Annotated in this window: 40 protein-coding genes, 1 rRNA gene and 1 pseudogene; 20 read left to right on the top strand and 22 right to left on the bottom strand. The window is 73.8% G+C overall.

Annotation, left to right across the window (positions count from 1 at the left end; genetic code table 11):
- The first annotated feature begins 587 nt into the window (after positions 1-587).
- The 5 genes from ACIRPH_RS16415 (at position 588) to ACIRPH_RS16395 (ending at position 6,678) form a co-directional block, all read left to right on the top strand.
- On the top strand, positions 588-2,495 hold the full coding sequence (locus tag ACIRPH_RS16415; protein ID WP_402914950.1) for a molybdopterin-dependent oxidoreductase: 1,908 nt from the start codon (positions 588-590) through the stop codon (positions 2,493-2,495).
- A gap of 75 nt (positions 2,496-2,570) precedes the next feature.
- The gene (locus ACIRPH_RS16410) at positions 2,571-4,304 is read left to right on the top strand and encodes a molybdopterin-dependent oxidoreductase (protein ID WP_402915992.1); all 1,734 of its coding nucleotides are present in this window, start codon (positions 2,571-2,573) and stop codon (positions 4,302-4,304) included.
- A 67-nt stretch (positions 4,305-4,371) separates the two neighbouring features.
- The gene (locus tag ACIRPH_RS16405; protein WP_402914948.1) at positions 4,372-5,019 is read left to right on the top strand and encodes a fasciclin domain-containing protein; all 648 of its coding nucleotides are present in this window, start codon (positions 4,372-4,374) and stop codon (positions 5,017-5,019) included.
- 307 nt (positions 5,020-5,326) lie between these two features.
- Positions 5,327-5,941: an ECF RNA polymerase sigma factor SigK gene (gene sigK / locus ACIRPH_RS16400; RefSeq protein ID WP_402914945.1), complete on the top strand. Its 615-nt coding sequence runs from the start codon at positions 5,327-5,329 to the stop codon at positions 5,939-5,941.
- Entirely contained in the window at positions 5,938-6,678 is a 741-nt protein-coding gene (locus ACIRPH_RS16395; RefSeq protein WP_402914942.1) for an anti-sigma factor domain-containing protein, read from the top strand. The genes sigK and ACIRPH_RS16395 overlap by 4 nt, the downstream gene beginning before the upstream one ends.
- Positions 6,679-6,888: 210 nt before the next feature.
- On the opposite strand, the gene ACIRPH_RS16390 is transcribed toward ACIRPH_RS16395, so the two are convergent.
- The gene (locus ACIRPH_RS16390) at positions 6,889-8,181 is read right to left on the bottom strand and encodes an MFS transporter (protein WP_402914940.1); all 1,293 of its coding nucleotides are present in this window, start codon (positions 8,179-8,181) and stop codon (positions 6,889-6,891) included.
- Between the two features lie 437 nt (positions 8,182-8,618).
- Positions 8,619-9,923: a CynX/NimT family MFS transporter gene (locus ACIRPH_RS16385; RefSeq protein WP_402914937.1), complete on the bottom strand. Its 1,305-nt coding sequence runs from the start codon at positions 9,921-9,923 to the stop codon at positions 8,619-8,621.
- 190 nt (positions 9,924-10,113) lie between these two features.
- On the opposite strand from ACIRPH_RS16385, the gene ACIRPH_RS16380 reads away from it, so the two are divergent.
- The 3 genes from ACIRPH_RS16380 to ACIRPH_RS16370 all read left to right on the top strand — a co-directional run bounded on the left by ACIRPH_RS16380 (position 10,114) and on the right by ACIRPH_RS16370 (position 13,331).
- Entirely contained in the window at positions 10,114-10,596 is a 483-nt protein-coding gene (locus tag ACIRPH_RS16380) for an Lrp/AsnC family transcriptional regulator (protein WP_402914935.1), read from the top strand.
- 200 nt (positions 10,597-10,796) lie between these two features.
- Positions 10,797-11,681 carry an amidohydrolase family protein gene (locus ACIRPH_RS16375; protein WP_402914932.1) on the top strand — a complete coding sequence of 295 codons (885 nt, stop codon included), beginning with the start codon at positions 10,797-10,799 and terminating at the stop codon, positions 11,679-11,681.
- 78 nt (positions 11,682-11,759) lie between these two features.
- Positions 11,760-13,331, top strand: coding sequence for a long-chain-fatty-acid--CoA ligase (locus ACIRPH_RS16370; RefSeq protein ID WP_402914930.1), 1,572 nt, complete (start codon positions 11,760-11,762; stop codon positions 13,329-13,331).
- A 71-nt stretch (positions 13,332-13,402) separates the two neighbouring features.
- Here the strand turns inward: ACIRPH_RS16370 and ACIRPH_RS16365 are convergent, their stop codons facing one another.
- The 3 genes from ACIRPH_RS16365 to ACIRPH_RS16355 form a co-directional block, all read right to left on the bottom strand.
- Entirely contained in the window at positions 13,403-14,191 is a 789-nt protein-coding gene (locus ACIRPH_RS16365; protein ID WP_402914927.1) for a VOC family protein, read from the bottom strand.
- 67 nt (positions 14,192-14,258) lie between these two features.
- Positions 14,259-15,053 (bottom strand): VOC family protein, encoded by a 795-nt coding sequence (locus tag ACIRPH_RS16360; RefSeq protein ID WP_402914924.1) that lies wholly within the window; start codon positions 15,051-15,053, stop codon positions 14,259-14,261.
- Between the two features lie 169 nt (positions 15,054-15,222).
- Positions 15,223-16,359: a sensor histidine kinase gene (locus tag ACIRPH_RS16355; RefSeq protein ID WP_402914921.1), complete on the bottom strand. Its 1,137-nt coding sequence runs from the start codon at positions 16,357-16,359 to the stop codon at positions 15,223-15,225.
- A gap of 76 nt (positions 16,360-16,435) precedes the next feature.
- Here ACIRPH_RS16355 and ACIRPH_RS16350 point away from each other — a divergent pair, with 76 nt between their 5' ends.
- Positions 16,436-16,684, top strand: coding sequence for a hypothetical protein (locus tag ACIRPH_RS16350; RefSeq protein ID WP_402914919.1), 249 nt, complete (start codon positions 16,436-16,438; stop codon positions 16,682-16,684).
- 113 nt (positions 16,685-16,797) lie between these two features.
- Here the strand turns inward: ACIRPH_RS16350 and ACIRPH_RS16345 are convergent, their stop codons facing one another.
- The 5 genes from ACIRPH_RS16345 to ACIRPH_RS16325 form a co-directional block, all read right to left on the bottom strand.
- On the bottom strand, positions 16,798-17,295 hold the full coding sequence (locus tag ACIRPH_RS16345; RefSeq protein WP_402914916.1) for a GNAT family N-acetyltransferase: 498 nt from the start codon (positions 17,293-17,295) through the stop codon (positions 16,798-16,800).
- A 118-nt stretch (positions 17,296-17,413) separates the two neighbouring features.
- Positions 17,414-17,899, bottom strand: a complete 486-nt coding sequence (locus ACIRPH_RS16340) for a hypothetical protein (RefSeq protein WP_402914913.1) — start codon at positions 17,897-17,899, stop codon at positions 17,414-17,416.
- Positions 17,896-18,225, bottom strand: coding sequence for a plasmid mobilization protein (locus tag ACIRPH_RS16335; RefSeq protein ID WP_402914910.1), 330 nt, complete (start codon positions 18,223-18,225; stop codon positions 17,896-17,898). The genes ACIRPH_RS16340 and ACIRPH_RS16335 overlap by 4 nt, the downstream gene beginning before the upstream one ends.
- 80 nt (positions 18,226-18,305) lie before the next feature.
- On the bottom strand, positions 18,306-18,557 hold the full coding sequence (locus tag ACIRPH_RS16330) for a Smr/MutS family protein (protein WP_402914907.1): 252 nt from the start codon (positions 18,555-18,557) through the stop codon (positions 18,306-18,308).
- Positions 18,558-18,616: 59 nt separating this feature from the next.
- Positions 18,617-19,624 carry a hypothetical protein gene (locus tag ACIRPH_RS16325; RefSeq protein ID WP_402914904.1) on the bottom strand — a complete coding sequence of 336 codons (1,008 nt, stop codon included), beginning with the start codon at positions 19,622-19,624 and terminating at the stop codon, positions 18,617-18,619.
- Positions 19,625-19,722: 98 nt separating this feature from the next.
- Here ACIRPH_RS16325 and ACIRPH_RS16320 point away from each other — a divergent pair, with 98 nt between their 5' ends.
- Complete coding sequence (locus ACIRPH_RS16320) at positions 19,723-20,361, top strand: MerR family transcriptional regulator (protein ID WP_402914901.1); 639 nt, start codon at positions 19,723-19,725, stop codon at positions 20,359-20,361.
- A gap of 24 nt (positions 20,362-20,385) precedes the next feature.
- Here ACIRPH_RS16320 and ACIRPH_RS16315 read toward each other — a convergent pair whose 3' ends face one another.
- Positions 20,386-21,201: a TIGR02452 family protein gene (locus ACIRPH_RS16315; protein ID WP_402914898.1), complete on the bottom strand. Its 816-nt coding sequence runs from the start codon at positions 21,199-21,201 to the stop codon at positions 20,386-20,388.
- A gap of 218 nt (positions 21,202-21,419) precedes the next feature.
- Here ACIRPH_RS16315 and ACIRPH_RS16310 point away from each other — a divergent pair.
- Positions 21,420-21,569, top strand: a pseudogene (locus ACIRPH_RS16310) (RNA--NAD 2'-phosphotransferase); the annotation flags it as partial.
- Between the two features lie 55 nt (positions 21,570-21,624).
- Here ACIRPH_RS16310 and ACIRPH_RS16305 read toward each other — a convergent pair.
- From ACIRPH_RS16305 to ACIRPH_RS16295, 3 genes are all read right to left on the bottom strand, one after another.
- On the bottom strand, positions 21,625-22,461 hold the full coding sequence (locus ACIRPH_RS16305) for a class I SAM-dependent methyltransferase (protein WP_402914896.1): 837 nt from the start codon (positions 22,459-22,461) through the stop codon (positions 21,625-21,627).
- 31 nt (positions 22,462-22,492) lie between these two features.
- The gene (locus ACIRPH_RS16300) at positions 22,493-23,335 is read right to left on the bottom strand and encodes an SURF1 family protein (RefSeq protein WP_402914893.1); all 843 of its coding nucleotides are present in this window, start codon (positions 23,333-23,335) and stop codon (positions 22,493-22,495) included.
- A gap of 166 nt (positions 23,336-23,501) precedes the next feature.
- The gene (locus tag ACIRPH_RS16295) at positions 23,502-24,542 is read right to left on the bottom strand and encodes a chaplin family protein (protein WP_402914891.1); all 1,041 of its coding nucleotides are present in this window, start codon (positions 24,540-24,542) and stop codon (positions 23,502-23,504) included.
- 987 nt (positions 24,543-25,529) lie between these two features.
- On the opposite strand from ACIRPH_RS16295, the gene ACIRPH_RS16290 reads away from it, so the two are divergent.
- Positions 25,530-26,672, top strand: a complete 1,143-nt coding sequence (locus tag ACIRPH_RS16290) for a CapA family protein (RefSeq protein WP_402914888.1) — start codon at positions 25,530-25,532, stop codon at positions 26,670-26,672.
- Between the two features lie 102 nt (positions 26,673-26,774).
- Positions 26,775-27,146: a DUF4259 domain-containing protein gene (locus ACIRPH_RS16285; protein ID WP_402914886.1), complete on the top strand. Its 372-nt coding sequence runs from the start codon at positions 26,775-26,777 to the stop codon at positions 27,144-27,146.
- Between the two features lie 31 nt (positions 27,147-27,177).
- Here ACIRPH_RS16285 and ACIRPH_RS16280 read toward each other — a convergent pair whose 3' ends face one another.
- Positions 27,178-29,265, bottom strand: a complete 2,088-nt coding sequence (locus tag ACIRPH_RS16280) for an amino acid transporter (protein WP_402914883.1) — start codon at positions 29,263-29,265, stop codon at positions 27,178-27,180.
- A gap of 288 nt (positions 29,266-29,553) precedes the next feature.
- A complete protein-coding gene (gene add / locus ACIRPH_RS16275; protein WP_402914881.1) occupies positions 29,554-30,606 on the bottom strand; it encodes an adenosine deaminase in 1,053 nt (350 codons plus the stop codon).
- A 176-nt stretch (positions 30,607-30,782) separates the two neighbouring features.
- On the opposite strand from add, the gene ACIRPH_RS16270 reads away from it, so the two are divergent.
- On the top strand, positions 30,783-31,490 hold the full coding sequence (locus ACIRPH_RS16270; RefSeq protein ID WP_402914879.1) for a hypothetical protein: 708 nt from the start codon (positions 30,783-30,785) through the stop codon (positions 31,488-31,490).
- Between the two features lie 218 nt (positions 31,491-31,708).
- On the opposite strand, the gene ACIRPH_RS16265 is transcribed toward ACIRPH_RS16270, so the two are convergent.
- Positions 31,709-33,166, bottom strand: coding sequence for an aldehyde dehydrogenase (NADP(+)) (locus ACIRPH_RS16265; protein ID WP_402914877.1), 1,458 nt, complete (start codon positions 33,164-33,166; stop codon positions 31,709-31,711).
- A gap of 472 nt (positions 33,167-33,638) precedes the next feature.
- Here ACIRPH_RS16265 and ACIRPH_RS16260 point away from each other — a divergent pair, with 472 nt between their 5' ends.
- From ACIRPH_RS16260 to ACIRPH_RS16250, 3 genes are all read left to right on the top strand, one after another.
- Positions 33,639-34,229, top strand: a complete 591-nt coding sequence (locus tag ACIRPH_RS16260) for a TetR/AcrR family transcriptional regulator (RefSeq protein ID WP_402914874.1) — start codon at positions 33,639-33,641, stop codon at positions 34,227-34,229.
- A complete protein-coding gene (locus ACIRPH_RS16255) occupies positions 34,223-35,098 on the top strand; it encodes an alpha/beta hydrolase family protein (RefSeq protein WP_402914871.1) in 876 nt (291 codons plus the stop codon). The genes ACIRPH_RS16260 and ACIRPH_RS16255 overlap by 7 nt, the downstream gene beginning before the upstream one ends.
- 203 nt (positions 35,099-35,301) lie before the next feature.
- A complete protein-coding gene (locus tag ACIRPH_RS16250) occupies positions 35,302-35,925 on the top strand; it encodes an HD family hydrolase (RefSeq protein WP_402914869.1) in 624 nt (207 codons plus the stop codon).
- A 100-nt stretch (positions 35,926-36,025) separates the two neighbouring features.
- Here ACIRPH_RS16250 and ACIRPH_RS16245 read toward each other — a convergent pair whose 3' ends face one another.
- The 3 genes from ACIRPH_RS16245 to ACIRPH_RS16235 all read right to left on the bottom strand — a co-directional run bounded on the left by ACIRPH_RS16245 (position 36,026) and on the right by ACIRPH_RS16235 (position 39,004).
- Positions 36,026-36,784 (bottom strand): sulfite exporter TauE/SafE family protein, encoded by a 759-nt coding sequence (locus ACIRPH_RS16245; RefSeq protein WP_402914866.1) that lies wholly within the window; start codon positions 36,782-36,784, stop codon positions 36,026-36,028.
- Positions 36,785-37,005: 221 nt separating this feature from the next.
- Entirely contained in the window at positions 37,006-37,929 is a 924-nt protein-coding gene (locus ACIRPH_RS16240) for an SPFH domain-containing protein (protein WP_267947485.1), read from the bottom strand.
- Between the two features lie 289 nt (positions 37,930-38,218).
- Positions 38,219-39,004 (bottom strand): ABC transporter ATP-binding protein, encoded by a 786-nt coding sequence (locus tag ACIRPH_RS16235; protein WP_330161998.1) that lies wholly within the window; start codon positions 39,002-39,004, stop codon positions 38,219-38,221.
- A gap of 56 nt (positions 39,005-39,060) precedes the next feature.
- Here ACIRPH_RS16235 and ACIRPH_RS16230 point away from each other — a divergent pair, with 56 nt between their 5' ends.
- On the top strand, positions 39,061-39,843 hold the full coding sequence (locus ACIRPH_RS16230; RefSeq protein WP_402914861.1) for a hypothetical protein: 783 nt from the start codon (positions 39,061-39,063) through the stop codon (positions 39,841-39,843).
- A gap of 81 nt (positions 39,844-39,924) precedes the next feature.
- Here ACIRPH_RS16230 and ACIRPH_RS16225 read toward each other — a convergent pair whose 3' ends face one another.
- Entirely contained in the window at positions 39,925-41,520 is a 1,596-nt protein-coding gene (locus ACIRPH_RS16225) for a serine hydrolase domain-containing protein (protein ID WP_402914858.1), read from the bottom strand.
- A gap of 309 nt (positions 41,521-41,829) precedes the next feature.
- On the opposite strand from ACIRPH_RS16225, the gene ACIRPH_RS16220 reads away from it, so the two are divergent.
- A complete protein-coding gene (locus tag ACIRPH_RS16220; protein ID WP_402914856.1) occupies positions 41,830-42,486 on the top strand; it encodes a DUF1707 domain-containing protein in 657 nt (218 codons plus the stop codon).
- A gap of 113 nt (positions 42,487-42,599) precedes the next feature.
- Positions 42,600-43,865: a phosphoserine phosphatase SerB gene (gene serB / locus ACIRPH_RS16215; protein ID WP_402914854.1), complete on the top strand. Its 1,266-nt coding sequence runs from the start codon at positions 42,600-42,602 to the stop codon at positions 43,863-43,865.
- A 239-nt stretch (positions 43,866-44,104) separates the two neighbouring features.
- Here the strand turns inward: serB and rrf are convergent.
- A 5S ribosomal RNA gene (gene rrf, locus ACIRPH_RS16210) occupies positions 44,105-44,220 on the bottom strand.
- Positions 44,221-44,395 lie beyond the last annotated feature (175 nt).

The raw sequence follows: 44,395 nt of genomic DNA, 5'->3' as shown, positions 1-44,395 counted from the left end.
GGCACAGCGCCGGGAGCCGGTAGGACAGCAGTACCGGTGTCCCGCCCGTACCGGGGGACGCCCCGCAGGAGGTGACGCAGGACGGCTCGACGGTGTGCACGTGCTTCAAGACACCGGGAGCCGGTAGGACAGCAGTACGGCAGTACGAGCAGTACGCAGGACCGGCGTCCCGCCCGTCCAGGGGGCGCCGCAGCAGGACGAAGAACGCAGTAGGGCTCGACCGGCGCGCTCAGCGGCACAGCGCCGGGAGCCGGTAGGACAGCTGTGGAAGACAGTGCACGCAGGGAGATCGAGAGGAGTAGGTGCCATCAGGACCGCCCGGCGCGGAACGTTCCGCCCGGGTACCGCAGGCCCCGGTTCGGAAGAAGGTGGTCCACGGTCACACAACCGCGATCCCCGCGATCCCGTCCCAGCTCGACCTCGGGCAGCGGAAGACCGGCAGCGGCCGGTAGGTGGTATTGAACTCTCGGGCCCCGGCGCCTTTCGGCGCCGGGGCCCTCGACGTGCGTTGGGGACGAAGCGCCCGGCCCCGTCCCGGACGGCGACGGCTCTGGCGGTCGACCCCCGGGTGGGGGATTCTTGGTGGCATGTCCGCGAAGAGGTCTCCCCGGTCCCCCCGGCCCGCCGGTCCCGCCTCCGGCCCGAGCACCCCCGGGGCGGGGGAGGGCGCGGCGCGCGCGAGGCCGTTCCCCGGCCGGTGGACGGGTCCGGTCGTCGGCCTGCTCGTCGTCGGCGCGGCGCTGGGGGCCGCCCAGCTGGCCGCCGCCGCGGTCCGGTCCTCCCCTCCGGTGGTGGCGGTGGGCGACGCCGTCGTGGACCTGAGCCCCGCGTGGCTGGTGGAGACGGCGATCACGCTGTTCGGGACCGCCGACAAGGCCGTACTCCTCGCGGGCATCGCTGCCGTCCTGGCGGTGTCCGGGGGCGCGCTCGGCGCGGTGGCGCTGCGCCGGCCCCCCGTCGGCTTCGCCGGGCTGGCGGCGTTCGCCGCCGCGGGGCTGGCCGCGACGTGGCTGCGCAGGGCCGACGACCCCGGCGCGGCGCTGCCCGTGGTGTGCGCGGCCCTCGCCGGGGCCGCCGCGCTCGCGGTGCTGCTGAGGAGTACGGGCGGGGCAGGGGGGTCCTCCCCGGTGGCCGGGGCGGACGGGCGCGACGCCCCCGGGACGGGGCCCGGCGGGACCGTGGCCGCGGACGCGGCTCCCGGCACGGAGCCGGACCGGCACGCGGGCGCCGACGCCACCGGGACCGCGGCCACGGAAGCGGCCCCCGGCACGGGCACGGAAGCGGCCCCGGGCACCGGCACGGAAGCGGCCCCGGGCACCGGCACGGGGACCGCCGGGGCCGGTGAGGGCCGAGGGGACCGCCGGACCGCCGAGAACGACGGGGCCGCCGGACCGTCCGCGCCCGCCGGGGGCGACGGACCGGCGCCGACCGGTGCGGGTCGGCGGTTCGTCCTCACCGCCGCCGGGGTCCTCGCCGCCTCGGGCGCGGCGGGCACGCTCGGCCTCCGGCTCCCGGCCCTCCTCGGCGGTCCCTCCGGGCCGCCCGCCCCGACCCTGCCGGCCGCCGCCGTCCCGCTGCCCGCGCTGCCCGCCGGAACCGACCTCGGCGTCCCCGGCCTGACCCCGTTCACCACGCCCGCCGACGAGTTCTACCGCATCGACACCGCCCTCGCCGTCCCCCGGCTCGACGCCTCCCGGTGGGTGCTGAGGGTCCACGGCATGGTCGACCGGCCCTTCGAGATCGGCATGGACGAACTCCTCGGCCTGCCCCTGGTCGAGGCCGACATCACCCTGTCCTGCGTGTCCAACCCGGTCGGCGGCGACCTCGTCGGCAACACCCGCTGGCTCGGGTACCCCCTGGCCGACCTCCTGCGCCGCGCCGGCGTCCGCGCGGACGCCGACCAGATCCTCAGCACCTCCCACGACGGGTGGACCTGCGGAACGCCCACGGAGGTCGTCATGGACGGGCGCGACGCGCTCCTCGCCGTCGGCATGGACGGCCGTCCGCTCCCCCACGAGCACGGGTTCCCGGCGCGCATGGTCGTGCCCGGCCTCTTCGGCTACGTGAGCGCCACCAAGTGGGTCACCGACATCGAGCTCACCCGGTTCGCCGACAGGCAGGCCTACTGGCCGGACCGCGGCTGGGCGGAGCGGGGGCCGGTCAAGACCATGTCGCGGGTGGACGTGCCCGGCGACTTCACCCGGACCGCCGCCGGGGACGTCGTCCTGGCCGGTGTGGCCTGGTCGCAGCACACCGGGATCGACGCCGTCGAGGTCCGCGTGGACGACGGCGAGTGGTGGCAGGCCGAACTGGCCCGGGCGCCGGGAGCCGACACCTGGGTCCAGTGGGTCGCGGAGACGCGGGTCGGTCCTGGGATGCACGCGGTGGAGGTGCGCGCCACCGACTCCTCCGGACACACCCAGTCCTCCGACGAGGTGGAGACGATCCCGGACGGGGCCGAGGGGCGGCACCGCATCCGCTTCACCGCGGAGTAGCCCCAGCTCGGGACCCTCCTCGAAAAACCTCGGAAAAGTCCCCGACCGACCCATCCGCCCGGCCGCCGGTCCCGAATACCCCACGTGACCACCGAGACACGCGGGACGAGAAACCCGCCACGCGACAGGCGACGGACCGTCGTCGGGACGGCCGTGGGGCTCCTCTCGGTCGGCGCCTCACTGGGCGCCGCCGAGCTGGCCTCCGCGCTGACCCGTACCGCGTCACCGGTGGTCGCCGTCGGCGACGCCGTCGTCGACAACACGCCGCCGGCCCTGATGGAGCCGGCGATCTCGCTGTTCGGAACAGCCGACAAAGTCGTACTGCTCTCCGGCATCGCGATCGTCCTCCTCGGTGTCGGGGCCGTGCTCGGCGTCGTGGCGCTCCGGCGTCCGGCGGTCGGGTACGCAGGGTTGGCGGTGTTCGCGGCGGCGGGGATCGCCGCCGTGCTCCTGCGCCGCGCCGACGAGCCGGGGGCCGTGATCCCCGTCCTCGTCGGCGCGGCGGCAGGGGCCTCGGCCCTCGCCCTCCTCCTCCGGAGCGCGCACCGGTACCTCCGCCCCGCTGCGGCGGCCGGACCGGCAGGAGCGGGCCCGCGTGCGCCGGCGCACGCGCAGGGCGCGGAGGGCGTCCCGGTCCCGGAGGACGCGGAGAACGCCCCGGGGGCCCCGAGGGACACCCCGGAATCGCACGGCGCCGGGAGCGCGCAGGCGGCGCACACCGCCGAGCCGGGCCCCGCCCAGGGGCCCGGGAGGCGCGGCTTCGTCCTGACCGCGACGGGGGTCCTGGCCGCCTCCGGAACGGCCGGCGCCCTGGGCCGCCTGCTGTCGTCCGACCCCGGCGGCACGGGCGGGCGGTCCGCGATCGCCCTCCCCTCCGCCGCCGAACCCCTCGCCCCGCTGCCCGCCGGAACCGACCTCGGCGTGCCGGGCCTGCCTCCCTTCAGCACCCCCGTGGAGGACTTCTACCGCATCGACACCGCCCTCACCGTCCCCCGGCTCGACGCCTCCCGGTGGGTGCTGAGGGTCCACGGCATGGTCGACCGGCCCTTCGAGATCGGCATGGACGAACTCCTCGGCCTGCCCCTCGTCGAGGCCGACATCACCCTGACCTGCGTGTCCAACCCGGTCGGCGGCGACCTCGTCGGCAACACCCGCTGGCTCGGGTACCCCCTCGCCGCCCTCCTGCGCCGCGCCGGCGTCCACGCGGACGCCGACCAGATCCTCAGCACCTCCCACGACGGGTGGACCTGCGGAACGCCCACGGAGGTCGTCATGGACGGGCGCGACGCACTCCTCGCCGTCGGCATGGGAGGCGAGGCCCTGACCCCCGTCCACGGGTTCCCGGCGCGCATGGTCGTGCCCGGCCTGTACGGGTTCGTCAGCGCCACCAAGTGGGTCACCGACATCGAGCTCACCCGGTTCGCCGACAGGCAGGCCTACTGGGCCCAGCGCGGCTGGGCCGTGCGGGCGCCGGTCAAGACCATGTCGCGGGTGGACGTGCCCGCCCCTCTGGGCCGGGTCGGCTCCGGGGAGGTCGTCCTGGCCGGTGTGGCCTGGTCGCAGCACACCGGGATCGACGCCGTCGAGGTCCGCGTGGACGACGGCGAGTGGCAGACCGCCGAGCTGGCCCGGGTGCCGGGCATCGACACCTGGGTCCAGTGGGTCGCGGAGACCGCCGTCGACCCCGGGCGGCACACCGTCGAGGCGCGCGCCACCGACTCCGCCGGCCGCACCCAGCCCCCGGAGCGGGTCGACCCGATCCCGAACGGCGCCACCGGGTGGCACCGCGTCCGCTTCACCGCCGAGTGACCACGCCTCCGCTGCCCCCGGCAGCGGTTCGAGACAACCGAAGTTCACCCACTCGAAGGAGAGAACCATGATCCGCAAGAACGCTCTCACTGCCACCGCAGCCGCCGCCGTCCTCGCCTTCGGCCTGTCGGCCTGCGGCGGGATGGAGGGGGACACGGAGGCCGAGACCCCGGCCGCGGGCGGCGCCGAGGAGAGCCCCGGCGCGGAGGAGACCCAGGGCTCCGGCGGCACGCAGGAGGTCGGGGAGAACTTCGGCCCCGGCTGCGCCGACGTGCCGGCGGACGGCGACGGCAGCTTCGAGGGCATGGCCCAGGACCCCGTCGCGACGGCCGCGTCCAACAACCCCCTGCTGTCCACGCTGGTGACCGCCGTGGGCGAGGCCGACCTCGTCGACACCCTGAACTCGGCAGAGGACATCACCGTCTTCGCGCCCAGCGACGACGCCTTCGAGAAGATCCCGCAGGAGGACCTGGACGCCCTCCTCGCCGACCAGGAGCAGCTCACCGAGGTCCTGACCTACCACGTGGTCGAGGGACGCCACGCGCCCGCCGACCTGGAGGACGGCACGTTCACGTCGCTCCAGGGCGGGGACGTCATGACGGCCGGGTCCGGAGAGGACTACACGGTCGACGGCGACTCCGCCGTGGTCTGCGGCAACGTCCAGACCTCGAACGCGACCGTCTACATCGTCGACACCGTGCTCATGCCCTCCTAGGGGAAGTCCTCCGGATGCCCGCGCCGGTGTCGGCGCGTCCGGCACCGGCGCGGGCGGCCGCGGGGGAGACCTCCCGCACGGCGGTCCGCGAGGTCCGGACCGATCGTGCCCCACGCACGCGGACGCGTCGTGTGAGGATGCCCGGTGGACGCGGGCGCGGAACGATCCGGAGAACACGGCTCGGATTCCGAGCACGACGCGCCCGGGCGGCCCGGCGATGACGCCGGGCCGCCCGGGCCCGTGCGTCACGCGGTCCGGGCAGGAGCCGCAGGAACACGACCGCGTACCGACCAGGAACGAGGAGCGGATGAACGAGGAAGCCACGGCGGCCCGTGGTCCCCGCCGCGTGGAGGGGGCGGCGGCCCCCGCCCCGTCCGAACAGGGGCTCACGCGGCTGCTCCGCGATGTGGCCCGCGGCGACGAGGGCGCGTTCGGCGAGGTGTACGACCTGGTCGCTCCGGCCGTCTACGGTCTGGTGCGACGGGTCCTGAGGGACCCGGCCCAGTCCGAGGAGGTCGTGCAGGAGGTCATGGTGGAGGTGTGGCGCACCGCCTGCCGCTACGACGAGCGCCGGGGGAGCCCCCGCGCGTGGGTGATGACGCTCGCCCACCGGAGGGCCGTGGACCGGGTGCGGTCCGAGCAGGCGGCCACGGACCGGGAGGCGCGCGCGGTGGCGGCCGACACGCACCGCCCCTACGACGAGGTGGCCGAGGAGGCCACCGACCGCCTCGAACGTGAGCGGGTGCGCCGGTGCCTGGACACCCTGACCGAACTCCAGAGCCAGTCCGTGCGCCTGGCCTACTACGGCGGGTACACCTATCGTGAGGTCGCCCGTCTGCTGTCCACGCCGCTGGGCACCGTGAAGACGCGGATGCGCGACGGGCTGATCCGGCTGCGCGACTGCCTGGGGGTGGAGTGGTGAGCAGGAGACTGGGCCAGGACCTGCACACGCTCTCGGGCGCCTATGCCCTCGGCGCGCTGTCGCCGGGCGAGAGCGTCCGGTTCGAGGACCATCTGGCCGACTGCGACTCGTGCGTGCAGGAGGTGCGGGGCTTCGCCGAGACGACGGCCCTGCTGGGCTCCGCCGCGGCGCTCACTCCCCCGGCGGAGCTGCGCCGGCTCGTGCTGGAGGAGGTGGCGAGGACCCGCCAGCTCGCGCCGCCGCCCGAACCCCTGCCCGGGCCTCGCCGCAACCGGTGGAACCGGGGCACCGGACTGGTGCTCGCCGCGTGCCTGGTGCTCGTGGTCGCCCTGGGGGCGGTGGCCGTCGACCAGGTCCGCGAGGTGGAGCGCCTGCGCCAGAACGAGCGGCAGATCGCCGCCGTCCTGTCGGACCCGGCCGCCGACCACACCACGGCCGAGCCCATGGAGGGCGTGTCCGTGACCGTCGTGCACTCGGAGGCCAGCGGGCAGCTGGTGTTCAGCGCGCACGGCCTGGAGCGGCTGGAGGACGAGGACTACCAGCTCTGGCTGACCCGCCCCGACGGCACCGTCTCGTCGGCGGGGGTCCTGTCGGTGGACGAGGCCGGGTTCGTGCTGCCGGTGCTGGCGACCCCGGAGGACGGGGCCGCCGACGGCGTGGCGGTCACGGTCGAGCCGGAGGGCGGCTCCGAACAGCCGACCTCGGACCCGCTGATGGCGATGCCCTTCGAGGGCTGACCGGGGACGGAAGAGCCGTGGGGACTGCTCCGGAGGGCGGCCGACGGGCGTGCGGAGGGACCGGCGGGGGCTCCCGCGGGGGCGGGGCCCGCCCGGACCCGCCGTCCTCCGGCCGAACCCGGGCCCGGGCCCCGGGCGCGTCGCGCCCGGGGCGGTCCGCGCGGCCCCCGCCGCCCGCAACCGCCCCGGGCGCGGGCGGCGGCCGCCGCATCAGGTCCCGGCCAGCTCCTCCGGGCGCGGCAGGTCCCGCATCACCGGCGAGAGGGTGAACAGGGCGGCGAGCGCCGACAGGCCCGCCATCGCCAGGAACACCCAGGTCGGCCCCGCGCGGTCGAAGACGACCCCGATCCCCAGGATGCCGACCGGCTGGGAGACCAGCGCCATGAACATGACCGCTCCCAGCACCCTGCCCTGATAGCCGTCGCCGACCGACGCGGCCACGTAGCCGTAGAACAGGGCGTTCACGCACGGAACGACGGCGAACACGAGACCCAGCAGCACCCCGAGCGCCACCGCGTTCGGCGCGACCGCCAGCCCGAGGGCGCACAGCGGAGCCGACCAGGCCGCGACGAGAAACGTGGAGGAGGGCCGTACCCGTCTGAGGACCGCACCGGCGGCGAGGGCGCCGACCAGCCCGCCCGATCCCGCCAGGGACACGGTCAGGCCGATCTGCACGTGGTCCGCGCCCTGTGCCTCCGCGGTCGCGATGAGCGCGAGGAACGCCCCCGACTGCGAGAAGGCCAGGTTGAAACCGACGATCCACAGGATCATCGGGCGCAGGATCGGGTCCGCCGCCAGCAGGGCGAACCCGCCGACCGTGCCGCGCAGGGTCCAGCGTTCGCGCGCCGGGGCGCGGCACGCCTGCATCGGGCGGCGGATGAACAGCACCAGTGCCGCCGACACCAGGTAGGCGAGGGCCTCCGTCACGAAGGGCAGGGCGCGGCCCAGGCTGAAGAGCGACCCGGCGATGGGCGCGCCCAGGGCCGTGGTGGTGGAGAAGCGGATCTGGTTCTGGGCGGCGGCCCCGGACACCTGCGAGGCCGGGACCAGCTGCTTGACGGAGGCCATGGCGACCGGGTTGGAGACGCCCATCATCGCCGACGAGCCGACCGCGACCGCCACGATGACGGGGAACGTCACCTTCCCCGTGAACAGCAGGAGCGCGAACAGGGCGAGCAGCGCCAGGCGTCCGAGGTCGCAGAACAGCAGGACGGCCCTGCGGTCGGCCCGGTCCGCGAGCACGCCCCCGGCCACGGCGGCGACCATGGCGGTGGCCACCTGCGCCGATCCGATGACGCCCGCCTGCGTGGCCGAGCCGGCGAGGAAGAGGACGAGGAGCGGATAGGCGACCTCGCCGCTCTCCTTGCCGAGCCCGGCGAAGAACCGGCTGGCCCAGAGCGTCTGGAAGTCGTGGTTCCGGATGAGCGGCCGGACCTCCTGCGCGCCGCCCACCGGGGGGACCGGGTCGGGGGGCGGGGGTCGGTGCTCCCGATCCGCTGTCATCGCGGCCGGGGGACCCGATCACGGGCCGGTGGGGACGGCCTGTCGAGGGGTGGGCTTGTCATGACGTCATTATGCGCGTCCTGCCCGCCTCGGCGGGGTTCGTCGTCTCCGTCCCGCACCCCGGCGGACCGACCGGAGGACCCACTCCGCCGACGGCGTGCGCCCGGCCTCCCGGACCTGCGCGAACGCCCGACAAGGACCACGCCGGCCCACCCCTCGCCCCTCTGACCGGGGACAACCTCCCGGACCGCCCGAACCCGCCCTCAGGGGACGCGACCCGGCCGGGACCGGCGGGAGGCCGGGAACACGGCCGCGGCCGGGGGGAACAGGGCCGGAACGGCTTCCCGGTGCACGTGCACCGGTTGGCCGGGTCCGGCCAACCGGGCCTTTCCCGGCTCCGGGTCCGCCCCCCGGCGCGCCGCCCGCGCGTGCGGCGGTCAGCCGGGGCCGCGGTCAGCCGGGGCGGCCGCGGCCGCCTCGATGGTCCACGGCGTGCGCTCGACGTAGGCGACGACGAACGCCACCGCCAGCGACCCGCCGGCGACCAGTGCGTACGAGGCGGTCCAGCCCCCGGTCAGTTCACGCAGCAGCCCGAACAGCAGAGGGCCTCCCAGGGCCAGCCCGCTGCCCGCGCCCTGCACGAACCCGGACAGGGCCGCCGAGCCCCGCGCGGTGGTGCTGCGCGCGTTGATCATCGTCATGGTCACCACGAACAGGCTGGTGCCCAGGCCCAGGCAGACCGCCCACAGCGGCGCCAGCTGCGGCGCCGCCGCCACCCCCAGGTAGCCGACCGCGTAGCCGGTGAGGCCGAGCGCCACGATCGGGAAGGTGTTCGCGGCACGCAGGGTGAGGGTCGGCGCGACCAGCCCGAACAGCAGGCTGGAGCCCACCATCAGGGACACCATGGCCCCGGCCGCGGCCGGGGAGTGGCCCGCTCCGGTCAGCAGCGCGGGCAGCCAGGTGAACAGGGTGAAGACGTTCCAGGTGACCATGCCGAACAGCAGGGCCATCCGCCAGGCCGTGCCGACCCTCCAGATCGGGCGGGCCGGTCCGGCGCCGGCGGCGCCCTCCGGGCCCGCGCCGCCGGGCGGGACGGCGCCCGACCGGCGCACGGAGGCGGCGGCCGGGGCGTCCCGGCGCGCCCGGCTCCGCTGGAGCGCCCACAGCAGGGCGGCCGCCAGGGCGGGCACCGACCAGGCTCCCAGGGCGAAGCGCCAGCCCATCGTCTCGGCGAGGGGGACGGCGACCAGCGGGGGGAACAGGGCTCCCGCGTGGATGGCGACCATCTGGACCGTGCTCAGGGCCGCCAGGCGGTCGGGGAAGTACTGCTTGATCAGCGGCGGGAGCACGACGTTGCCCAGCGCCGCGCCGGTGAGGGCGATGCCGGTGAGGACCAGCAGGGTCCCGGTGTCGGGGGCGAGGGCGCGCACGACCTGTCCCGCCCCGGTCAGGAGCATGCTCAGAGCGGCGGTGGCCTCCGGCCCCAGTCGGCGCATGATCGCGGGTGTGATCAGGCCGAACACCGCGAAGGCGATCAGGGGCAGGGTGCCGAACACGCCGACGACGACGGCGGTGAACCCGAACTCCTCCCCCACCGTGGCGAGCAGGGGGGACAGCGAGGTGACCACCAGGCGCAGGTTGAGCGCCGCGCAGATGATCGCGATGAGGGCCAGGGTGCGGCCACGGGTCCGCGGACGCGCCGACGGTCGGTCGGCGACGGCAGCGACGGAGGAAGGTCTCACGGTACGGACGTCCCTTGTGTTCTGCGGTGGCGCGTCCTCGCGCCAGAGCTGGGCCGAACGGCGGGGCGACGGTGCCTGCTCCGGAAGGATCACTTCCTCGGCGAGCCAAATACGACCTTTTCCCTCAAATGTTAATCATAGAGCGGGGCCTTGCACAACATTCCGTATTTAATACGGCTACAATGCACCCATGCCTGATCTTGACGAACTTGATACGGCGATTCTGGCCGAACTCCAGTCAGACGCACGAAAAACCAACCGGGACGTGGCCGCAGCGGTCGGCGCCTCCCCCACGACGACCCTCGACCGGACCCGCGCGCTGCGGGAGAAGGGTGTGATCCGCGGCTCGATCCTGGACGTGGACCTGGAGAAGATCGGCCGCCCGGTGCAGGCGCTCATCACCGTGAGCGTCGTGAAGCCCTCGCGCCACAACATCGAGGCCTTCCGGGACTGGGTCCGCTCCCTGCCGGACACCCTGTCCGTGTTCGTCACCTCGGGCAGCGAGGACTTCCTGGTCCATGTGGCCCTGCCGGACAACAACAGCCTGTACGCGTTCGTCATCGACAAGCTGACGGAGAGACCCGAGGTCGCGGACGTGCGCGCCTCGATCGTCTACGAGCACCTGCGCAACGACCGCATCGCGCCGACCACGACGCGCACCCGGCGGCGCTGACCCGGACGCGCCGGCCGGGCCCTCCGCCCGCGTTTCCGGGAGGGCCCCGCCGGAACGGCGCGCCGGGGGTCCACGGCCCGGGGCCGCTCCCGCGGCGACCGCGGCCCCGACCCCTCGGACCTCCGTCCGCCGCGGACGCCCCGGAGCTCCCCGCAGGGCCAGCACGAACAGCGGGGGAACGCCCACGTATCGTGTCAGGTGTGACACGAGTCTCATCCGACCCCGCGCCCGGGTCCGCCGACGTCCACGCGGTCTGGCGGGACCTGGGACTCCCGGGGCTCATCGACGTCCACACGCACTTCATGCCGCACAACGTGCTGCGCAAGGTGCGGAACCACTTCGACGCCCTCGGAGACCAGTGGCCCCTCGCCTACCGGGGGGACGAGCACGAGTGCCTCGCCCTGCTCAGGGGGTTCGGCGTCCGGCACTTCACGGCGCTCTCGTACCCGCACCGGCCCGACATGGCCGTGTGGCTCAACGGCTGGGCGGGCGGCTTCGCGGACGACAACCCCGACTGCCTGCGCAGCGCCACCTTCTACCCCGAACCCGGCGCCGGCGAGTACGTGGCCGCCGCCGTCGAGGCCGGCGCCCTCGTGTTCAAGGCCCACCTCCAGGTCGGCGGCTACGACCCGCGCGACCCCCTGCTCTCCGACGTCTGGGGGAACCTCGCCGACGCCGGGACGCCGGTGGTGGTCCACTGCGGTTCCGGCCCCGAGCCGGGCCGCTTCACCGGGCCGGGCCCCTTCTCCGAGGTCCTGAGCGCGCACCCACGGCTGACCGCCGTCATCGCGCACGCCGGGGCGCCGGAGTACGTCGAGTTCCTGGACCTCGCCGAGACGTACGGCCGCGTCCACCTCGACACCACGATGGTGTTCACCGACTTCGCCGAGGCCCGGGCGCCGTTCCCCCCCGACGCCCTCCCCCGCCTGGCGGACCTGGGCGAGCGCGTCCTGCTGGGCACCGACTTCCCGAACATCCCCTACCCCTACGCCGAGCAGCTCCACGCCCTGACCCGCCTCGGCCTGGGCCCGGACTGGCTGCGGGCCGTCCTCCACGGCAACGCGGCACGGCTGTTCGGACTGTGACCGCCCGGAGCCCGGGAACCGCCGCGGACACGGGCCCGCCGCGGACACGGACCGGCTCAGACACAGAAGGAAGGCACCATGGAACTCGCACTGACCCCCCTGGAGTTCGCGCGCCGGACGCGCAGACTGCACCCGGACCGCGAGGCGGTCGTCGACCGGGGCCTCCGGCTGACCTACGAGGAGTTCTTCGACCGGTGCGACCGGTGGTCGTCGGTCCTCCAGGGCATGGGGGTGGCCAAGGGCGACCGGGTCGCGTACATCTCCCCCAACACCCACGCGCAGCTGGAGTCCTTCTACGCGGTGCCGCAGCTCGGTGCGGTCCTGGTCCCGGTGAACTTCCGCCTGTCCGCCGACGACTTCGCCTACATCGTCGACCACTCCGGGGCGAAGGTCCTGTGCGTGCACGCCGACCAGCTCGACGCCGTCGACGCCGTCCGCGACCGGCTCCCGGGCGTGGAGCGGTTCGTGGCGCTGGAGGGGGCCCGGCCCGGCTGGGAGGACTACGAGGCCCTGGTCGAGCAGGCCTCCCCCGAGTTCGACCGCCCGGCCGTCGAGGAGACCGACGTCCTGACCGTCAACTACACGAGCGGTACCACCGCGCGCCCCAAGGGCGTGATGATCACCCACCGCAACGCGTACATGAACTCGGTGGGCACCCTGCTCCACCTGCGGATGGACGTCGGCGACCGGTACCTGTGGACCCTGCCGATGTTCCACGCGAACGGCTGGACCTACACGTGGACGGTGACGGCCGCGTCCGCCACCCACGTGTGCCTGCCCGCGATGGACCCGGCCACCGTGTACGACCTGATCCGCGACGAGGGCGTCACCTGGCTGTGCGCGGCGCCCACCGTGCTGATCATGCTGGCCAACACGCCCGAAGGCGTGCGCGGCGAGGTCCCGCCCGGGGTGCACGTGGTCACCGCCGGGGCCTCCCCGGCCGCCGACACGATCGAGCGCCTGGAAGACGGCTTCGACTGGACCGTCACCCACGTCTACGGGCTGACGGAGACCGCGCCGTTCATCACCGTGTGCGAGCCCCGGGCGGAGCACGAGGGGCTGTCCGTCCGCGACCGCGCCGCCGTCAAGGCCCGCCAGGGGGTCGAGCTGCTCACCTCCGGCGAGCTGCGCGTGGTGGACGCCGCCGGCCGGGAGGTCCCCTGGGACGGTACGACCGTCGGGGAGATCACCGTGCGCGGGAACGTGGTCATGAAGGGCTACTACGACGACCCCGAGGCCACCGAGGAGGCCATGGGCGACGGCTGGTTCCACACCGGGGACGCCGCGGTCACCCACCCGGACGGGTACGTGGAGATCCAGGACCGGATCAAGGACGTCATCATCTCCGGCGGCGAGAACATCTCGTCCGTCGAGGTGGAAGGGGTCCTGCTGCGGCACCCGGCGGTGCTGGAGGCCGCGGTCGTCGGGGTGCCGCACGAGCGCTGGGGCGAGACGCCGAGGGCGTCCGTGGTGCTGCGCGAGGGCGCCGCGGCCACGGAGGAGGAGCTGATCGGCTTCGCCCGCGACAACCTGGCCCACTTCAAGGCGCCCACGCAGGTGGAGTTCCTCGACCAGCTCCCCAAGACCGCCACCGGCAAGATCCGGAAGTTCGTCCTGCGCGGCGGGGCGTCCGCCGTGTCACGGCAGTAGTCGGCGGAGCGGGCCCGGCGTCCCCCGGCCGGGGCCGTCCGGGCCCGCCGGGGGCCCTCCGGCGGGACGGCTCACGCCGACGGACCGAGGACCATGAACCCGGCGCCGAAGGGGTCCGCGCAGTTCGCGACCCGCCCCACGCCCGGTGAGTCCTCCGGCTCCGTGTACACCTGTCCGCCCGCGTCGGCCGCCCGTTCCGCGGCGGCGTCGCAGTCGTCCACACGGAACACGGGGTTCCAGAGCGCGGTGCCCGCGTCGTCGGACAGCCGGGACCTGTCGACGGGCAGGATCCCGCCGTGGGCGGCCTCCTCCCCCGTCCCCTCCGGCCCGGCGAGCGTGTACTCATGGGTCCCGGCCAGAGTGAAGGGGTGGAAGGACCAGCCGAAGAGCCCGCCGTAGAAGGAGCGCGCCCCCGCCCCGTCCGGCGACCACAGTTCGAGCCAGCACAGTGAGCCCGGGCGGTCCGCGACGTCGAACCCGGCGAACCTCCCCTCCTGCCAGACGGCGAAGTGGCCGCCCCGCGGGTCCAGGAAGTGGGCCATCCACCCGAGTCCCATGACGTCCAGCGGCTCGACGAGCACGGTGCCGCCCAGCCCGCGTACCGCCCTGGCGGCGGCCCCCGCGTCCGGGACGGAGAAGTAGGCGGTCCACGCGGGCTGCTCGCCCTCCTCCATCAGCGGGCCGATCCCGCCGACGTCCTCCCCGTCCAGGCGGGCGAACCGGTAACCGCCCGTGTGCGGTCCCGCCGAGGTGTCGGTCCACCCGAACATCCGCCGGTAGAAGGCGGCGGCCGCGTCGACGTCCGGTGTGCCCAGCTCCAGCCAACAGGGCGCGCCGGGCGTGAAGTCGGTGGTGATCATGGCAGTGGCCTCCGTGTTCCTTCCGGCCGCGGTCCTCGCCGGGGCCCGGCCCCGAACGGGCGCGGGTTCACATCGGCGAGGGCGCGAGCAGGACGAACCCCGCACCGAACACGTCGGCGCACAGGGCGAGCCGCCCCACCCCCGGTGTGCTCTCCGGCCCCATGTACACCCGGCCTCCCGCCGACCGGACCCTCTCCACGGCCGCGTCGCAGTTCTCGACCGCGAACACCGGGTGCCAGTCCGCCGCGCCCCCGGTGGCGGCCAGCTGGGCGGGGTCGACCGGCATGATCCCGCCGTGCGCCCGGTCCTGCCCGAGCCCGGCGGGGGCGACGATCGTGTACGTCCCGGCCTCCCCCGGCAGGGAGAAGTCGGTGTAGGACCACTTGAAGAGCTCGGCGTAGAAATCCCGCGCACCGTCGCCGTCGGGGGTCCACAGCTCGACCCAGCACAGCGCCCCGGGACGGTCGGCGGCCTCCATCCCCCGGAAGGCCTTGGCCTGCCAGAGCCCGGCGTAGCCGCCCTGGGGGTCGGTGAACTCCGCCATGCGCCCGCGGTGGAGGACGTCGAACGGCTCCACCACGAGGGTTCCGCCGAGATGCTCCACCGTGAGGACCGTGTCGTCGACGTCGGGGTCGGCGAAGTAGACCGTCCAGGCGGGCCTCTCACTCTCGCCCATGAACGGCCCGAGCCCGGCCACGGCGGCGCCGTCCAGGAGCAGGTACCGGTATCCGGCGCTGTCCGGGCCCCCCTCGACCGCCTGCCAGCCGAACAGTTCCCGGTAGAACGCGGCCGAGGCCTCGACGTCGGGCGACGACAGATCGGTCCAGCAGGGTGAACCGGGCAGAAAGTCGGTGGTGATCATCGAATCCCCTTCTCCATCGGAGGCACACCACTTCCGAGTGTGACCCGGCCGGCCGGCCCGTCGGGGATCGGGGCGGCAAAGACTCTCACAACTCACCTTGGCGGGCCCGGCGGCTCCGGGGCCCGGCGGAGCGGAACCGGGCAACTCCGGGACCCGGTCGGGGAGGCGCTCAGCGCCGCACCTCCATCGGGAGCTCCGCCACGACACTCGTCCCTCCGCTCGGACGCCTGGCCACCGTCAGACGCCCTCCGACGGATTCGACCCGTTCGCGCATCCCGGCGATCCCCGAGCCCGCGCTCCCGTCGGCCCGGATCCCGATGCCGTCGTCGTCGACCCGGACGACGAGCTCGCCCCCGACCGGCGCCAGCACGAGCTCGCACCGTTCGGCCGCCGCGTGCCGAACGATGTTGCTCAGCGCTTCCTGGACGACCCGGGTGGCGACGAAGGCGGCCTCCCCTCCGTGTTCCGGGAGGTCGATGCGGGCATCCACCTCCAGGCCGCTCACCGCCGCCGCCGCGACCAGCTCACGGAGCGCGGCGGCGTGGTTCCCGCCGCCGTCGCCGAACGGAGCACGGTCACGACGGCGCAGCGCCCGCACCAGGTCCTGCACCTGGACCAGGGCCGAACGCGAACGGTCCTCGATGTCCTCCAGCGCCTCGAGCAGCTCCCCCCTGTCCGAGGACGACACGGCGCGTGCGACGGCGGCTTCGGCGCTGATGGTGCTCAGCGCGTGGCCCACGACGTCATGGACCTCGCGGGCCATGGCGGCCTCCCTCCGGACGTGCTCGAACTCGGCCTGCTGGCGTTCGGCACGACGCACCGCGCCGATCCGCTCCGCCTCGGCCCGTCCGAGGAGCCAGGCCACACCGATCGCGCCGAGGCCGAACACGACCCTCTGCATCGCGTCCTGTGCCGATGAGCTGACCCCCAGCACGAGGGACACCAGGACGAGGACCCCCAGGACGACGGAGCCGGCGTCGCGTTCCCTGGACCCGCCCCGCAGCGCCAGGGGGTAGAGGCACCAGGCCACCCCCACCATGGGATCGGTGGTGGCGGAGAACAGCCATCCCGCCGCCGTGGCGACCAGGGCCGCGGACACTGCAGTGACCGGCGACCTCCACCGGAGCAGCATGGCGCCGCCCGCGAGCAGCGCGAGGCAGGAGCCGAGCAGCCGGTCCCCTCCCGGGGAGAGGGCGAGGACCGGGGGGATCCAGAAGACCAGCACGACGGCCGCGGACACGGCGGCGTCCACGAGCCGTGAGGCAGCGGAGCGCCGGCCCGGCGCCTCCCGGGCATCTCTCAACATGCGTCGATCCCACCACAGCGGCCCGCTCTGTCGACCACGGCGCCCCGCCCTCCGCACCCGTCCTCGGCGGGGACCCGTGCGGCCGCCGGAAGGGGCGGCGCCGCTGGGGATTCTGATCACCCTCCCCCTGGTCGTCGCCACCGGTGTCCTGCAGTGGCCGGAAGCGCTCAGGCTCCTGCCCGACCAGGCCGGCCTGAGCCTGGTCGGAACCCCGGCCTACGAGGTGCACGAGCTCCCACCAGGAATCGCCGCGCTGACCCTTGCGGTCTGGGCTGTCGTGTCCCTCGCCGTGTACGCGGTCTCCCTGGTGCGCCGCGACGCCTGAACCGTTCGGGCGAGAACTCCCCGGCGACCCGTAGCGGCCCGGGCCAGCGCTCGAAGTGGCTGAACAGGCGGCCGGGGCACTCGCGAAGCCGCACCGCGCGACCTCGAAGGCACTCAGACCTGGCCGGGGAGGGCGACGTGAACACGGTGGGGACCGTTGTAGTGTCGGCCCTCGCCGACGGGGAGGAAGCCCAGACGGGCGGCCAGGCGCAGGCTGGGCGCGTTGTCGACGTGGATGAGCGCCCAGACCGAGTGCAGGCCGAGGGGGCCGAGGCCGTGGCGGAGCAGCGTGCCGGCCGCTTCCGTGGCCAGCCCCCGCCCACCGTGGCGAACGGCCAGGTACCAGCCGATCTCCGGCAGCCCGCCGGGCAGTTCCCCCGAGGGTCGCAGGTGGGCGAGGCCGACCAGGTCGCCGCCGAGCAGCACGGCCCAGTGCCCCAGCTCCGGCGGCCCGTCGTAGGCCAACCTGGCGTCGACCATCCGGCGGGCCGGAACCGGGTCGGAGAGGTCCGCCCCCGACAGCGAACTCATGGCGGGGTCGGCGAACAGGTCCACCACGCCATCGGCATGCCGTTCCACGAGGGGTTCCAGGACCAGCCGGTCGCTGAACAAACGCTTCTGCCGCCCACCCATCGAACCGCCCCGGGTCAGCGCTTGAAGTGGACGAACAGGCGGCCGGGGCCCTTCCGACGGTCGTATTCCTGTCGACGGTGCAGCCGAGCCATGGGACTCATACCGCTACCACGTGCACGTCGTCGGCGCCGATCGCTTCCACGTACGCGGTGATGTCCCCCGGGTCACTGGTGAATACCACCGCGCTCCGGTGCTTCACGGCCGTCCAGGCGACGAGAGCGTCCACTGCGTCCGGGCGTTTCTTCACGGGGAGCACCGCCAGACCCAGCACCGCACCGATGCGCCGCCAGTCGGTGATGTCGGGGGCCGTCGCACACACTATGCATTCCGCCTGTCCCGCGCCCGTCGGGCGCAACGCGGATACGGACGAGCGGGCCTGAGGCACCGTACACTCCTTCAGGATCGCGCCCATGGCGTGAACGGCCGCCGGGTCCGGACGCCACACCTGGGCGAGGACGGGGCCAGGGATCACGGGACGGTGCGGGGCGCGGAGAAGCCCTCGGTGCATCTGCACCGCCTTGGCCTTGCGCGCCGCCAAGGCGATGAGCATCCCTGTGTCGTAGACGGGGGTGCGGGCGCTCACGCCACCTCTCCCCGATGGGACTCATGGGTCTCCCCGACGCCGTGGACCAGGCGCATTGCCTCGTCGACCTCGCGGCGCTCGTCCTCACTCAGGGAGTCTTCGCTCGTCTCGTCCACGGGCCCGTAGTGCTCGGCGCGCCCTTCGGCGTCCGCGATCAGCGCGTCCAGCTCCGCGAACTGCGCTTCGGCCGCCTCGACCTCGGCTATCTGCCGGATCGCCGCATTGACCAGGTAGGACGACACATCCATACCGGCACGATCAGCGTGCGACCTGACACGCTCGGCCTCTTCCGGATCAAGACTGATACTGATGCGAACCTTCGCCATGCGATGATCGTAATACGCGTATTACGCCATGTCCAGCAGGCGCCGTCAGAGCAGGGACCGAGCAGTGGGACCGCCCCGGGTCAGCGCTTGAAGTGGACGAACAGGCGGCCGAAGTTCTTGGAGTCCTTCTCGACCCGGTGGTAGCGGGCCTTGACGTCCTTGCGGTCGAGGTAGCGCAGCACCCGCTTCTTCAGCTGCCCCGACCCCTTGCCGGGGATGATCTCCACGGTCCTGGCCCCGGTGCGCTCGGCCTCGTCCATGATGTCGGCGAGGGCCCTGTCGATGTCGCGGCCCTTGTTGAAGATGTCGTGCAGGTCGAGTTTGAGCCGCACCGTGCCTCCTCCGCGTCCGGTCACACGGATGATACGGGCCGACCGGACGCGAGGGCCGCTCAGGCCCGCCCGGCAGCCCGGTTCCGTTCGCGGGCGCTCCCGTCCCGGCGTCTGCGCAGCGCCCACCACAGGCCCGCCGCGGTCGCCGCAACCAGCAGCGCGACGGCCAGGAGGGTGAGGGCGTCCGGGCGCACGACCGACTGGCCCCGCAGCGCCTGCCAGGCGGTCAGGACCAGGAGCGCCGCGTGGGCCGATCCGGCCACGACGACCACGCGCAGACGCACGGCGTCCGGCTCCAGCCCCGCGTAGCGGCGGCCCAGCGCCACCAGGAGCAGGGCGAGCAGGATGAGCGCCTGGAGCCCGTGGATGCCGACGAAGTGGGCGACCCGCAGGTCCCCGGCGACCGTGCTCCAGCCCACGACCGGCAGCCCCGGCCCGCCGTCCGCCACGCCGACGGTGTGCGCCCCGATCACGTCCCCCGGCCCGCCGTTCTCCAGGTCGACCATCTGCTGGTCGGACGGGACGGTCATGAAGAAGGCCGCGGCCATGCCGGCGAGGGCGATCACCGTGCCGATCCGCACCGCCCAGGTGGTGGAGCGCTCGCCGACGCGCTGCACGAGCAGCAGGACGCCGATCCCGAGGTTGGCGGTCCACGCGGCGACGATCATGGCGGCCATGGCGTTGTAGACGGCCGTGTCGAACGGGGTCGCGTAGTTGTAGTGGCTGAGCTCGCCCCGCCATGCCTGGAGCCCGATCGCTGCCAGCTCGCCGAGGACCATGGCGGAGAAGAGCGTCCCGAGCCACCATCCGGTGCGCCGCCACCGCACGAGCAGCGAGAGCAGCCACGCCAGGGTGACGTTGTAGACCGCGATCGACAGGGCGAACTTGGCCGGCTTGAGCCAGATCGGGCGGCCGGCGAGGGTGCGGTCGTCCACCGCGAGGCCGACGAGGGCCGCCGCCAGGACGACCGCGCACAGGGCGGCGGTCGCCATGAGGGGGCGGTGCCAGTCCGGCGCGCTCCGCAGTAACGCGCCGGGGGCGGGGCGGGGGGTGGTCGGGACGTTCACGCTTCTCCTCTTTGGATACTTTCACTATCCACTATGGATACCTTTACTATCCATGAAGGACCGGGACGTGGCAAGGGGAAAGAAGCGAGGATGGGCCCATGCGTATCGGCGAGCTGAGTGAGCGGTCCGGGACCCCGGTGCCGACGATCAAGTACTACCTCCGCGAAGGGCTCCTGCCCCGGGGCGAGCGCACCGGCCCCAACCAGGCGAGCTACGGGGACGCGCACCTCCACCGGCTGCGCCTGGTCCGCGCCCTGACCGACGTGGGCGGGCTGCCCATCGCCACCACCCGCGAGATCCTCGCCCGCGTCGACTCCCCCGACCCGCCGATCACCCACGAACTCCTCGGCCACGCCATGCACGTGCTCCCACCCGCCACGAAGGGCGGCGCCACCGCCGAGGAGGAGGACCACGGCCGGGTGCGGGCCCTGTTCGAGAGGCGCGGCTGGCACGTCTACCCCGAGGGCCGCCCCGCCGCGGACCTGGCCGAGGTGATCTCCACCTACCGCCGCGCCGGGCGCCCCCTCGACGACGAGGCGCTCGACGGCTACGCCGCCACCATGGAGCAGGCGGCCCGGGTGGACCTCAACGTCATCGGCCGGGTCACCGGCACCGACGAGATCCTGGAGAGCGCCGTCGTGTACTCGGTGCTCGGTGACGCCCTCATGACCGTCCTGCGCAGGCTCGCGCAGGCCAACGAGTCCGCCCGCAGGGCCGGCGTGGTGCCCGGGGACTGACGCGGCCCCGCGCCGGGCGCGGGGTCACAGCGCCCCCGCAAAGGCCTCGCGCACCGTGTCGTCGCGGTCCAGGACCGCGAACACCACGTGCTCGAACGCCCCCGCGAACCCGCCGCCCGGCCGCAGGTGCCCCGCGAAGGCCGCCGCCACCTCCGACGGGTGGTTGCCGAACACGCCGCACCCCCACGCCCCGAGCACCAGCCGGTCGACCCCCTGCTCGGCCGCGACGGCGAGCACGCCGCGCGCACGCGCGGCCAGGACTCCGGGGATGGGGTCCGCCGGCTCGTCCCGGTTGCGCTCGATCATCCGCCGGTTCGGCGCCGCGCAGGTGAGGAAGGAGACCAGCAGGGGCTCCGGCAGCCACCCGCCCCGCTCGTCGCGGTACACCGGCACGCCGGGCGACCAGATCACCCGGTCCGTGTAGAGCAGGCTCCCGTGCGCCCGGTGGTGGTCGTAGTACTCCGGGCACAGCACCAGGGAGGCGTACAGAGCGCTCGACCTGGCCAGGCTCTCCTCCTGCGCACGCGCGCCGTTGGCGACGCCGCCGCCGGGCTTGCGGGCGGACGCGAAGTTCAGCGCCGCCACATGGGGCCGTCCCGGCCCGGACGCCAGGCGCCCGGCCGCGGCGAGCGTACTCTCCCGGGTGACCTCGAAACGGGTCGTGCGCCGCGTCCCCGACCCGGAGGGCTCCGCCGGCTCGCCCGGCAGGTAGAGCCGCGTGCCCGCCCGCATCGCGGCCAGGTCCCCCGACAGGTCCACGATCCGCTCCCCGACCCGGTAGCGCCCCTGCTCGAAGGCGTCGCGGGTCTCCCTCCACACGGCACGCAACCTCTGGGACACGGGCCCCTCCTCCTGCCGTCCACGGCGCGGACGCGCCCCGGGGCGCGGAGCCCCAGGCCGGGCGGCCGTGGGCCGGAACCCGGTCGGACTACGCAAACTACTCCCCCGGGCCCGGACCTCCAAGCAGATTTCCGCGGCCGGACGGCCCCGAGAACCCCTGGCCCGCGACGGCACGCGCACGGGATCATCCCTCTGCGAACAGACCGGCGAGCACACGCATGAGCGCCGAGGAGAGGGTCCGCGCCTCCCAGTTCCCGGCGCGCGTCCTGCGCCACGACCCCGGCCTCGCGGGGCTGCGCCTGGCCCCCCGGGGGTGGGCCGGGGTGGAGGACCTCCTCGCGGGCGGCCGAGGCGCCGGGGTCCGCCTCGCCCGGGCAACCCTCGCCGAGGTGGTCCGGAGCAACGGCAAGGAGCGGTTCGCCCTCAGCCCTTCGGCCTGGCCGCGGAGAAGATCGCGGTGCCGGGGATCATCCGGCCCCGCACCGGCCCCCAGCCTCCCCACACGCGGTCGAGCCCCTCCGGCCACTCCGGTTCGACCAGGTCCTCCAACGTCAGCCCCGCGCGGGCGATCCCCCGCACCCAGTCGCCCACCGTGTGGTGGTGCTCCACGTAGACCGCGTTGCCCTCGTCGTCCTCCTCCACGTAGGCACGGCGGTCGAAGTAGGACTGGTGGACGGTGAACCCCTCCTCGCCCGGGTCGTCCGGGAAGCTCCACCGGACCGGGTGCGTCACCGAGAAGACCAGGCGCCCTCCGGGGCGCAGGACCCGCGCCGCCTCGCCGAGGGCGTCGTCGGCCGAGGGAACGAACGGGAACGCGCCGAACGACGAGAACACCGCGTCGAAGGAGGCGTCGGCGAAAGGCAGTCTCTGGGCGTCGGCCTGCACGGTCGCCAGGCTGTGCCCCGTCTCGGCGTCGATCCGCCGCGAGTGCTGCAGCTGCCGGAAGGACAGGTCGAACGCGACCACCTCCCGCACGCCCCTCGCGCGCAGCCACCGGCCGCACTGGCCCGCGCCGCAGCCGACCTCCAGGACCCGCGCCCCCCGCAGCTCCGCGGGGTCGCCGAGCAGCCCCGCCCGCTCCTCGGTCAGCCCCTCCGGGCACCACACGAAGTCGGCGTCGCCCAGGAAGCCGCCGTGTTCGGCCTGGTAGGCGTCGGCGGCGCCGTCCCACCACAGGCGTCCGGCGCGGGAGCTCTCCCCCGCGTCCACGTCGCGGCGCTCCACGTGTCCGGGCGCCGGATAGTCGGTCTCTTCGTGCATGGGGCTGGCTCCTCGTGCCGTGGCCGGGGACTCAACGGTCGGTACCGCCACCGGTCCCGGCGGCGGCCTCCGACGGCTCCTGCTCGGACAGCCCCGCGGGTCCCGGCTCCCCCGCACGCCCCTCCTCGCGGGCCTCTCGGGCCTCGCGCAGTTCGCGGCGGACGAGGAAGATCCAGCCGGCGACGGCGACGACGGCGAACACCCACCACTGCACGGCGTAGGAGGCGCTCATGCCGGAGTCCACCTCGCGCAGCTCGACCGGCTCGGGGGCGGGGTCGGGCGCCGGGTCCTGCCGGGTGAGCTCGACGAATCCGCCGTAGACCGGGTAGGGCAGTTCCTCCGCGATCATGTCGACGTCGACCATCATGAGCTGCCCCTCGGGCAGGTCGTCGCGGTTGCGCAGGCCGCTGTTCTCCTCCGTCTCGGAGAAGTGCAGCCGACCGGTCACGTCCACGGTCCCGCCGGGGGCCTCCGGGGGCTCGGGGGCGTCCAGCGCGGTCTCGCCGCGCTGGATCCATCCGCGGTTGACCAGGACGGCCGTACCGTCCTCCCCGACCAGGGGGGTCAGGACGTGGTACCCGACGCCGCCGGATCCGTCGCGGTTGCGCAGGAGGATCTCGTGGGCGGTGTCCCAGGCGCCGGTGGCCTCGACGGTGCGCCACCTGTCCTCGGGGGCGACGTCCTCCCCGACGGCGGCCAGCTCCGAGACGGGAACGGGTTCGGCGGCCAGGTTGTCCTGCTGGAGGTTGACGGACGCGCTGCGCAGCTCCCAGCGGTCCAGCTGCCAGAAGCCCAGCCAGACGAAGCTGGGCACGATCACCAGGACGAGCGCGTGGAACGCCAGCATGCGTTGCGACAACAGGACTTTGAGCACGTCTTCGAGGTTATGAGACTCTCCGGGCCGCGCCGCACCGCCCCTCGCGAACGGCCGCGGGGCCGCCGGCGTCCGGCGGCCCCGCGTGGGCGCCGGGGCGCGGGGAGCCTCCCCTCCCCGCGCCCCGGTCCGGGCCCGGACCGTGCCGGGCCCGGGCCCGGGCCTCCTAGTCCTCCTGGCCGGCGGCGGCGGACGCCTTGCGCTTGCGGGCGAAGTACAGTCCCGCGCCGCCCGCGCCGATCGCGGCGACCGCTGCGGCGACGAGGCCGCCCAGAGCGGTACCGGTCACGGCGAGCTGCTCGTCGGCCTGCGGCTGGGGGGTGGAGGGCCGGTCGCCGCTGACGCTGGAGTCGTCCTCGCCCCTGTCCTCCTCACGGGGCGCCTCGGGAGCGGTGGGCTCCTCCTCGGGGGCCTCGGGCTCCTCGGGGGTCTCGCCGCCCGGCTCCTCCGGCTCCTCGGGGGTCTCGGGGTCGGGGTCCCCGCCCTCCGAGATGGTCTCCATGCAGGCGGACTGGGCGAGACCGAGCACGGAGACGGCGTTGCCGCAGATGTCGACGGCGGCGTCGACGGGGACGAGCACCTGGTTGCCGCTGGCCACACCGCCCGCGCCGCTGGTGGCGGGCCCGCCCTCGTTCTCGGGGGAGGCCTGGATGATGTTGATGATGGTGGTGCACTTGGCGCTGGAGCCGCCGAGGATGGCCACCGAGTTGCCGCAGACGTTGATGGCCGCGTCGACGGGGACGACGATCTGGTTGCCGCTGGCCACACCGCCGGAGCCGTCCGTGAGGGCTCGGGGCGCGTCGGCGCTCTCCTCCTCCAGGACCTCGACGACCTCCAGGCACTCGGCCTCGGAGATGCCGCCGACGGCGACGGAGTTCCCGCACGCGTCGACGGCGGCGTCGACGGGGACGATGATCTGGTTGCCGCTGGCGATGCCGCCGGCGCCGCTGGTGGAGGCTCCGCCCTGGCCGCTGACCTCGTAGAGGACCTCCGAGACCCGGGTGCACTTGGCCGAGGAGATGCCGAGCACCGCGAGCGAGTTGCCGCACAGGTCGGCCTCGATGTCCACGGGGACGATGATCTGGTTGCCGCTGCCGATGCCGCCGGAGCCGTCGGTGGTGGTGTCGGCGAAGGCCGCCGTGACGGGGGTGGTGACCAGCCCGGCGGCCATCACGGTGGCGAAGGAGTAACGGAGTGTGTTGCGCATGTGCGGCTAGGACCTTTCACGGAGACAGCCTGGGTTGCGCCGGTCGTGGCGCCGGTGGTCGTGGTCGGACCGGGTGTCCGCGTCGCGGCGGAGCACTCGTGCGGTCCCGCTGTCACGACCGTGCGGGTCCGTCACCGGCGAGCGGTGGAACGGCGGGGTGACCCGCGTACGTGGGAGTCGTGGTCCGGAGTCCTCCGAAGTGGTTTTCCGGGAACGAACCGCCGACGGACCGAAACGTTAGCAAGCCGCTGCGTGCTCGCACGCGTTTTCAGACAATGTCCGCCATCACCGCAAATACCCTCCGCTCATAGTACGTCACTCTAGGGAGTCTTTGCTGTTCGCAGACGTAGAGCCGACTACACAGGGTACATACTCAACGACAGAGAGGCATGAAAGATGATGAATTTTTTTCAGGTAAACCCTCGAACGTAATCCACTAAGCACCTTCGTTGATTAGTTCGACCGGACTTCGGGCACGCCTTATACCCCAAGAACCCAACTGCGCACCATGAGTGCAATGAGCCATTGGAGAGAAAAGACCGGATACACGTTCCGGACACGGCCATCTCCACGGACATCCGAGCCGGGAGGGCCCTCCGCGCGACCGCCCCCGTCCCCTCCCGCTCCACCGAAGAGGAAAAAGAAAAGGGAACTCGCAACAGCCGAAACGCTGATTTCGCCACCCCAAACCGACCTCTATCGCAACTCGGGAAACTCCTACCCCACCCTCCCCGTACTCGGTCGAATCCGCTGGCCAGGAGCGTGCACCCGACGCCGTCCGGCCGAACACCGACCGGAATACAGCCGATGTCGCACCGACGAAAAAGGGATCTCCGGGCCTACTCTGAGCACTGCCGGTGATCACCGGTGACGGATCGGTGAGCCCATGGCCGCCCATCCGTTCATGAAGGCCAACCGGAAACGCATGATGTGCGTCCTCTTCCCTGGACATGCCCTCCGTTTCCCCCGCCCCCACTGGAGCATGCAATGCAGTCCGCACCCCCGTGCCCCCGCACGCGCACGACACTGTCGGCCGGCGCCGCGACACTCGCCCTCCTCCTGGCCGCGGCCGCCTGCGCCTCGGGGGGTGACGAGCAGGCGGAGGAGGTGGAGGGCGCGATCGCCCCCGTCGCGGAGGCGTCCCCCACGCCCTCCCCCGGCGCGGAGACCGGGCCCCGGCCCTCCCACGAGCCGTTCACCATCGCCTTCGGCGGCGACGTCATGTTCGAGGGGATGCTCGAACCCCGCCTGGCCGACCCCGCCACCGCGCTCGGCCCCGTCTCCGCACAGCTCTCCGCCGCCGACCTGGCCATGGTCAACCTGGAGACCGCCGTCACCGAGGGCGGCACCCCCGCCCCCGGCAAGGAGTTCCTGTTCCGCTCGCCCCCGAGCGCACTGGAGGCCCTGGCCGCCGGAGGCGTGGACGTGGCCACCGTCGCCAACAACCACGGCATGGACTACGGCACGGACGGACTGATCGACACCCTGGAGAACGGCGAGGCCTCCGGTGTCGCGCTGGTCGGCGCGGGACGCGACGCCGACGAGGCGTACACACCCCACGTGGCCGAGGTCAACGGCCAGAGCGTGGCCCTGTTCGGCGCCACCGACGTCATGGACGACCACCTCCTGGCGGAGTGGACCGCGGGCGAGGGCAAGCCCGGCATGGCCTCCACCAAGAACGAGATGCGGGAGCGGATGCTCGACGCGGTCTCCGGGGCCGCGGCCGAGCACGACAACGTCGTGGTCTTCCTCCACTGGGGTCTGGAGGGCGCGCACTGCCCGCTGCCGCACGCGCCCGCCCTCGCCGAGGAGCTGGTCTCGGCCGGGGCGACCGCCGTGGTCGGCGGCCACGCGCACGTCCTCTCCCCGGGCGGGTTCACCGGCGACTCCTACGTGCACTACGGGCTGGGCAACTTCGTGTTCTACAACTTCGAGGGGCCCACCGCCGAGACGGGGGTGCTCACCCTCACCTTCGACCGGGGCAGCGTGACCGGGGCGGACTGGGCGCCGGCGCAGATCCAGGGCGGCGTGCCCGTGCCCTACGAGGACGAGGCGGCGGGTCGGGCCGCACAGGCGTGGCTCGACATGCGCACCGGGTGCGGGCTGCCCCTGGCCGACTCCCCCGCCTAGCGGGCCGGGAGGGCGTCCGCCCCCTCCTGCGGGGCGGCCGCCTGTCGGCGGTCCCTGGTTGGATGGCGCCGTCGCGGTGCACCGCCGGGCGGAGGAGGACTCTTGGGCACGTGGGGCAGTGGGAACTTCGAGAGCGACACGGCCAGGGAGCACCTGTCGGCCGTCGTCGACCGGCTCGTCGCGGAGGTCTCCGAGGCGATGGCGGGCGATCCGGTCGCCATCGAGCCCGACGAGTACTGGGGCGTGACCGTGCCCTGCAACCTGGAGCTGCTGTACGTCCTCGCCCTGGCCGGCCACACCTCCGACCGCCCGCTGCGCCCCGAGACGGTGGAGGGCTGGAAGAGGGACTTCATGGCCGTCTGGGAGCGGACGATCGACGGACTGGAGCCCTCACCGGGGTTCAAGGAGGAGCGGCGCGCGGTCCTGGTCCGGACGTTCGACCGGCTGGCCGGCGTCGCCGCCCGTCGGGAGTGACCCGCGTACGGGCCGGCGGCGGCCCCGCACGTCAGCTGACGTGGACGACCGGGCGCCGTCTCGGGTCCTCCTCGGCCTCGCGGAGGATCTCCCGGGTGAACGACGCGGTCTCCCCCTCCCCCAGCACGCCGAACCTGAACAGCAGCCGGATCGGCGACCCCTCCGACCAGGCGAAGTAGCAGTGCGGAACGGCCCCGGTCCGGTCACGGAGGCACAGGAGGACCGCCGCGAGCGCGTTGGGGGCCGCCGGGCTGCGCACCCGCAGGACCCGGTGGCCGTCCACCTCCAGCCCTCGCACCCGCAGGACGCTCGCGAACTCCGACGGGTGGTGCACCTCGACCTCCACGAACAGCGGCGGCGTCCGGAGCGGGATCGGGTGCAGGAGCGCCTGCTCGCGCTCGATCTCCTCGTACCCGGCCGCCCCGCCGGACCCGGGCCGGTTGGCGAACAGGTGCAGCCGTCCCCGGAGCACCGCCTCCAGGGCGAACCTGACCGCGGTCTCGTCCAGGTGGACGCTGCTGGTCCTGAGTTCCGTGCTCCTCAGCGCCCGCGAGACCAGCGACACCAGGACGGTGCCGGCCACGAACGCCAGCGCTATGAGCAGACCGTCCGGCCTGGCCGCGACGTTGTCGGCGAGCGCGTAGCCGAACACCGCCGTCAGGACCCCGAACCCGGCCGCCGCCCGCCGCCGCCCCGAGCGGTGGGCGAGGATCGTCACCGCCAGGGCGGAGGTGACCAGCATGGCGAGGATCCCGGTGGCGTACGCACCCGACTGGGCGGTGACCCCCGCGTCGAAGGCCACGGTGATGGCCATCGCGACCGCCGTGTACACCAGCACCACGGGCCGCACGGCCAGCCCCCACGCGGGCGCCATCCCGTAGCGGGGCAGGTAGCGCGGCACGATGTTGATCAGGCCCGCCATGGCCGAGGCCCCGGCGAACCACAGGATGAGGACCGTGCCCACGTCGTAGAACACGCCGAACCCGTTGCCGAGCAGGTCGTACGCGAGGTAGGCGAGCACGCGGTCGGCGGCGGGCCCGCCGGGCTCCACCGCCTCCCGGGGGACCAGGACCCCGGAGACGAACGTCGTGGACAGCAGGTAGACGCTCATGATCACGGCGGCCGTGGTCAGCATGGTCCGTGTGTCGGCGATCCTCGACCGCAGGCGCTCCTGCCCGGTCCCTCCCCCCGTCCGGATCAGGGGCATCATGCTGACGCCCGTCTCGAACCCGGACAGCCCGAGGACCAGGAGGGGGAAGGCCACCAGGACGGTGGCCGCCATCGACGGGAGCCCCCGGCCGCTCCCGAGGAGCGCGCCCTGCCAGTCGGCGAGGGTCGACGGATCCGCCGCGATGCGCACCAGCGCGGCGACCACCACCACCGCGTTGAGCAGCAGGAACACCAGCACCAGGGGCACGGCGATCCGGACCGCCTCGCGGAACCCGGCCAGGAACACCGCGCCCAGGAGGCCGAGGAGGACGAGGGTGACCGGCACCGGGTGGTCGGCCAGGGCGGCGGGGGTGTACGGGTTGGCGGCCAGGTGCGCGGTGGCGTCGGCGGTGGACAGGGTGATGGTGACGATCCACGACGTCGCCACGAAGCCCAGCAGGCACAGGACGAGGAACTTGCCCCTCCACTCGGGGAGCAGGTGTTCGAGCATCGCCACCGACCCCTGGCCGTGCGGGCTGCGCTCGGCCACCCTCCGGTACACGGGCAGCATCCCGCCCAGGGTGAGGAGGACGATCAGCAGGGTCGCCACGGGTGAGAGGGCTCCGGCGGTGAGGATCGCGATCGCCGGGAGGTAGCTGAGGGTGGAGAAGTAGTCGACGCCGGTCAGGCACATGACCCGCCACCAGGCGTGCTGGCGCTCGGCGTGCGGCGCCGACCCCGGGCCGCCCACCTCGTCCACCCGCCGGGCCAGGAGCCACCGCGCCAGGGCGCCGTGCGCACGGGAGCCGTCCGAGGGAGGGGCGTCCCACACGTAGGGGCCGCCGGCGCCCCCGCCTCCGGCGCGGTCGGCGCCCGTGTCAGCACCGGCCCCGGCCGCCCGGCCGGGCGCCTCTGCGTCCCCGCCGTGGCCGGAGCCCTCCTCGGCGTTCCCGCCGGAGTCCCGTCGCATCGCGTCTCCCCCCGGGCCGGGCGCCGGGCACGGCCGTGCCCGGCGCACCCCCAAGTCTCCTGCTCGGGGACGCTCCCGCGGGTCAGCCCGGCGACCGCGTGTCGGCCCGTGCACGGCCGGAGCCCGCACCCGTGTCGCCCCCGGGGTGCCGGAGGCGCCGCGGACGGGTTCGCCGCGGACGGGCCGATCCGGCGGGGACGCCGGAGGCCCTCGCGCCCACGGGCGGCCGCGGCGCCCCCTCGACTCCGGGGCCGCGGCGGAGCAGGCCCCGGGGGGAGCACACGGCCCCTAGAGAGCCCCGACCTCCACACCGTGGCGGGCGGCGACCTCCGCCATCTCGGCCAGCAGGGCGCGGCGGTGGGCCGCCCCCAGGTAGGAGGCGTGCACGGCGTTCGCCGCGAGGCGGACCAGGTCCCCGGCCCCCAGCCCCAGCCGGTGGGCGGTGGCGTACTCGCGGTTGAGGTCGGTGCCGAACATGGTCGGGTCGTCGGTGTTGAGCGTGACCAGCAGCCCGGCGTCGAGCATGCGGGGCAGCGGGTGGTCCCCGATCGCCTCCACCGCGCGGGTGCACACGTTGGAGGTGGGACTGACGTCCACCGGGACCTGCTCGTCCACCAGCCGGGCCACCAGCTCCGCGTCGCGCATGGAGTCGATGCCGTGTCCGATGCGCTCGGCGCGGAGCACGTCCAGGGCCTCCCGCACGCGCTCGGGCCCACCGTGCTCACCGGCGTGCGGGAGGCTGGCGAGCCCGGCGGCGCGAGCGCGGCCGAACACCCCCGCGTACTTCCCCAGGGGCGTCTCCACGCCGCCCACCCCGAAGCCCACCACGCTGGGCGGCCCCTCGTCCAGGACGGCCTCCAGGGTGGCCTCGGCGCTCTCCAGACCGAAGTCGGAGGGGAAGTCGGGGATCCAGCGGAGCCGGATGCCGTGCTCGCGCTCGGCCTCGCGGCGCGCGTGCTCGATCCCGTCGAACACCACCCGTGCGGGCACCCCGCGCATCAGGTGGGTGTAGAGGCTGACGTGCACCTCCGCGTAGCGGACGTTCTGCGCGGCCAGCCGCCCGGCGACCGCCGAGGTGAGGACGGCGAAGTCCTCCTCGTCCCTGAGGGTCGTCACCGACGCCAGGTAGACCTCGATGAAGTGGGGGAAGTCGGTGAAGGCGTACCAGTCCCGGAGCTTCTCCAGGGTGTCGGGGACGCCCTCGGCCGCGTGTCGGCGGGCCAGGTCGAAGAGGGTCTCGGCGGGCATCGAGCCTTCGAGGTGGACGTGCAGCTCGACCTTGGGAAGGTCCCGGACGAGCGCGTCGACGCCGGTCACGGCGGGGGCGGTGTGGTTCTCCATGGCGCGAGGCTACGCGCGGTCACGCGCCCGCCCAACCCCTTCCGGGCGAACCTGACGACGGCCTGTCAGCCTCTCCCCCGGCGGCCCGCCCGCCGTCGCGGTGCGCCGGGTCCTCTCCGGTCCCGGTCGGGGCGGCCCCGACCGGTCGGCGAACCACAGAGGGGTACATTGCGGACATGATCCCCCAGGGCGACCCCCACCCCTCCACCCCCCGTCCGCCGCGCCCCCGCTGGGCCGCCCGACTCCGGACCTACCGCGCCGACCACCCGCGCGCGTTCGCCCTCCGCGCCTCGGGCGTGGTCCTCGTCCCCCTCGGGGCCTTCGGCGCCGCCGCCTTCATCACGATCGACACCACTCGAAGCCTGTGGCCGCTGGGCGTCATCCTCGCCCTGCTCCTGCTGATGGTGTGCGTGATCCTCGTGGCCCTGTTCACCGTGACGTCGGCATCCGCCCGAGCGGCCGAGCGCGCCGGCCAATCCATCAAGCTCACGAACCTGCCCGCGGGCACCGACCCCGCCAAGCTCGCGGAGGCCTGGCGGCTCGTCCGGCAGGGCACCCTCGGACCGGACCCGGAGACCAACCGCCTGGGGAGAATCGCCGTCGAACAGGAGATCGGCCGTGCGAAGACGGTCCTCGCCACCGTGGTCCTCGGGCTGGCGACCGCCCTCGTCAACGCCTTCTACTGCGTCAACCGCTTCATCCTGCTGGACGGGGGCTCGGGCCCCGTCGTCCTGATCCTGGGGATGTCCGCCCTCATCGTGGCAGCCGCGTGCGCGACCCCCTCCATGATGAAGCGGCGGCGCCTCCGCGCGGAGGCGTTTCGCGACGCCTACGACGCCGCCTACGGCGACGGCGCGGACGAGGCTTCCGACACCGCGGCGTGAACGCGGCCCGGTCCGCCGGGGCACGGCGTGGCCGGGGAGGCCGTCCCGGCCGGGTCCCGCGCGCGGAGCCGATACCGGGGCCGTGGGGACGGGCCCCGCGCACCGGGCTTCACGCCCCGCGCCGGGCCGGGGCCCCGCGCCCGGGCCCGGGCGCGGGCGCGGGGACGCGGTGCAGGGGGCCGGGCCCACCCGCCACGGCGCCCCCGGACCGGACGGCATCAGACGGTGGGCGCGGCCCCGTTCACGCGGCGGGGCACGCCCAGCGGGTTGTCGTCGCGCAGCTCGCGGGGGAGCAGCGACTGCGGCACCGACTGGAAGGACACCGGGCGCAGGAAGCGCCGGATCGCCGTAGTGCCCACCGACGTGTGCAGGGGCGCGGTGGTCGCCGGGTAGGGGCCGCCGTGGGTCATGGCGTACGTGACGGCCACCCCCGTCGGCCATCCGTTCCAGACCACCCGCCCCGCGACGGACGCCCCCAGCGCCAGCAGCGCGGGCGCCACCGGGTCGTCCTCCTCACCGTGCACGGTGACGGTGAGCTGGCCGCGCAGCACCCCCGCCGCCTCCAGGAGGCGGCGCTCGTCGGAGTACGCGACCACGAGGGTCGCCGGCCCGAAGCACTCCTCCAGGAGGGCGTCGGCGTGCTCCAGCAGGGAGTCCAGGTCGGTCCGCAGCAGGCTCGGGGACCAGCCGTCGCCGGTGTGCCTGCCCTGGACGAGCACCTCGGTGGCGGGGTGGCCGCCGAGCGCGTCCAGGCCCCGCTCGAACCCCTCCGCCACGCGGTCGTTGAGGAGCGGGCCCGCCGCCCTCTCGGCGAAGTCGGCGACCAGGGCTCCGAGGTCGGCGTCCTCCGGCAGGAACACCACGCCCGGCTTCGTGCAGAACTGCCCCGACCCCAGGGTCGCCGAGTCGGCGTAGCCGCCGAGGATCTGCTCTCCGCGCGCCGCCATGGCGGCGCGGGTGACGAACACGGGGTTCACGCTGCCGAGCTCGCCGTAGAAGGGGATCGGCTCGGGCCGGGCCGCTGCCAGGTCGAACAGGGCGCGCCCGCCCGGGATCGACCCGGTGAACCCGACGGCGCGGGTGAGCGGGTGGGTGACCGCCAGCCTGCCCGCCTCCATGCCCTCCACCAGCGCGAAGGAGCCCTCGGGCGCCCCGGCCCCGGCGAGCGCGTCGACGACGACCCCGGCGGTGGCGCGGGCCAGCTCCGGGTGGCCGGGGTGGGCCTTGACGACCACCGGGCACCCGGCGGCCAGAGCCGAGGCGCTGTCCCCGCCGGCCGTGGCGAAGGCGAAGGGGAAGTTGCTGGCCCCGAACACGACGACGGGGCCGAGAGGGACGAGGATGCGGCGCACGTCCGGGCGCGGCGTCCCCCACTCGGGGTCGGCGGGGTCGACGGCGGCCTCCAGGTAGGAGCCGTCCTCCAGGGTCTGCGCGAACAGCCTGAGCTGGAAGGTGGTGCGGCCCAGCTCGCCCTTGCAGCGCGCCTCGGGGTAGTGGGCCTCCTCCGCGGCGAGGGGCACGAGCCGGTCGGCGGCGCCGTCGAGGGCGTCGGCGACGGCGCGCAGCAGGCCGGCGCGCTCCCCCGGGGTGAGGGCGGCCAGGAGCGGGGCCGCGGCGGCGGCCCGTTCGAGGACGGCGTCGAGTTCCTCCGGTGCGGTGTCCGGGGCGGTGGTCATGGCTCAGCCTCCAGGAGGGGTGCGTGCACTGCGTCGGGCACTGATCCAACCATGCCACGCCCTCGATTGGAAAGCGCTATCCTGAGCGGCCCGGCCGACCGCGCCCCCTGCGGCCCGAACCGCGGAACAGACGCGGACCGACGAACACGACGAACGGCGCCGCCACCCCCGCCTCCCGTCCGCGCGGCCCCGGACCCGGGCCACGCCTCCGGCGCGAGCGGCCCGGACACCACCGGGAGGGGCCGGGGAACGAAACTGGAATTTCCCCGGAACCAGGTGATTCCGGAAAGGCATCATAGGAGCCGTGACGACAAATTCCCGAAGCTCAACGCCCCCGCGGTCGCGACGCTCCCCCGGGCTCGCCGGGAGCGCCCACGCGCCACGCGAGAGCCGTGGACCGGCCGGCGTCGCCCACGACGAACTCGCGTTCGCGCAGGCCCCCCTCCGGAGACTCCCGGCCCAGCAGCGCAGCATGCTCAGAGTGCAGCGCATGCTCGACTGCTGCGCCGAGCTCCTCGACGAGGTCGGCTACGACAACCTCTCCACCACACGGATCGCCGAACGGGCCGGGGTCGCCATCGGTTCCGTCTACCAGTTCTTCCCGGACAAGAAGGCCATCACCCAGGCGCTGGGCCTGCGCTTCCTCGACCAGTTCGGCGCCCGGGTGACCGAGCGGATCGCCGACGCGTCGTTCAGCCACTGGACCGCCGCCGTCGACGCCGTCGTCGACGAGTACATCGACATGCACCGCCACGTGCCCGGCTTCCGCAGCCTGCACTTCGGCGACATCGTCGACACCCGGCTCCTCAACGGCGGGGCCGACAACAACCGCGTCATCTCCATCCGCCTGCGCCGGATCATCGTCTCCGTCACCGGCATCCCCGACGACGACGCACTCGACCGGGCCGTCCACGTGGCCGTCGAGGCCGCCGACGCCGTCCTCAAGCTCGCCTTCCGCGACGACGCCGACGGCGACCCCAGGCTCATCGGCGAGGCCAAGCGGCTGGTCAGCAGCTACCTGTCCGACTTCTCCGAGCGCAACGGAGGCGGGCACCCGTGGTAGCCGACGCCGGAACCCTCACCGGCCCCGTCACCGGAACCGCCGCCGGGGTGCCCTTCCTCGCCCTGCCGCCCGCGACGGGCGACCTCCCGGCCCCGCTCGTCGTCGGCCTGCACGCGTTCGAGCCGCCCCGCGCCGAGGCCTCCCTCGCCGGCACCCTGCCCATGGCGGCGCTCCCGGCCTGGCGGATCCACCTGGGACTGCCGCTGTTCGGCGCCCGGCTGCCCGAGGGCGGCGTCCCCGAGGTCAACCGCCGCGGCGAACGCGACCACCTCGTCGACCTGTTCGCCCCGGTGGTGGAGCAGGCCGCCGCCGAGCTCCGCGCCGCCGTCTCCGAGCTGCGCTCGATCTTCCCCGTCACCGGCGCCCCCGTCGGCCTGGCCGGGGTGGGGGCCGGGGCCGCCGCGGTCCTGCTCGCCCTCGCCGAGGGCCGCGTGCCCGTCGGCGCCGCCGCCGTCGTCAACCCGGTCGTGGACCCGGCCCTGGTCGTCACCGCCCGCGCGCGACGCGACGGGACGCCCTACAGGTGGACCGACCGGGCCCTCCAGGCGCGCGCACGGCTGGACTTCGTCGGCCGGGCCGACGAGATCGCCCGGGGACGCGTCCCCCTACTGGTCGTCAACGGCGGGCTCGACGACGTCGTGGCCCCCGAACAGGGCGGGGCGCTGTGCGACGCCCTGGCCGGGCACGCCCCCGAGCATGCGCTCCGTCACATCGTGGTGCCCGATCTGGCACACGCCATCGGACCCGAGCCCGGACTCGAACCCGGTCGGCCCACCCCGGCGGGGGTACTCGCCGACAGGGCCCTCACCGAGTGGTTCCACCGCCACCTCACGTCTTCCACGCAGGTCCGGGCCTCCGCGGAGGCCTAGTCACGGCCCCCGGAGCACCACGCCCCCGGCAGGGGCCGCGGGCACGCCGACCGTTCACCGCGTACACCCCGCCGCCTCGCCGCGCGTCCCCTCGACGTACGCCGACGCGACAGTTGGTACGCGTTCCATGGGATCATCCAGTGGCGACCGCACCGAGCGGTCCACCTGACCGTTTCGACTCATCCTTCAGGAGGGCGAACCACGTGACGGAACCGGCACCGGTCTTTGCCAGCGGGGTCGACAACGAGCGGTTGAACGCACAGCTCCGCTTCCTCCTGGAAGTCGACAAGCTCAAGCGCATCCTGCGGCAGAACCTGCTGGTGGACGGATCACGGCGGGAGAACTCGGCCGAGCACTCCTGGCACCTGGCCCTGTCCGCCCGCACCTTCGCCGAGTACGCCCCCGAGGGCACCGACATCGACCGCGTCGTCGAGATGCTCGTGCTCCACGACATCGTCGAGATCGACGCCGGGGACACCTTCCTCTTCGACAAGGTGAACTCCGAGACGCAGGAGGCGCGCGAGCGGGCCGCGGCGGCCCGCATCTTCCCCCTCCTCCCCGAGGACCAGGCCGAGCGCGCCCGCGAGCTCTGGGAGGAGTTCGAGGCACGCGTCTCCGCCGAGGCCCGCTTCGCCCGCGCCGTGGACCGGCTGTCCCCGATGCTCGCCAACTGGCACAACGAGGGCGGGTCCTGGGTCCGGTTCGGCATCACCCGGGCGCAGGTCATGGAGAAGGTCAAGCTGATCCAGGAGGGCTCCGAGGCCCTGGGGGCCTACGCGGCGGCCCTGATCGACGACGCCGACCGGCGCGGCTACTTCCGCACCTGAGCGCCCCGCGGAGCAGACCCCGCCGCGCATCCGGCCCCCGGACGGCCGTCCCTCCGCGGGGGCGCCCCGGGAGGCGGGCCGGACCGGCACGGGGGAGCTGTCAGATCCGGCCCATGACGAGCTGGAGCGCCGCCGTCAGCCCGACGACGACCAGGCACACGCGCAGGGCCGCCGGGCTGAGCCTGCGGCCGAAGTTGGCCCCCAGGTAGCCGCCCATGACGGTCCCGGCCGCGATGAGGCCGACCACCGGCCACGACGGCGAGGCCAGCACGATGTAGAACACGGCTGCGGTGCCGTTGGCGATCGTGGTCAGCGCGTTCTTCAGCGCGTTGAGCCGCTGGAGGTCGTCGTCCAGGGACGCGCCGAGGATGCTGATGAGGATGATCCCCTGGGCCGCGGCGAAGTAGCCGCCGTAGGTGCCGGTCGCGTAGGCGCCCAGCGGCAGCAGGGGTCCCCCGTTCCTGGAGGCCGGCCGGCGGGAGCGCACCCACTTCGTGATCCGCGGCTGGAACAGGATCAGCACGCACGCGCCGCCGATCATGAACGGCACGACCGACTCGAACACGCCCGCGGGCAGGTAGATGAGCAGGAGCGCGCCGGTCATCGCGCCGAGGAACGACATCCCGCCGAGGCGGAGGATCCGGCCGCGCTGGCCGGCGAGCTCGCGCCGGTAGGCGATGGCGCCGCTGAGGGTGCCGGGGGCGAGCCCGATGCTGTTGGACACGGTCGCGGTGACGGGCGGGAAGCCGAGGGCGAGGAGCACGGGGAACGTGAACAGGGTCCCCGAACCCGCGATCGCGTTGACCCCGCCGGCCGCCACACCGGCCAGCAGGATGACCGCCGCCTCCCAGAGTTCCATGCGACCAGCTTTCCGGATCCCGCTCCCCGACCTTCGAGGACGGCAACAGACTACGAGAGCCGGTCATCGGCGCCCCACGCCGGGGATACGTGATCCAGGGCATAGCCGGACCCCGCCGGCCTGCGGGGCGGGCCCCGGAACGCGCCCCGCCCCGCAGGCCGGGCGCCGTGGGCGCCGTCCTGCGGGGCGGGGAGAGGAAGCCGGGTCCGGGCGGCCCCGGGTCAGGGCGCCCGCACGACCTCGTCGCGGAGACGGTCGAAGGCCGTGCCGACGCCCTGGAGGGCCCTGCCCATCTCGGACGGGACGATCCAGACCTTGTTGGCGTCGCCCTTGGCGATCTCGGGCAGCTTCTGGAGGTACTGGTAGGCCAGCACGTCCGGGTCCACCCGGCTCGTGTGCAGCGCCTTGAACACCATGTGGATGGCGTCGGCCTCACCGCGCGCCCGCAGCGTCTGGGCGTCGGCGTCGGCCTTGGCGGTGAGCATCTGGGCCTCGGCCGAACCCTTGGCCCGCAGCACCGCCGCCGCACGCTCGCCCTCGGCGCGCAGCACGGCGGACTGCTTCTCGCCCTCGGCGCTGAGCAGCTGCGCGCGCTTCTCGCGGTCGGCGCGCATCTGCATCTCCATCGCCTCCTGCACGGAGGACGGCGGCTCGATGCCCTTGAGCTCGATGCGGCTGATCTCGATGCCCCAGTCGCGGGTGGCCTCGTCCAGCACCGCCTTGAGCTCGCGGTTGATCTCGTCGCGGGAGGTGAGCGTGCCCTCCAGGTTCATGCCGCCGATGACGTTGCGGAGGGTGGCCAGGGTGAGCTGCTCGACGGCCTGGATGAAGTTCGCGACCTCGTAGGTGGCCTTGTAGGCGTCCCGGACGCGGATGTAGACGGCCGAGTCGACCTCCACCGCGAGGTTGTCCTCGGTGATCGCCGACTGCGGGGGGAAGCTCACGACCTGGACGCGGCGGTCGATCCGCTCGCGCACCTGGTCGACCCCGGGAATGACGACGTTGAAACCCGAGCTCAGGGTCCGGTGGAACTTACCGAACCGCTCGACGACGTCCTCCATCGAGTGCGGAACGATACGCACGCTCCGCCAGAAGATGAGCAGCAGGACCGCGACGAAAAGCGCCACGATGATGATCATGGTCATCGGCGCACCCCGGTCTCCGAACAAGGGGCGGCGTTCAGTATCGACATCTGGGCAGCTCCGGATCTCCTGACGGGGGTGGCAGGCGGTGCGGACGGACCGCATCCACCGGCGGACCCGCCCACCCGAAGATCTCCAAGCGCGCCGAAATGGAGCGATCCGCTCACCGACCGTTGACGCTACCCCATATACGTCGGGGCGACCACATCTGGACAGGAATACTGTTTATGGTCAATCGATTTGTGTTATTACCGCAATCCCTATCGGTGACTTCTCGCTCGGAATGCCCTGGTCAGACCGCGCGCGCGTTCCAGCGGTCGCCGTCGCGCTCCACCTTGAGCGGCAGACCGAAGGTCTCCGACAGGTGCTCGGCCGTCAGGACCTCCTCGATCGGGCCCGCCTGGACGACACCGCCGTCACGGAGCAGCAGCACGTGCGTGAACCCCGCCGGGATCTCCTCCACGTGGTGGGAGACCACGACCAGGGCGGGCGCGGACTCGTTGCGGGCCAGCCCGCCCAGCCGGCGCACCAGGTCCTCCCTGCCCCCCAGGTCCAGACCCGCGGCGGGCTCGTCCAGGAGCAGCAGCTCCGGATCGGCCATCAGCGCGCGGGCGATCAGGACGCGCTTGCGCTCGCCCTCGGACAGGGTGTGGAAGTCCCGGTCGGCCAGGTCGGCGACCCCCCAGTGGCCCAGCAGCGCGCGGGCGCGGCCGTAGTCCGGGCTGCCGTACTCCTCGCGGAAACGGCCCACGTACCCGTAGGCGGCGCTCAGCACGATGTCGAGGACGGGGGTACCCGCCTCGATCCGCGAGGCCACCGAGGCGCCCGCGTAGCCGATCAGGGGCCGCAGCTCGAAGACGTCCACCCGCCCCAGTCGCTCGCCGAGGATCTCCACGTCGCCCGCGGTCGGGTACAGCTGGCTGAAGGCCACGTTGAGGAGGGTCGTCTTACCCGCGCCGTTCGGCCCGAGGACCGCCCACCGCTCCCCCTCCAGCACCGACCAGTCCACGCCGTCGACCAGGGTGGCGCCACCCCGTCGGACCGTGACCCCGCTCAGGCCCAGAACCCGCCCGTCCATCGTCCTCCCTCACATCACGCCCCACGCCGGTGCACGGGCCGACCTACCCTGAAGCAATGCAACTCACGTCCGCACCACTCGTCGCCTGGGGCAACGCCTGGTTGTCAGGCCACGTCGGGCTCGACGACGCCGTCGACGCGGTCGAACGGCGCGGAGGCCCCAACCTGATCGGGACAGTACCCGTCGCGGACCTGCCCTTCGACAGCGGCGTACCGCTGCGGTCGGCACTGGTACGACTTCGTGGCCTGGGGCTGTCCGCGTTCCGGCTGTCCCTGCCGACCTGGGGCGACCCCCTCGGGCTCGTGGGCCCGAAGGAGCTCAACCAGGCCGCCATCGAGGCCCAGGAGGGGGTGCTGGTGCAGCTCGCCGACCAGCAGATGGGCATGGTGCCCTCCCCCGACCGGCGTGGTTCATCCTATGTGGGCGTTTCGTGGGCGCCGTATCGGGCCGACCCGGCGCCCCCGCAGGTTCCCGGTCTGGCCGAGGCGGAGCAGACCCTGAAGCTCACCCTGATCGAGGTCGCCAGAGCCTTGGAGGGCGTGGACGACATCGCCGCCTTCGCCCCGGGCGTGCACCGGGAGCTGGGCGACCTGGGGGGCCGTGAGGCGCCGCCGCTGGCGCACGGCTACCCGCCCCGCGCCCACCGGGTGGCGGCCCAGGCGGAACGGCTCGCGAAGGTGGTGAGGCTGGCCGAACCGGCGTCGGGCCGGGGGATGAACGCCCACCAGGCCGCGGCGCGGGCCGACGCGCTGCGCAAGCTGGACGCCGCGGTGCGGCGGGCCAGGGTGGCCGCCCACGCGGCCATCGCCCTCCCCGGGCACGCGCCGAACGGCCGCTGAGCCGGACGGTGCGGGCACCGGGCCGGGCGGCCCCGCCGTCTCCCCGGTCGGGGCGGACGGACGGTCCCCTCCCCGGCCGCCTCACCCGGCGGGAGCGGCCTCCCCGCCGCCCCGCCCGGCCCCGGCGGCCCGACCGCCCCGTCTCCGGCGGCGCAGCGCCGCGAGGCGGACCGCACGCGCCGAGACGACGACCGCGCAGGCCAGGGCGGCCACGGCGAGCGCCGACCAGAACGACGTGAAGAGATAGGGCACCTGGAACCACGCCACGTCCCTCCCCCGGAACAGCCACCCGACCACCTCGTGCAGGACCGCCAGGAGCAGCGGCGGCCCCGCGTAGGGCAGCAGGCGCGCCGCCACCGCCCACCGGGGACCGCCCTCGCGCGCGAGGGCCCAGTCGCGCGACCGCCGCACACCGCGCCAGGCGAGCGGGACGGCGGCGGCCCCCGCGGCCAGGAGCACCGCGTCGACGGCCACCGGTCCGGCGCCCGTCGGCGGCCCGGGCGCGGAGCCCGCGTCGACCAGCTCGACGAGGGCGGAGGCCAGGGGGTGGGCCCCGCCCCACGAGGACCCCGTGTTGGCCATGACGGCCACCCCGTACCCGCTGTCGGGCAGCAGCGCCTGGTGCGCCGTCGCGGTGAGCAGGTCTCCCCCGTGCTCGACGACCCGCGAACCCGACGCGGTCTCCCCCAGCGACCACCCCAGGGCGTAGGACCCGGATGCCTCGGAGGGGGTGTGCAGAGCCCGGACGCCCTCCTCCGACAGGATCCGGACACCGCCCGGCCCCAGCCCGCCGCCGGTGTGGGCGACGAGCCACGCGCCCATGTCGGCCGCGGTGCTGACCACTCCGCCGGAGCCGTTGCCGAACCCGGGGGGCTCGTCCGCGGGGAACGGGCGCCCGAGCACGGAGACGTGCCCCCGCGCGCCGGACGGCAGGTCCAGGTCCGTGTCGACGGTGGTGCTGTCGTCCATCCCCAGCGGGGAGAACACCCGTGCCTCCAGGTGATCGGCGAAGGGCCGGCCGCCGACCACCTCGACGAGGCGTGCGGCGACCTGGAAGTTCGGGTTGTGGTACTCCCAGTGCGTGCCGGGCTCGGCGGCCAGGCGCACGCCACGCAGGTCCGCCACGGACCCGCGCAGGGTGAGGGTGTCCCTGCCGCGGCTGTAGGACGCGAACTCGGTGTCGGACATGCCGGAGGTCTGGTCGAGCAGCTGGCGCACCGTGATCCGCTCCGCCCGGGGGTCGGCCATCGTGAACTCGGGGAGGTGCTCCCGCACCGGGTCGTCCAGGTCGAGCGCCCCCTCCTCGGCCAGCTGGAGGACCGCCAGCGCGGTGACCGACTTGCTGAGCGAGGCCACCGCCATGGGCGTGTGCTCGGTGACGGCCGCCCCGCCCGGGGTGGTCCCGTACCCGCGGGCGTGCACGACCTCCGCGCCGCGGGTCAGCACCACGGCGGCGCCGGGCAGGCCGGTGGCGCGGCGGTACTCCTCCACGACGGCGTCCACCTCCCCGGGGGACGGGGCCGGAGGGGCGGCCCCCGGGGCGAGCGGGGCCGGCCCGGCCGCGCCCGGCGCGGCGGAGAGGAGCAGCAGCGCGGCGGCGCCGAGGAAGCAGAGGACCGAGGGGACGGAGCGCCCGCGCGGGGGGACGGGTGCGCCGCGGAGGGTGGGGAAGGCCATGGCCCAACGCTAGGAACGCTCCCCCGGCGGGACCACCGTGCGCGCCCCCGACCGCACCTGGGGTTCTCCGCAGGGCGTCCCTGCGGCGGCCACCACGCCGCACCGTGCGGTCCGGGCCCGGGGTGCGGGGGCGCGGCCGGGGACGGAGGCGCGAACGCCCGGCGCGCAGGCGCACCCTGGGAAGGGGCGCGGGAATTCTCGGGGTAGGTCCAGGGGATATACCTGATCCACCGCAACGGGAGAGTGCCGATACTGGGTGTGTGGCGCCGGACCCCGGCCCCACCGAGTCGACGAGGAGAACCAGTCATCATGCAGCCCGAGCACATCCGAGCCTCCGACGCGGACCGGGACAAGGTTGCCGAGCGGCTGCGGGAGGCCGTGGCTGAAGGTCGCCTCACCCCGGTGGAGCACGAGGAGCGCCTGGACACCCTGTACAAGGCCAAGACCGTCGGGGAGCTCGCCCCGATCGTCTCGGACCTGCCCGTCACCGGCCAGGGGTACGACTACGCGGCCATGGACCGCCGGTCGGCCGAGCCCCCGAGCGGGATGGAGATCCTGGGGAGCGAGGCCCGCGACCTCGCCGGCCAGAGCAAGGGCTCCGAGAACCTGGTCGCGGTGTTCGGCGGCTGCGAGCGCAAGGGCCGCTGGCTGGTCGAGCCCCGGACCAACGTGTCCGTGCTCTGCGGCGGGGTCGAACTGGACCTCCGCGAGGCCGTGCTCAGCCAGCACGAGGTGACCATCCAGGTCGCCGTCATCATGGGCGGGGTGGACATCACCGTGCCGCACGGGGTGAGAGTGATCAACAACACCTCGGCGATTCTGGGCGGCGCGGACATGCACGGAACGGACCAGGTCACGGACCCGAACGCCCCGATCGTCCGGTTGACGGGCACGTGCATGCTCGGCGGAGTGGACATCAAGGCCAAGGGACCGCGCCGCAAGAAGAAGAACCGGGGCAGCCGGTAGGCGCCGGAGTGACCTACACCTCTCCTTCAGCTGTCCACATAGTGAACTAGCTGGGCAAAGAGCCCTCCCGGCTCGACCGGCCCCTCCCCCGGCCGAGTACCGTGGAAGACGCCATGAATGATGATTCCACGTTGTTGGTGACAGTGACCGGGCACGACCGGCCCGGCATCAGCGCGCGTCTCCTGAGCACCCTCTCCGTCTTCCCGGTGACCATCGTCGACCTCGAACAGGTCGTTCTGGCGGGACGCCTGGTGCTGGGGACGGTTCTCGGGGTCGACGAGCGCGTGGCCCCCGGCGTGAGCCGCCAGCGGCTCTTCGAGGAGGTGCGCAGCGCCCTCGACAAGACCGCGATCGACCTCGACATGGAGGTCGAGTACGGGGCCGGGGACGGCAGCGGCCGCGTCAACGACTTCGCCTCCGGCCGCCTGCACGTGACCGTCCTGGCCGACCCCCTGCGCCCCGGCGCCCTCGGCGCGATCACGTCGTGCGTGGCGAGGGCCGGCGCGAACATCGACCGGATAGAACGGCTGTCGAGCTACCCGGTGACCTCCGTGGAGATGGAGATCTCCGGGGGCAGCGCCGAGCAGCTGAGGGCCGAGCTCGCCATGGAGGCCTCCACCCAGGGCGTCGACGTCGCGGTGCAGCCCAGCGGCCTGCACCGCCGCGCCAAGCACCTCATCGTCATGGACGTCGACTCCACCCTGATCCAGGGCGAGGTGATCGAGCTCCTGGCGGCCCACGCCGGCTGTGAGCAGGAGGTCGCCCGGGTCACCGAGGAGGCCATGCGCGGCGAACTGGACTTCGAGGAGTCCCTCCGGCGCCGGGTGTCCCTGCTGAAGGGCCTCGACGCCTCCGCCATCGACGCGGTGCGCGAGGAGATCCAGCTGACCCCCGGGGCCCGGACCCTGGTCCGGACCCTGAAGCGCCTGGGCTACGAGTGCGGGATCGTGAGCGGCGGCTTCACCCAGATCACGGACGTGCTCGTGGAACGCCTCGGGCTGGACTACTCGGCGGCGAACACCCTGGAGGTCGTGGACGGGACGCTGACCGGTGAGCTGGTCGGCCCGATCATCGACCGGAAGGGCAAGGCCACCACCCTGAAGCGGTTCGCCGCGGAGGCCGGCGTGCCCCTGGAGCAGACGGTCGCCGTCGGCGACGGAGCGAACGACCTGGACATGCTCCAGGCAGCGGGGCTGGGCGTCGCGTTCAACGCGAAGCCGGTGGTCCGCCAGCAGGCCGACACCTCCGTGAACGTGCCCTACCTGGACACGATCGCGTTCATCCTCGGCATCACCCGCGAGGAGATCGAGGCCGCCGACCTCCACGGCCTGGCCACCGAGCCGGCCTCCCCCTCCTCGCCCGCCACCGCAGGCGTCTGACACACCGACGGGGCCCGCGGACGCGCTACGGGGCGTCCGCGGGCCCCGTGTTTTGTCCGGCCCCGCGTTGTCCACACACCGCACCCACCCCTGGCACGACCCACCCCCACTCCGCTTTCCTGGAAACACGGGGGGACCAACCCACCCCCCCACCCCTGCCCACCACCCACTTCACAAACGCACAAACAAACACAAAAAAGAGGGGGCCGCCCAACAAGGCGACCCCCTCCCACAAAAAACCGTGGCAGCGACCTACTCTCCCACCCCACCACAGGGCAGTACCATCAGCGCAAGGAGACTTAACGACCGGGTTCGGAAAGAGACCGGGTGTGACCCTCCAGCAATAACCACCACGGAAACCAAACACCACCATAAAACCCCCAACCCCCCACACAGGGAAACGAGAGCCCCACAGCGGAAAACCGTGTGAAACAGTGTGCGCGAACATCCAATTATCTGCAGCGGACAAGCCCTCGGCCTATTAGTACCGGTCAGCTCCACCCCTCACAGGGCTTCCACACCCGGCCTAT

The sequence above is a fragment of the Nocardiopsis sp. NPDC101807 genome (genome assembly GCF_044766605.1).
Classification (GTDB): Bacteria; Actinomycetota; Actinomycetes; order Streptosporangiales; family Streptosporangiaceae; genus Nocardiopsis; species Nocardiopsis tropica.
The sequence above is the reverse complement of the archived record's forward strand: the minus strand, read 5'-3'. Positions and strand labels throughout refer to the sequence as shown.

Bases quoted from the DNA above. Each gene is read 5' to 3' on its own strand.
- ACIRPH_RS16415 (WP_402914950.1), top strand. From the start codon at position 588: ATGTCCGCGAAGAGGTCTCCCCGGTCCCCCCGGCCCGCCGGTCCCGCC.
- ACIRPH_RS16405 (WP_402914948.1), top strand. From the start codon at position 4,372: ATGATCCGCAAGAACGCTCTCACTGCCACCGCAGCCGCCGCCGTCCTC.
- sigK (WP_402914945.1), top strand. From the start codon at position 5,327: ATGAACGAGGAAGCCACGGCGGCCCGTGGTCCCCGCCGCGTGGAGGGG.
- ACIRPH_RS16390 (WP_402914940.1), bottom strand. From the start codon at position 8,181: ATGACAGCGGATCGGGAGCACCGACCCCCGCCCCCCGACCCGGTCCCC.
- ACIRPH_RS16380 (WP_402914935.1), top strand. From the start codon at position 10,114: ATGCCTGATCTTGACGAACTTGATACGGCGATTCTGGCCGAACTCCAG.
- ACIRPH_RS16370 (WP_402914930.1), top strand. From the start codon at position 11,760: ATGGAACTCGCACTGACCCCCCTGGAGTTCGCGCGCCGGACGCGCAGA.
- ACIRPH_RS16365 (WP_402914927.1), bottom strand. From the start codon at position 14,191: ATGATCACCACCGACTTCACGCCCGGCGCGCCCTGTTGGCTGGAGCTG.
- ACIRPH_RS16360 (WP_402914924.1), bottom strand. From the start codon at position 15,053: ATGATCACCACCGACTTTCTGCCCGGTTCACCCTGCTGGACCGATCTG.
- ACIRPH_RS16355 (WP_402914921.1), bottom strand. From the start codon at position 16,359: ATGTTGAGAGATGCCCGGGAGGCGCCGGGCCGGCGCTCCGCTGCCTCA.
- ACIRPH_RS16335 (WP_402914910.1), bottom strand. From the start codon at position 18,225: ATGGCGAAGGTTCGCATCAGTATCAGTCTTGATCCGGAAGAGGCCGAG.
- ACIRPH_RS16320 (WP_402914901.1), top strand. From the start codon at position 19,723: ATGCGTATCGGCGAGCTGAGTGAGCGGTCCGGGACCCCGGTGCCGACG.
- ACIRPH_RS16305 (WP_402914896.1), bottom strand. From the start codon at position 22,461: ATGCACGAAGAGACCGACTATCCGGCGCCCGGACACGTGGAGCGCCGC.
- ACIRPH_RS16295 (WP_402914891.1), bottom strand. From the start codon at position 24,542: ATGCGCAACACACTCCGTTACTCCTTCGCCACCGTGATGGCCGCCGGG.
- ACIRPH_RS16290 (WP_402914888.1), top strand. From the start codon at position 25,530: ATGCAGTCCGCACCCCCGTGCCCCCGCACGCGCACGACACTGTCGGCC.
- ACIRPH_RS16280 (WP_402914883.1), bottom strand. From the start codon at position 29,265: ATGCGACGGGACTCCGGCGGGAACGCCGAGGAGGGCTCCGGCCACGGC.
- add (WP_402914881.1), bottom strand. From the start codon at position 30,606: ATGGAGAACCACACCGCCCCCGCCGTGACCGGCGTCGACGCGCTCGTC.
- ACIRPH_RS16270 (WP_402914879.1), top strand. From the start codon at position 30,783: ATGATCCCCCAGGGCGACCCCCACCCCTCCACCCCCCGTCCGCCGCGC.
- ACIRPH_RS16265 (WP_402914877.1), bottom strand. From the start codon at position 33,166: ATGACCACCGCCCCGGACACCGCACCGGAGGAACTCGACGCCGTCCTC.
- ACIRPH_RS16260 (WP_402914874.1), top strand. From the start codon at position 33,639: ATGCTCAGAGTGCAGCGCATGCTCGACTGCTGCGCCGAGCTCCTCGAC.
- ACIRPH_RS16245 (WP_402914866.1), bottom strand. From the start codon at position 36,784: ATGGAACTCTGGGAGGCGGCGGTCATCCTGCTGGCCGGTGTGGCGGCC.
- ACIRPH_RS16240 (WP_267947485.1), bottom strand. From the start codon at position 37,929: ATGACCATGATCATCATCGTGGCGCTTTTCGTCGCGGTCCTGCTGCTC.
- ACIRPH_RS16235 (WP_330161998.1), bottom strand. From the start codon at position 39,004: ATGGACGGGCGGGTTCTGGGCCTGAGCGGGGTCACGGTCCGACGGGGT.
- ACIRPH_RS16230 (WP_402914861.1), top strand. From the start codon at position 39,061: ATGCAACTCACGTCCGCACCACTCGTCGCCTGGGGCAACGCCTGGTTG.
- ACIRPH_RS16225 (WP_402914858.1), bottom strand. From the start codon at position 41,520: ATGGCCTTCCCCACCCTCCGCGGCGCACCCGTCCCCCCGCGCGGGCGC.
- ACIRPH_RS16220 (WP_402914856.1), top strand. From the start codon at position 41,830: ATGCAGCCCGAGCACATCCGAGCCTCCGACGCGGACCGGGACAAGGTT.
- serB (WP_402914854.1), top strand. From the start codon at position 42,600: ATGAATGATGATTCCACGTTGTTGGTGACAGTGACCGGGCACGACCGG.